General features: G+C 73.4%; 54 protein-coding genes, 1 pseudogene and 1 riboswitch (1 of these 56 running past the window's edge). Of the genes and pseudogenes, 27 read left to right on the top strand and 28 right to left on the bottom strand.

The features are described 5' to 3' along the window. On the top strand, nt 1-657 hold a 657-nt coding region (locus ACFVFS_RS23535), incomplete at its 5' end, for a HEAT repeat domain-containing protein (protein WP_380626583.1). A 104-nt stretch (nt 658-761) separates the two neighbouring features. Continuing rightward, complete coding sequence (locus ACFVFS_RS23540) at nt 762-1,079, top strand: hypothetical protein (protein ID WP_380626584.1); 318 nt, start codon at nt 762-764, stop codon at nt 1,077-1,079. Nucleotides 1,080-1,172: 93 nt separating this feature from the next. On the opposite strand, the gene ACFVFS_RS23545 is transcribed toward ACFVFS_RS23540, so the two are convergent. Then, entirely contained in the window at nt 1,173-1,889 is a 717-nt protein-coding gene (locus ACFVFS_RS23545; protein ID WP_380626585.1) for an NAD(P)-dependent oxidoreductase, read from the bottom strand. Between the two features lie 93 nt (nt 1,890-1,982). Here ACFVFS_RS23545 and ACFVFS_RS23550 point away from each other — a divergent pair, with 93 nt between their 5' ends. Further along, nucleotides 1,983-2,666, top strand: a complete 684-nt coding sequence (locus ACFVFS_RS23550) for a TetR/AcrR family transcriptional regulator (RefSeq protein ID WP_380626586.1) — start codon at nt 1,983-1,985, stop codon at nt 2,664-2,666. Between the two features lie 143 nt (nt 2,667-2,809). Here ACFVFS_RS23550 and ACFVFS_RS23555 read toward each other — a convergent pair whose 3' ends face one another. Next, complete coding sequence (locus ACFVFS_RS23555) at nt 2,810-3,787, bottom strand: hypothetical protein (protein ID WP_380626587.1); 978 nt, start codon at nt 3,785-3,787, stop codon at nt 2,810-2,812. 374 nt (nt 3,788-4,161) lie between these two features. Continuing rightward, entirely contained in the window at nt 4,162-7,425 is a 3,264-nt protein-coding gene (locus ACFVFS_RS23560) for a tetratricopeptide repeat protein (RefSeq protein WP_380626588.1), read from the bottom strand. 178 nt (nt 7,426-7,603) lie between these two features. Here ACFVFS_RS23560 and ACFVFS_RS23565 point away from each other — a divergent pair, with 178 nt between their 5' ends. The 5 genes from ACFVFS_RS23565 (at nt 7,604) to ACFVFS_RS23585 (ending at nt 11,118) form a co-directional block, all read left to right on the top strand. Next, nucleotides 7,604-7,810 (top strand): hypothetical protein, encoded by a 207-nt coding sequence (locus tag ACFVFS_RS23565; protein ID WP_380626589.1) that lies wholly within the window; start codon nt 7,604-7,606, stop codon nt 7,808-7,810. Between the two features lie 76 nt (nt 7,811-7,886). Further along, nucleotides 7,887-8,465: a DUF4240 domain-containing protein gene (locus ACFVFS_RS23570; RefSeq protein WP_380626590.1), complete on the top strand. Its 579-nt coding sequence runs from the start codon at nt 7,887-7,889 to the stop codon at nt 8,463-8,465. A gap of 246 nt (nt 8,466-8,711) precedes the next feature. Continuing rightward, nucleotides 8,712-9,047 carry a hypothetical protein gene (locus tag ACFVFS_RS23575; RefSeq protein ID WP_380626591.1) on the top strand — a complete coding sequence of 112 codons (336 nt, stop codon included), beginning with the start codon at nt 8,712-8,714 and terminating at the stop codon, nt 9,045-9,047. A gap of 270 nt (nt 9,048-9,317) precedes the next feature. After that, nucleotides 9,318-10,649 carry a hypothetical protein gene (locus tag ACFVFS_RS23580; RefSeq protein ID WP_380626592.1) on the top strand — a complete coding sequence of 444 codons (1,332 nt, stop codon included), beginning with the start codon at nt 9,318-9,320 and terminating at the stop codon, nt 10,647-10,649. Nucleotides 10,650-10,758: 109 nt separating this feature from the next. After that, a complete protein-coding gene (locus ACFVFS_RS23585) occupies nt 10,759-11,118 on the top strand; it encodes a VOC family protein (RefSeq protein WP_380626593.1) in 360 nt (119 codons plus the stop codon). Nucleotides 11,119-11,146: 28 nt separating this feature from the next. Here ACFVFS_RS23585 and ACFVFS_RS23590 read toward each other — a convergent pair whose 3' ends face one another. From ACFVFS_RS23590 to ACFVFS_RS23620, 7 genes are all read right to left on the bottom strand, one after another. Then, the gene (locus ACFVFS_RS23590) at nt 11,147-11,653 is read right to left on the bottom strand and encodes a DUF2004 domain-containing protein (RefSeq protein WP_380626594.1); all 507 of its coding nucleotides are present in this window, start codon (nt 11,651-11,653) and stop codon (nt 11,147-11,149) included. 303 nt (nt 11,654-11,956) lie between these two features. Further along, nucleotides 11,957-13,219: a hypothetical protein gene (locus ACFVFS_RS23595; protein WP_380626595.1), complete on the bottom strand. Its 1,263-nt coding sequence runs from the start codon at nt 13,217-13,219 to the stop codon at nt 11,957-11,959. Between the two features lie 25 nt (nt 13,220-13,244). Then, on the bottom strand, nt 13,245-13,985 hold the full coding sequence (gene uppS / locus ACFVFS_RS23600) for a polyprenyl diphosphate synthase (RefSeq protein ID WP_380626596.1): 741 nt from the start codon (nt 13,983-13,985) through the stop codon (nt 13,245-13,247). Nucleotides 13,986-14,419: 434 nt separating this feature from the next. Beyond that, a complete protein-coding gene (locus tag ACFVFS_RS23605; protein WP_380626597.1) occupies nt 14,420-14,923 on the bottom strand; it encodes a hypothetical protein in 504 nt (167 codons plus the stop codon). Between the two features lies 1 nt (nt 14,924). Then, nucleotides 14,925-16,208: a tyrosinase family protein gene (locus ACFVFS_RS23610; RefSeq protein ID WP_380626598.1), complete on the bottom strand. Its 1,284-nt coding sequence runs from the start codon at nt 16,206-16,208 to the stop codon at nt 14,925-14,927. Nucleotides 16,209-16,390: 182 nt separating this feature from the next. Beyond that, entirely contained in the window at nt 16,391-17,095 is a 705-nt protein-coding gene (locus ACFVFS_RS23615) for an alpha/beta fold hydrolase (RefSeq protein WP_380626599.1), read from the bottom strand. Nucleotides 17,096-17,331: 236 nt separating this feature from the next. After that, nucleotides 17,332-18,318, bottom strand: coding sequence for a ferric reductase-like transmembrane domain-containing protein (locus ACFVFS_RS23620; protein ID WP_380626600.1), 987 nt, complete (start codon nt 18,316-18,318; stop codon nt 17,332-17,334). A 281-nt stretch (nt 18,319-18,599) separates the two neighbouring features. Beyond that, nucleotides 18,600-18,757, top strand: a riboswitch (cobalamin riboswitch). A gap of 224 nt (nt 18,758-18,981) precedes the next feature. Here ACFVFS_RS23620 and ACFVFS_RS23625 point away from each other — a divergent pair. The 6 genes from ACFVFS_RS23625 (at nt 18,982) to ACFVFS_RS23650 (ending at nt 26,953) form a co-directional block, all read left to right on the top strand. Beyond that, nucleotides 18,982-19,881 carry a hypothetical protein gene (locus ACFVFS_RS23625; protein WP_380626602.1) on the top strand — a complete coding sequence of 300 codons (900 nt, stop codon included), beginning with the start codon at nt 18,982-18,984 and terminating at the stop codon, nt 19,879-19,881. After that, nucleotides 19,878-20,900 (top strand): cysteine synthase family protein, encoded by a 1,023-nt coding sequence (locus tag ACFVFS_RS23630; RefSeq protein WP_380626604.1) that lies wholly within the window; start codon nt 19,878-19,880, stop codon nt 20,898-20,900. The genes ACFVFS_RS23625 and ACFVFS_RS23630 overlap by 4 nt, the downstream gene beginning before the upstream one ends. Further along, entirely contained in the window at nt 20,897-22,192 is a 1,296-nt protein-coding gene (locus tag ACFVFS_RS23635) for an ATP-grasp domain-containing protein (protein ID WP_380626606.1), read from the top strand. Before ACFVFS_RS23630 ends, ACFVFS_RS23635 begins: the two co-directional genes overlap by 4 nt. After that, nucleotides 22,182-23,456 (top strand): MFS transporter, encoded by a 1,275-nt coding sequence (locus ACFVFS_RS23640; protein ID WP_380626608.1) that lies wholly within the window; start codon nt 22,182-22,184, stop codon nt 23,454-23,456. Before ACFVFS_RS23635 ends, ACFVFS_RS23640 begins: the two co-directional genes overlap by 11 nt. Next, complete coding sequence (locus ACFVFS_RS23645) at nt 23,425-24,174, top strand: class I SAM-dependent methyltransferase (protein ID WP_380626610.1); 750 nt, start codon at nt 23,425-23,427, stop codon at nt 24,172-24,174. Before ACFVFS_RS23640 ends, ACFVFS_RS23645 begins: the two co-directional genes overlap by 32 nt. Before the next feature lie 760 nt (nt 24,175-24,934). After that, entirely contained in the window at nt 24,935-26,953 is a 2,019-nt protein-coding gene (locus tag ACFVFS_RS23650; protein ID WP_380626612.1) for an FG-GAP-like repeat-containing protein, read from the top strand. A 116-nt stretch (nt 26,954-27,069) separates the two neighbouring features. Here ACFVFS_RS23650 and ACFVFS_RS23655 read toward each other — a convergent pair whose 3' ends face one another. Next, nucleotides 27,070-28,635: a TolB family protein gene (locus tag ACFVFS_RS23655; RefSeq protein ID WP_380626613.1), complete on the bottom strand. Its 1,566-nt coding sequence runs from the start codon at nt 28,633-28,635 to the stop codon at nt 27,070-27,072. A gap of 581 nt (nt 28,636-29,216) precedes the next feature. Between ACFVFS_RS23655 and ACFVFS_RS23660 the strand changes: the two genes are divergently transcribed. Then, on the top strand, nt 29,217-30,350 hold the full coding sequence (locus ACFVFS_RS23660) for a hypothetical protein (RefSeq protein ID WP_380626615.1): 1,134 nt from the start codon (nt 29,217-29,219) through the stop codon (nt 30,348-30,350). A 158-nt stretch (nt 30,351-30,508) separates the two neighbouring features. Here the strand turns inward: ACFVFS_RS23660 and ACFVFS_RS23665 are convergent, their stop codons facing one another. Together ACFVFS_RS23665 and ACFVFS_RS23670 are read right to left on the bottom strand one after the other, a co-directional pair. Further along, complete coding sequence (locus tag ACFVFS_RS23665; RefSeq protein WP_380626617.1) at nt 30,509-31,075, bottom strand: GNAT family N-acetyltransferase; 567 nt, start codon at nt 31,073-31,075, stop codon at nt 30,509-30,511. A 156-nt stretch (nt 31,076-31,231) separates the two neighbouring features. Next, on the bottom strand, nt 31,232-31,813 hold the full coding sequence (locus ACFVFS_RS23670) for a dihydrofolate reductase family protein (protein ID WP_380626618.1): 582 nt from the start codon (nt 31,811-31,813) through the stop codon (nt 31,232-31,234). A gap of 96 nt (nt 31,814-31,909) precedes the next feature. Here ACFVFS_RS23670 and ACFVFS_RS23675 point away from each other — a divergent pair, with 96 nt between their 5' ends. After that, nucleotides 31,910-32,452: a GNAT family N-acetyltransferase gene (locus tag ACFVFS_RS23675; protein WP_380626620.1), complete on the top strand. Its 543-nt coding sequence runs from the start codon at nt 31,910-31,912 to the stop codon at nt 32,450-32,452. A gap of 81 nt (nt 32,453-32,533) precedes the next feature. On the opposite strand, the gene ACFVFS_RS23680 is transcribed toward ACFVFS_RS23675, so the two are convergent. From ACFVFS_RS23680 to ACFVFS_RS23690, 3 genes are all read right to left on the bottom strand, one after another. Then, a complete protein-coding gene (locus ACFVFS_RS23680; protein ID WP_380626622.1) occupies nt 32,534-33,898 on the bottom strand; it encodes an erythromycin esterase family protein in 1,365 nt (454 codons plus the stop codon). Between the two features lie 338 nt (nt 33,899-34,236). After that, the gene (locus ACFVFS_RS23685; protein WP_380626623.1) at nt 34,237-34,551 is read right to left on the bottom strand and encodes a hypothetical protein; all 315 of its coding nucleotides are present in this window, start codon (nt 34,549-34,551) and stop codon (nt 34,237-34,239) included. 41 nt (nt 34,552-34,592) lie between these two features. After that, nucleotides 34,593-34,919, bottom strand: a complete 327-nt coding sequence (locus ACFVFS_RS23690) for a hypothetical protein (RefSeq protein ID WP_380626625.1) — start codon at nt 34,917-34,919, stop codon at nt 34,593-34,595. Nucleotides 34,920-35,385: 466 nt separating this feature from the next. On the opposite strand from ACFVFS_RS23690, the gene ACFVFS_RS23695 reads away from it, so the two are divergent. Continuing rightward, nucleotides 35,386-35,961 (top strand): hypothetical protein, encoded by a 576-nt coding sequence (locus tag ACFVFS_RS23695; protein ID WP_380626626.1) that lies wholly within the window; start codon nt 35,386-35,388, stop codon nt 35,959-35,961. A gap of 364 nt (nt 35,962-36,325) precedes the next feature. Here ACFVFS_RS23695 and ACFVFS_RS23700 read toward each other — a convergent pair whose 3' ends face one another. Beyond that, complete coding sequence (locus tag ACFVFS_RS23700) at nt 36,326-37,309, bottom strand: helix-turn-helix domain-containing protein (protein ID WP_380626628.1); 984 nt, start codon at nt 37,307-37,309, stop codon at nt 36,326-36,328. Between the two features lie 220 nt (nt 37,310-37,529). Here ACFVFS_RS23700 and ACFVFS_RS23705 point away from each other — a divergent pair, with 220 nt between their 5' ends. Then, complete coding sequence (locus tag ACFVFS_RS23705) at nt 37,530-38,123, top strand: hypothetical protein (protein WP_380626630.1); 594 nt, start codon at nt 37,530-37,532, stop codon at nt 38,121-38,123. A gap of 355 nt (nt 38,124-38,478) precedes the next feature. On the opposite strand, the gene ACFVFS_RS23710 is transcribed toward ACFVFS_RS23705, so the two are convergent. Together ACFVFS_RS23710 and ACFVFS_RS23715 are read right to left on the bottom strand one after the other, a co-directional pair. Then, the gene (locus ACFVFS_RS23710; RefSeq protein WP_380626632.1) at nt 38,479-38,910 is read right to left on the bottom strand and encodes a hypothetical protein; all 432 of its coding nucleotides are present in this window, start codon (nt 38,908-38,910) and stop codon (nt 38,479-38,481) included. Between the two features lie 110 nt (nt 38,911-39,020). Further along, nucleotides 39,021-39,515 (bottom strand): DUF4188 domain-containing protein, encoded by a 495-nt coding sequence (locus tag ACFVFS_RS23715; protein WP_380626634.1) that lies wholly within the window; start codon nt 39,513-39,515, stop codon nt 39,021-39,023. A 101-nt stretch (nt 39,516-39,616) separates the two neighbouring features. Here ACFVFS_RS23715 and ACFVFS_RS23720 point away from each other — a divergent pair, with 101 nt between their 5' ends. Then, entirely contained in the window at nt 39,617-40,279 is a 663-nt protein-coding gene (locus ACFVFS_RS23720; RefSeq protein ID WP_380626635.1) for a MerR family transcriptional regulator, read from the top strand. Between the two features lie 325 nt (nt 40,280-40,604). On the opposite strand, the gene ACFVFS_RS23725 is transcribed toward ACFVFS_RS23720, so the two are convergent. Continuing rightward, nucleotides 40,605-40,832, bottom strand: coding sequence for a hypothetical protein (locus ACFVFS_RS23725; RefSeq protein ID WP_380626637.1), 228 nt, complete (start codon nt 40,830-40,832; stop codon nt 40,605-40,607). A 463-nt stretch (nt 40,833-41,295) separates the two neighbouring features. On the opposite strand from ACFVFS_RS23725, the gene ACFVFS_RS23730 reads away from it, so the two are divergent. Together ACFVFS_RS23730 and ACFVFS_RS23735 are read left to right on the top strand one after the other, a co-directional pair. Beyond that, nucleotides 41,296-41,499 carry a cold-shock protein gene (locus ACFVFS_RS23730; RefSeq protein ID WP_045694210.1) on the top strand — a complete coding sequence of 68 codons (204 nt, stop codon included), beginning with the start codon at nt 41,296-41,298 and terminating at the stop codon, nt 41,497-41,499. 288 nt (nt 41,500-41,787) lie between these two features. Then, a complete protein-coding gene (locus tag ACFVFS_RS23735) occupies nt 41,788-43,320 on the top strand; it encodes a DEAD/DEAH box helicase (protein ID WP_380626639.1) in 1,533 nt (510 codons plus the stop codon). A gap of 138 nt (nt 43,321-43,458) precedes the next feature. Here the strand turns inward: ACFVFS_RS23735 and ACFVFS_RS23740 are convergent, their stop codons facing one another. Further along, the gene (locus tag ACFVFS_RS23740) at nt 43,459-43,941 is read right to left on the bottom strand and encodes a GNAT family N-acetyltransferase (RefSeq protein WP_380626640.1); all 483 of its coding nucleotides are present in this window, start codon (nt 43,939-43,941) and stop codon (nt 43,459-43,461) included. 261 nt (nt 43,942-44,202) lie between these two features. Between ACFVFS_RS23740 and ACFVFS_RS23745 the strand changes: the two genes are divergently transcribed. Both ACFVFS_RS23745 and ACFVFS_RS23750 read left to right on the top strand, forming a co-directional pair. Beyond that, entirely contained in the window at nt 44,203-45,135 is a 933-nt protein-coding gene (locus ACFVFS_RS23745) for a hypothetical protein (RefSeq protein ID WP_380626642.1), read from the top strand. Next, nucleotides 45,132-46,658: a hypothetical protein gene (locus ACFVFS_RS23750; protein ID WP_380626644.1), complete on the top strand. Its 1,527-nt coding sequence runs from the start codon at nt 45,132-45,134 to the stop codon at nt 46,656-46,658. The genes ACFVFS_RS23745 and ACFVFS_RS23750 overlap by 4 nt, the downstream gene beginning before the upstream one ends. On the opposite strand, the gene ACFVFS_RS23755 is transcribed toward ACFVFS_RS23750, so the two are convergent. Then, nucleotides 46,642-47,547, bottom strand: coding sequence for a hypothetical protein (locus tag ACFVFS_RS23755; protein WP_380626645.1), 906 nt, complete (start codon nt 47,545-47,547; stop codon nt 46,642-46,644). The genes ACFVFS_RS23750 and ACFVFS_RS23755 overlap by 17 nt on opposite strands. Nucleotides 47,548-47,793: 246 nt before the next feature. Between ACFVFS_RS23755 and ACFVFS_RS23760 the strand changes: the two genes are divergently transcribed. Next, a complete protein-coding gene (locus ACFVFS_RS23760; RefSeq protein ID WP_380626647.1) occupies nt 47,794-48,741 on the top strand; it encodes a hypothetical protein in 948 nt (315 codons plus the stop codon). Between the two features lie 71 nt (nt 48,742-48,812). On the opposite strand, the gene ACFVFS_RS23765 is transcribed toward ACFVFS_RS23760, so the two are convergent. Beyond that, nucleotides 48,813-49,307 carry a winged helix-turn-helix transcriptional regulator gene (locus ACFVFS_RS23765; RefSeq protein ID WP_380626648.1) on the bottom strand — a complete coding sequence of 165 codons (495 nt, stop codon included), beginning with the start codon at nt 49,305-49,307 and terminating at the stop codon, nt 48,813-48,815. Between the two features lie 100 nt (nt 49,308-49,407). On the opposite strand from ACFVFS_RS23765, the gene ACFVFS_RS23770 reads away from it, so the two are divergent. The 3 genes from ACFVFS_RS23770 (at nt 49,408) to ACFVFS_RS23780 (ending at nt 50,897) form a co-directional block, all read left to right on the top strand. Continuing rightward, entirely contained in the window at nt 49,408-49,917 is a 510-nt protein-coding gene (locus ACFVFS_RS23770) for a hypothetical protein (RefSeq protein WP_380626650.1), read from the top strand. A 312-nt stretch (nt 49,918-50,229) separates the two neighbouring features. Further along, entirely contained in the window at nt 50,230-50,397 is a 168-nt protein-coding gene (locus tag ACFVFS_RS23775) for a hypothetical protein (protein WP_380626652.1), read from the top strand. Further along, the gene (locus ACFVFS_RS23780; protein WP_380626669.1) at nt 50,382-50,897 is read left to right on the top strand and encodes a hypothetical protein; all 516 of its coding nucleotides are present in this window, start codon (nt 50,382-50,384) and stop codon (nt 50,895-50,897) included. The genes ACFVFS_RS23775 and ACFVFS_RS23780 overlap by 16 nt, the downstream gene beginning before the upstream one ends. A gap of 132 nt (nt 50,898-51,029) precedes the next feature. Here ACFVFS_RS23780 and ACFVFS_RS23785 read toward each other — a convergent pair. From ACFVFS_RS23785 to ACFVFS_RS23805, 5 genes and pseudogenes are all read right to left on the bottom strand, one after another. Then, nucleotides 51,030-51,377 (bottom strand): annotated as a pseudogene (locus ACFVFS_RS23785) (prepilin peptidase); the annotation flags it as partial. A gap of 343 nt (nt 51,378-51,720) precedes the next feature. After that, nucleotides 51,721-52,680, bottom strand: coding sequence for a hypothetical protein (locus ACFVFS_RS23790; protein WP_380626653.1), 960 nt, complete (start codon nt 52,678-52,680; stop codon nt 51,721-51,723). After that, nucleotides 52,677-53,018 carry a PadR family transcriptional regulator gene (locus ACFVFS_RS23795; protein WP_380626655.1) on the bottom strand — a complete coding sequence of 114 codons (342 nt, stop codon included), beginning with the start codon at nt 53,016-53,018 and terminating at the stop codon, nt 52,677-52,679. Before ACFVFS_RS23795 ends, ACFVFS_RS23790 begins: the two co-directional genes overlap by 4 nt. A 674-nt stretch (nt 53,019-53,692) precedes the next feature. After that, nucleotides 53,693-54,334, bottom strand: coding sequence for an RICIN domain-containing protein (locus ACFVFS_RS23800; protein ID WP_380626657.1), 642 nt, complete (start codon nt 54,332-54,334; stop codon nt 53,693-53,695). A 31-nt stretch (nt 54,335-54,365) separates the two neighbouring features. After that, nucleotides 54,366-54,556 carry the 3' portion of a hypothetical protein gene (locus ACFVFS_RS23805; protein ID WP_380626658.1) on the bottom strand. It continues 457 nt past the right edge of the window, so 191 of the gene's 648 nt are visible here — the last part of the coding sequence; the start codon falls outside the window, past its right edge; its stop codon occupies nt 54,366-54,368.

The following is a 54,556-nucleotide window of genomic DNA, read 5'->3' on the forward strand; positions in this document are numbered from 1 at the left end:
CTGCGTAACACCTGCGCTCGGGCGTTGGCGGTGGGAGCCGGGGACGCCGGCTCCCTCGACCACCGGCGCTTCGCTCTCGACGTGATCAACTGCCTGGGCTTCGGCCTCAACTCCGACAACGACGACGGCGACCCGCCGTTCGCGCGGGAGGCCGCGGACTTCCTCCGGCCCAGGCTGGACACCGAGCAGGACCCGTACGCGCTGCGCGCCGTCGTCGCGGCCTTCACCGGCTACTGCTCCCGCGAGGAGCTACCGGCCGTCCTGGCTCTGGCCGATCACCCCGACCCGGGTGTGCGCCACGGCGTCTCCCTGGCCGTCCCCACCCTCCTGGCCGACGGTGTCGACGCCCTCGGCATCCTCCTGAGCGTGGCCGACGACCCCGACCCCATCGTCCGGACCAACGCGCTCCACACGCTCACCCGCGTTCCCGCCGACACCCCCGCCCTGCGCGACGTCCTGCTCGCCAACCTCTCCGACACCCACTTCGAGGCCCGTCTCGAAGCCGCCATCGCGCTGGCCCTGCGGGGCGACGAACGCGGCACGCCGGTCCTCGACGAGATCCGCCGCGGCATCAGGAACCTCGGCAGCCGTGGCGCGGGCCGTCTCGACGACCTCCGCCACCAGCTCGGCGTCCGCGGTCGGACCGGACTGCCGTAGCCCGTGGGTGCTGACAGCCCGTGATCCATGCGGTATCCCTGTTCGTGCGGCATGGCTGCGTCGAGAGACCTGGGGGAGCGGTGCGGGGGCTGCGATTCACTGTCATGGGGCTGATCCTGTTCGTCGGCGGGGTCCTCTGGGGGTTCACACCGATCGGGTCCAGCGTGGGGGAGTGCGGGTCCGCGTTCGTCGCGGCCGGCGCGCAGACCGAACACCCCAGCCCGGACACCTACACGTACACCCCGGAGCCCGCGGAGTGCGCCACGGTTCGCGACGACCACCGGACGCCGGTCTTCCTGGTGATCATCGCGGGGCTGACCGTGCTCGGCGGCGGGCTGGTCGAGTTGCGGGCGGAACGGGATGCTCGGCGGACGGCGGAGGGGATCCCGGGGCCGGTGCCGATCACGAACCCGCTGCGCTGACCGGCACCCGCGCAACGCCTGCGCCTGCGCCTGTGTCGGCACCTGCGCCGACGCCGGCGCGGGACGGCGCTCGCGGCGGCCTGCGGGCGGCCCTCACTCCCGGCCGCGGGTGCCGTCGGCGTGGGCGAGCGCGCTGGGGGTCAGACGGCCGACGATCGCCGGGGCCTCCCGGACGAGGGCGTCCGTGGTCAGTGCCTCCACCATGAACAGCGCGAAGTCCACCCGACGCGTCAGATTGCTCGCCAGCACCGGGTCGCCCACGTGCCGGCTCCACACCGGCAGGCCCTGGCTCGCGCCCTCCTCCAGGTCGCTTCCGCGCACCACGGTCCACCGGGTGTCGCTGGCGAACACCCGCCGGCACGCCTCCACCTGGTCGTCGATCTCGACCGCGCGGACGAGCCTGCCCAGTGCGGTGGCGATCCGCAGGCCCAGGGTGAACATCCGCGAGTACCGGTCCTTGCCGTCGCGCGTGATGTGCCAGCCGCAGGAGAACACCAGGCGCGCGCCCGGCCGGGCGTGGTCGAGGACCGCCTGCGCCGTACCGGACGCGTACTGCCGCACGCCCCAGGGCACCAGCACCGTCAGCACCCCGTCGCACCCGGCGACCGCCCGCCGGATCACCTCCGGGTCGTTCGTCGCGCCGGGGACGACGGTGATCCGCCCCTCGAACGCGGCCAGCTTCGGCACGCTGCGCTCCCGGCAGACGCCGACCACCTCGTAGCCGCGTTCCAGCGCGTGCCCGACCATGTACTGCCCCAGCTTCCCCGAGGCCCCGATGACGCAGACCTTCTCCACCTGATCCCTGCTCATGGCGCAGCCCCTTCGCGGACATGGCGACCTTACGTCGTAAGGCACGTTAGCCTTACCTTGTAAGGCGGTCAATGGACGTGGAGGAGGGGCCGGATGCCCGAGGGAGGCAGGGGCCGGCGCGCGAAGCCGGACCGCGCGCCGCTGAGTCGTGAGCGCGTGATCCGGGCGGCGGTGGAGGTGGCGGACGAGAAGGGGGCCGCCGCGCTCACCATGCGGGCCGTCGCCCAGCCGCTGGGGGTCGAGGCGATGTCGCTCTACCACCATGTGGCGGGCCGCGAGGAGATCCTCGACGGCATGGTGGACGCGGTGTTCGGCGAGATCGAGCTCCCACGGCACGGCACCGACTGGAAGGACGCCATGCGCCGGCGCGCGGTCTCCGCGCGCGCCGCCCTCCTGCGCCACCCGTGGGCGATCGGCCTCATGGACTCCCGCGCCCAGCCCGGCCCGGCGACCCTGCGCCACCACGACGCCGTCCTCGGCGCGCTGCGCGCCGGCGGCTTCTCGGTGCGGATGACCGCGCACGCGGTCTCGCTGATCGACAGCTACCTGTACGGCTTCGTGCTCCAGGAGGTCGGCCTGCCGTTCAAGGGCGGGGCGGAGCAGGCCGACGTCGCGGGCGCCATCCTGAGCGGGATGCCCGCCGACGCCTACCCGCACCTCGCCGAGCTGGCCACCGAACACGTCCTCAAGGCGGGCTACGACTATGCCGACGAGTTCGCCTTCGGACTCGCCCTCGTCCTTGACGCCCTGCACCCGGACGAGGCCCACGGCGGGTAGCCGCCCCGCGGCTCCCGCCGGAGGGCGGCCCGCCCGGTGCGGCGCTGTGAACGCGCCGCACCGGGCGGGCCGTGGCGCGGTCGAGGCGGCGGCGGACGTCCGCGGTCCGGTCCCCGGGGCGCCGGGCTGCCGACGTCGCGGTGTCAGCCCTCGGCGCCCATGTCCACCCAGTTGGTGAAGTTGGCGATCGTGCCTTCCTTGACCGGGGCGTGGTGGTCGTCGGTCAGGACGCCGATGCGGTTGCCGTTGAGGACCAGGGAGGCGGCGTTGCCGTTCCCGGCCACGTCCACCCAGTTGGTGAAGTTGGCGATGGCGCCCTCCTTGACCGGGGCGTGGTGGTCGCTGGTGACGAGGCCGATGCGCTGGCCGTTCAGGACCAGCGAGCGGGCGTTGCCGTTCCCGGCGATGTCGACCCAGGAGGAGAGGTCGGTGACGGCGCCCTCCTTGACCCAGGCGTGCCCGTCGGTCGTGATGACGCCGATGCGGCTGCCGTTCAGGACCAGGGCGGTGGCGTTGCCGTCCGAGCCCATGTCGACCCACTGGGAGACGTCGGTGACGGCGCCCTCCTTGACCCAGGCGTGGTGCTCGCTGGTGAGGACGCCGATCCGGGTGCCGGACAGGGCCAGGGAGGTGGCGTTGCCGTTCACGGCCACGTCGAAGAATCCGGCGGAGAGGCCGCCCTCCTTGACCCAGGCGTGGTGGTCGGTGGTGATGACGCCGATGCGGTTGCCGTCCAGGACGATCGAGAGCGCGTTGCCGCCCTCGTCGTACCACCCGGCGTAGAGGCCGCCTTCCTTGACGTAGGCGTGGCCGTTCTTGGCGATGACGCCGATGCGGTTGCCGGACAGGGCGAGCGAGGTGGCGCCGTCGTACTGCTGGACCCAGCCGCGCGAGCCGACGGTGCCGTCCTTGACGAAGACGCGGCCGTCGGTGGTCAGAACGCCGATGCGGCTGCCGTCGACGGCGAGGTCGGCGATCGTTCCGGGCACCGGGGCCGCGGCGGTGGTGCGGGTGCTCCCCGCGGCCGCCGCCTGGCCGACGGCCGGTGCCGCGGTCGCCGCTGACGCCGTGATGGCCAGGACGGCCAGGACGCGGCGCCCGGTCTTGGTGGCACTACGCATGATCTTTCCCCTGTTCTGGAGGGAGGTGCTGGCGTGGGACGGCGTGGGACGTCTCCCGGGGGACCGGCCGGTGCGTCGAGGGCGCGGTGCGGCCCAGGGCGCAGGCGGGGGTCGGGGCGGCGGAACAGGGATCTGCCGCGCAGCGGAGCGACGGAACGATGAACACCGTGCGAGCATGCTCATGACACAAACGGGGGTGGATCGATCCCGCGGGATGCGCTCGGCGGGATGCAAAGTAACTATGCAAAGCATTCGCCGGATCTGCAAGACCGCTATTGCCCTCCGGCCAGTCCCCGCGCGCGTCCATGGCCTCGTCGAGAGCGGCCCGCCGCTACATCCCCACCGCGAGCTGACACGTGGAGCCGGACGGGGATTCAGCCCTCCTCGGCCGCACGTCGAACCGGCGGGCCCTCGGCCGACGGGTCGACCGCGATGATCCCCTCCCACACCTCCACGATCCCCTCCAACGCCCCCGGAGCCATGGCGGCGGCGAACAGTTCGTAGGCCGGCCGGTCGAACAACATCGTCGAGGTCCGGTCGCCCACGGCCGCGCGCAGCGCCTCCGCTCCCTCCCGGCCCCGCCCCTGGCCGGCCAGCGCCACCGCCCGGCACTCCGCCGTATAGAAGGCGCCGTCCGCCTCATCGGCGGATTCCCCGCCCTGTGTGACTGTCAGCACCGTCCGGTACAGGTAGTCCCTGACCTCGTCGTCCTGGCACGTGGCGGCCGTCAGCAGCAGCTCCCAGGCCCCGATCTGCTCCTCCTCGGCGACGATCGCCCACGCCTGCCGGGCCTCCTCGACCTGCCCCCGAACCATCAGCACCCGCCCCAGCAGCAGGTGCGCGTGCAGGCTCCGGGGGGCGCACCGCACCGCTTCCCGGAGCTGCGCCACCGTCGCCGCGCCGTAGCCCTGCGTCTGCACCAGCATGAGCCCCAGCCCGAGATGGGCATGGGCGCTGTCGGGATTGTGCACGAGGGCCCGGCGGAAAGCGGCGGCCGCCTCCTCCCGGCGGCCCAGCCCGACCAAGGCTTCGCCGAGGCTGGTGTGGATCGTGGCATTGCCGGGGTCGTCCTGGAGGAGCCGGTGGCAGAGGGCCTCGGTCTCCTCCAGCCTCCACCGTTTCGCCAGGGCGGGGCCGATGCTGTTGTGAGGGTCGGGGCCACCGTCGGGGGCGTAGTGGAGGGCCTGCCGGTAGGCGGCTTCGGCCTCCTCGGGCCGGCCCGTCGTGGACAGGACGTCGCCGAGAGCGGTGAGGACGCCGGCGATGCCGCCGTGGCCGAGCCTGTCCTTGTGCTGGAGCGCTCGCCGGTAGGCGGCCTCGGCTTCCTCCAGCCGCCCCGCGTCCTCCAGGATTCCGCCGAGGCAGAGGTGGGCGTGCGCGTCGGCAGGGTCGTGGTGGACGGCTCGCCGGAAGGCGGTTTCCGCCTCCGCGTCCCGCTCCAGCGCCAGCAGGACGAAGCCGAGGCCGGTGTGGGCCTCCGCGTCGTCGGGGTCGTGGTCGAGAGCTTGCAGGAACACGGCCTCGGCTTCTGCGAAGCGTTCCAGGTGTCCCAGGACGCGGCCGAGGGTGATGAAGCCGCCGCCGTCGGGCTGGTAGCGGCAGTCGAGGCGGAGGGCAGCGACGAGGACCTCGATGTCGGCCTCCGACAGGTCGTCGGAGTCGTCGGTGTCGAGATCCGCGACGGTGTCGGCCAGATCCTCGGCGGTGGCGCCGATGGCGGCGGCGGTGAGGCCGCCGTCGGGCGGGGCGAGCGCGGCGGCCCGTTGCAGGGCGGTGACGGCCTGGAGAAGGGTGGTTCCGAGGAACTCGTGGGCGCCGGCGCGCAGGAGGTGGTGGTAGGTGTGGGCGGGGGGCCGGTCGGCCAGGACGGCGGGCGTGGACGCGGTGGGGCGGGTGAGGTGCTCCACGGCGCGGCGGGCGGCTTCCTGCCCGGGGTTCGCCGGGAAGTAGGGCCACAGGTGGAGCAGCTCGCGCAGGGCGCTCAGCAAGGCCCGTTCGGCCGGGGTGGCGGTGGGGTCGAAGAAGGCGGCGATGTCCTGCAGTTGTCGGTTGAAGGTGCCGTGGAGGACGGCGGCCGGGAGCAGGTGCAGGAGCAGGGCCTGGCCGGACGCCTGGTCGGTCCAGTAGGTGTGCCAGAGCAGGCTGAGGACGTCCTGGCGCCAGGCGTGGTCCTCCAGCTGGGCATCGACGGTGGTGTGACCGCGGGCGGCGGCCCGGGCCCGGAGGTGGTCGGCGGCGCGCCGGTTGGCGTCGCGCACACGGGCGCGTTCATCGGGGGAGAGCAGCAGGGTGCGCAGGGTGTCGCGGACGTCCTGGTGGAGGACGCGGGGGAGGCTGAGCAGGAAGTCGTGGCGGGCGGCCAGCTCGTCGATGCGGCTGGTGACATCGCGTTCGGGGATCTCGCACAGCGCCGCCAGGACGCCGGGATCGTCCCGGTCCCGCCCCGTCAGGGTGCCCGCGAAGACCTCCTCGTTCACGACGGGGCGCATGAGGGCGAGGGCGCACAGGTGCTGCCGGTCCGGCCGCAGGCCGGGGACGGTCCGGGTGTGGACCAGGTAGCGGCGGGCCAGTTCCCTGATGATCCCGGAGACGCTCCCGTCGCCCGTGAACGGAACCAGCACCTGGTCGAGTTCCATGCCCTGGCCGAGGGCGTCGGCGGTCAGGGAGACCGCGAGCGGGACACCCCGGGTGAACTCCGCGATCCGCTTCACCTGGCCCTCGTCGAGATCCGGTACGCGCGGGCGCTGACGCAGGTACGCGGCGACACTGCGGTCGTCGAACCGCGCGAGCGCCTCGTGGCGCAGGCGGCTGTGGTCGAGGTACCGCGCGAACGCGGTCGCGTGGCTGTCCCCGGCGGCCTGGGTGTCCTCCTCCAGCCGGATCCCCACGACCCAGAGCACCTGTCGACCGCAGGCCCTCATCACCTCGCGCAAGCCGTGCAGGGCGTCCCCCAGCAGCTCGCAGGTGTCCAGGAGGACCACCACGGGATGGCGCCTGCTGCTCACCTGCCGCATCCCCCGGGCGAACGCGTCCTGCATCGCCTGGACCTCGTCGACCAGCTCCTCGAACAGCCGGGAGTCCGCCGGGCCGTGCGCTGCCCGGCGTCCCGTGCCCCGGGCCGCGGCCGACCCGTTCACCCCCCGGGCGGGCGCGTCGACCGGCGGCTGGATCCCCAGCGCCGACAGCGTCCCCGCGGCGCCGGTCGCCCCGTCGCCGCCGACCAGCCCCAGCTCCCGGGCCCGCGCCGCCAGCGGGGGCATCCGCGCCACGCAGGCCCGAAACCGCTCGAACGCCCGCTCACCCCTGCGCCCGGTGGCCTGCTGCACCCGGACCTGGACGGCCCCGAGGACCCGCCACAGCGGCATCCCCTCCGCCGAGGGCGCACCCCCCGACCGCAACTGGCCCTGCTCCCAGTCCAGCGAGGCCACCCGCAGCCGCCTGCCGTTGGCCGCGTCCTCCGCGTCCTGCCCGCGGGCGATCTGCTCGTACCGCCGCAGCAGCGTGCTCTTGCCGATCCCGCCCAGGCCCCGCACCAGCAGGACGTGACCCTCGTCCGGCCCCTCATCGGGCCGCCCCAACCCGCGCAGGAGCAGCCGGAACCGCTCCTGCTCCTGCGCGCGGCCCACGAACACGTCCATCGAACCCCCCTTGTCGGAACGTCACCCCGGACGCCCCGGCCGTCCCGTACCCCCGAGTCCCCGTGCCGCAGCATCCACGATCCGCGGGCCCGCTGTCACGGCCTACCCGCTCGCTCGTGCCGTTCCCTACGGGCAGCGGCGAGGTTCGGGCACGGATGAGGTGGGCAGAGCTTCTGGCATGACGACACCCCAGACCAGGCGCCGCCGTCGCCGCCCGTCGGCGCCCACCGTTCCCGCCCGCGCTGCGGCCTCGCCGGCCCCGGTGAGGCCGCGCTCGACCGCCGGATGCTGCCGGACCTGGTCCAGCGAGCACCGGATCTCCGGCGGCGCGATCGTGCGCACCACCTGGCACGAGCCGGCCTGCCGGGCCTGGCCCGTGCGGTGAACACCCGCCTCGCGGGCGCAGGTCCGGCACGGACGGCGCATCGGGCATGTCAGTGGTGGCTGCGATCCTGTGCCGCATGGACGACAAGACCTTCTGGGCGCTCATGGACGAGTTGAGCCGCCGCGCCGGTGGCCGGCCCGAACGGCTGGAGTGGCTGCGCGGGAGGCTGCGGCGCGGGCCGGCCGCGGAGGCGGTGGAGTTCCAGGCGCGGCTGGAGGTCGCGTGCGCGCCGGTTGCCACGGGAGCGCTGTGGCGGGCGGTGCGCCGGATCGAGGGCGGCTTGTGCTCCGACGACGGGTTCGACTACTTCGCGCTCTGGCTGGTGGCCCAGGGGCAGGGTACGTACCAGGCGGTGCTCGCCGATCCGGACGCCCTCGCCGACGTCGCCGAGGTACGGGCCCTGGTGGGGCGGGACCTGCGGGAGTGGCGTGACGACGAGTGGCCGGAATGGGAGGAGCTCGACTACGCGGCCCAGGAGGTGTTCGGCGAGCTGACGGGACAGGAGGACGGCTGCGAGGAGGCGTTCTACGAGGCCCTGGACGCCGTTCAGGAGGCGTGGGCGAAGCCGGACGAGGAGATCGTCACCGAGGAGGCGGCGGTGACGACCGGGACACCCCGGCTCGACGCTCTCTTCCCGGTGGCCGCCGGCTCCTGATCGGTGGGCGGTGGGCGCGCGGCGCGGGATTCGGCTCCGCCGTCCGGGCCCGCCGGGAGGCAGGCCGGCAGCTGGCGGAGGTGCGGGTGCTTCAGACGGTCGCGTGAACCGGGCCGGCAGGGGTGCCCCGGCCCTGGACGCCCCGCGAACAGCCCAAGCCACCCGACGAACCGGACGGAACGGGGTCAAGCTGCTCTCAGAGCACCGTTCCGCTCGCACTCCGCAGCATTCGCACCGGGAGGCATCATGGCCCGATCGTCACGCTTCATTCTGCGCAACATGCAGGGCAGGACCCGTCACAACCACAACTTCGACGCCATCTCACAGGAGTCCGCCGTTCTCGTCACGGCCGCGATGTGGCAGTTCTCCGGGGGAATCTTCGGGACCGACGGGCGGCCCGTCCTCGGACCGGAGGGTCAGGAACCCAACGTGTACGTGACCAACATCGGCCCCCACGGGAAGCCCGGGGGCGAGGCCGGGGGCGTCGAGTTCCTCCTGCACACCGAGTCGAGCGCACCGGTCGACGTCATGGTCACCGTCACGGCCTTCGAGCCCGTCGAGGACTTCCAGGTCATCGGCTGACCGGACCACCCGCCGCCGCACGCGCCTGCCCGGCGCTGGAGGTCACGGGGCGCGAGCGGCGCCGATCGGTCCGCAGCCGTTGCTCGGCGCCGCCGCACTGTCACAGGACGGTCCCCGCTCGGTGAACGGAACCCGTTCGCCGTTCCCAACTACGCCTCGCAGCGCCATTCTTGGGCTGGCGACCGGACGTCACGACCCGTCCGGACGAAGACGGAACGCCGGCCCCGGACCCGGGGACGGGACCGTCCGGGCGTGAGCGTAGGGGGACGGATGAGATCGGTCACGGTCATCGGCGCCGCCACGGTGCCGAACGAATCCCCGCCCGAGTGGATGTGGAGGGTGATCCGGGGCGGGCAGCACGTCGCCGACGCGCTCGGCATACCCATCCATCTGACCACCGGGGACCCGTACACCGCCTTCGGTGTGATCGCCATGCCGGTCCTGCTGGTGCTCATCCTCGTGGGCGTCCAGGCCGGGGACATCGCGCGCGCCGTCACCTCCCGGGACTTCTGGGACGACGCCGGCCGCCTGCTCGGCGTGGCGCAGCTGCTGCTCCTCGTGCTGGCCTACGCGTTCGGGGCGGGAGGGGAGTCCCGGTCGTTCGGCGCCGCCGTCGGGGACATCCTGTCCGGGCAACTGCCGGACCTGCTGCCGATGGCCGTCGCGACCCAGTGGTTGCTGCTCTCCGTGCTCTGGCTGGCGGTGGGCGCGTCCGCCGGAGTCCGCCGCTCGGATCTGACCGCCCCGTTCGACGCCGTCCGCGGCATGGCCCTGATCGCGGTCTTCGTCGTGGCGTTCACCGCCGCCTGGATGGCGCCGCCCAGCGGCGAGGGACCCGCCGGTCGGCTGCCCGCGGTGGTCGCGGTCGGCGCCGTCCTCCTCGTGTTCGGCTACCTCAGCGCCGTCAGCCGCGGACACGAGCTGCGGCCGCACATCGTGCGTCGGCGCCGCGAGATCCTGGAGCACAGTTTCCGCAGGCGCGGCGAGGCGCCGGGGCACGGCCCGGAGAACCGGCCCGAGGAGGCGTTGATCGCCGCGCTGCTCGCCCGGGGGCAGAACCGGCCCGTGCCGTCGGCGGGCAGCATCTGGCGACCCGCTCCGGCCCAGGTCCTGCGGTTGTGCCTGCTCTGGGCCGTGCTGCTCGGGGTGCCCGCCGCGGCCGTCACCTGGATCTTCAGCACCGGGCACTTCCCCCCGCCCGACCTCCGGGGCGTCCTGCGCGTCGAGCTGGCCGTGCTGTCCGTCATGGTGCTGATGATGGTGTTCTCGTTCCGGCGCAACCTCGACGGTCGGATCCGGGTGTCCCCGGCGGTGCCCCGGCTGATCGACCTCAGCCTGCTGCTCTCGGTCGGCTGGCTGGGCCTGTCCCGTGCCCGGAGCTCCCCGGTGACCCTCGGCCCGCTGCCGGCATGGGCGGTGGCGCTCGGGCCGCCGCTGCTGATCGCCTCGCTCGTGCTCCTCCTCGGCGTCCTCCCGCACCGCCGGGAGACCCCGCGGCTGGCCCTCGCCCTGACCGTGGCCGTGGTCGCCGGACCGTTCGTCCTGCCCCTGCGGTCGGTCCTCGACCACCTGCTGGGCGGGGTCGTGCACGTGCTCGGATAGACCCGCCCGACGCCGCACGCCCGGCACACGGCCCCCACGGGGAGCGCAAGGCCGCGACAGGCTGCCGCTGACGATGGACCGGTCAGCGACAGCCTGTCGGAGGTGGCCCTTGTCCACCGGTGTGCGCACCGTGATGACGTTCGCCGTGGGTCCCGAGGCGTCGGCCCGGTGGTGGGGGCGGTTCCTGGACGTCCCGGTGAAGCTCGATGCCGGCGACGCCGGGGCGGGCTACGCGGGGGTGGAGGCCGGCGGTGTCGAGGTCGGCTTCCACCCGGTGGACGATGGGCGCAATCCCCTGGGCGGCAGCCCGGTCGTGTACTGGGGCGTCGACGACGTGGGCCGGGTCCGGGACCGGCTGCTGGCCGCCGGATGCGAGCACCACCGCGGCCCGCCGGCCGTCGGGCCGGGCCGGCGGATCGCCCAGCTGCGCGACCCGTTCGGCACGGTCTTCGGCACCGAGGGTCCGTAGTCCGCCCCGCGCGAGAGGCGGATGGGCGTCAGCTCTCCCAGTCGACGGATGTCACCGCCCCGTGCCGGGTCGCTCCGACCGCGAGGATCTGGTCGCTGAGATCGGGTTCGACCACGTAGTCCAGGACGATCGGAGGCCGGTCGGACGGGTCGCTCAGCCACAGTCCGACCCCGTTCAGGCGCATGGCCGCGACGAACGCGTCCGCCCCGACCTCGTCACCTGCCGCCTCCCGGACGAGACGGCCGACCGTCTCGCCGCCCGCGAGCTCCTCGACGTGGAAGTCGATGAAGTAGCGGTCCTCGCGCAGGTACGCCCGCAAGGCCGCACGCGCCGCCGCGTCGAGGGCCGGCAGATCGGTGAGGCGTGCGGCGAGTTCGTCCAGCTCTCCGGCGTCCGGCTCGCTGGACGGTCCGGCCCACAGTAGGGCTTCGACCTCGCCGTCCCCCAGCTGCAGGGTGCTCCGCCAGACGACATCCGTGTCGCGGACCGTGCCGGTCTCCAGCCGCCCGAAGCGGGCATGCTCAATGGCCTTCATGCGGGACACTCGCCTTCCTGTCGTGCCGGACCGCCGTCGGAGCCGGGAACGCCCGCGCCGACGGCTCCATCAGGTGACGGTCGGCGAGCAGGACGGCGCTCGGACACTCGTCCCGGTCCACCGCGGCCGGAGTGATCCGGAGGGGGCATCGTAGCCGCCGGCCGGCTTCCTCCGCCGAGCGGACCTCCCGGGCGGCGCCCGGCGTTCCGGGATCCGGTGAACCGTCGTGGCTGTCCGAAGGCGGGGCGGGCCCACCGGAGCCCGCCCCGCCGCGTGGCCCCCGCCCTCGGTGCCCGCCCGCGGTCAGTGCGGCGGTGTCCAGCCGGGGCGGCAGCGCGCCAGGAAGCCGCCTTCGACCCGGTGGTCGAGTTCGGCGAACAGCGTCGAGAACCCCTCGCCGGACAGGAGGGCGTAATGGCCGACGTCGTAGGGGCGGTTGCCCACGTGGCCCATCCGGCTGCACGTCGCGCCGACCCAGGGCCACGCCTGCCACAGGGCGCGGAGGCTGTCGGCGAAGGCGTCGGAGAGCCAGCCCTCGGCCCGCAGGCACGCGCGCAGCACGTGGCGGGCGCGGTCCGGCGGCAGGTCGTGGTCGGCGAAGGTCTCGCCCGCGGCCTCGGAGAGCAGGCAGTACCACACGCGCTCTCCCGAGTGCTCCTCGTGGCCGCTCTCCCGCAGCTCGCGGTTGTTGAGGTCGCTGCGGTGGTTGGCGAGCCTGGAGCCGTAGTCGGCCAGCCGGCTCGCGTCCCGCAGGGCCCGCAGCGCGGGTTCGGTCACCTCGTGCGGCGGGCCGTGCAGCGCGACGGTCTGCAGGTACGCCCCGGCGCCGGAGGTGCGGCCCTCCTCGGCCGTCCGCAGCAGGAGCAGCAACTGGTCCCGGTCGTCCGGGTCGGGGGAGGCCATCAGCGCGGCCAGGTGCGCGAGCAGGACGTCGGGAACGGCGTCCGGGTGGCGCTCCGTCACGCGGGCGAGGGCGCCCTGGACGTCGACGGCTCCTGCGGACAGGTCGCGCAGGAGGTCGAACGGGAAGTCGGGGTGGGGGACGGTCCGGTACCGGGCCATGCCGTGCAGGAGCTGCGCCATCGAGGCCTGCCACTCCTCCAGGACCACCGGGTGGGCCCGGGTCCGGTAGGTGCGCACCAGATCCGCGTACTCCTCGCCGAGGGCCCGTACCAGCTCCCGGCCCGCGATGTCGGGCAGCGGAACGGGGTCGTCCGGACGGTACAGGCGGTCGGCCAGGTACCGGGCGGCCTCGGTGACCCTCCGGTGCTCCGCCCGCTCGTCCTGTTCGAGGACCGCGTCGAACACGCCGTAGTCCCCGACGCCCACCGCGTTGGTGTACCGGCCCAGCAGCGTGGCGCACTCCCGCCAGCGGGGCACCGGTGGATCGGCGTCGGCGTACCGGGGATCGACGACCGAGTGCGAGAGCAGCAGGTAGTTCTCCACCCCGCGCAGGCCCCCCGTCGTCGGCGCGAGGATCCCCGCCCCGGCGGCCCGGTCGAGCATCGCCGCGGCGAAGCGTTTCGCGTCCGACTCGCGTTCGCTGCGCGGAAGTTCGAGGTCCATCGGCATCCTCTCGTCCGGTCCGGTGTCAGCGGCCGTGGGTACGGGCCCGCGTCCGGTAGTGGGCCACCGCCTGTTCGAAGGCGCGACGGGTGAAGTCCGGCCACGGGAGCGGGCAGAACCAGAACTCGGCGTAGGCGGTCTGCCAGGGCATGAATCCGGACAGCCGCTGCTCGCCGCCCGTCCGGATCACCAGGTCCGGGTCCGGCTGGCCCGCGGTGTCCAGGTAGTCGGAGATGGCGGCGCCGCCGGACGGCCGGTCGACGACCATCCTGGCGACCGCGCGCGCGAGCTCGTCCCGGCCGCCGTAGGCGATGGCGAGGTTGACCGTCCGGGCGCGTGCCGCGGTGCGGCACCGCTCCTCCGCACGCCGCAGCCGGTGGTACAGGTGGGGCGGCAGCCGTTCCGGACGCCCGATGATCCGGATCCTCCACTGCCCCTCGGCCTCGATCCGCTCGGCGGTGTCGGTGATGACCCGCAGCAGCGGCTCCAGCTCGCGGGGATCACGGGTCAGGTTCTCGGTCGACAGCGGCCACAACGTGACGACCTCCAGACCCGGAAGCGCCTGCGCCCACGCCAGCAGGTCCAGTGCCCGGTCACCGCCGCGCTCGTAGCCCCGGACCGCCTCCACGCGCCGCGCGCGGGCCCACCGGCGATTGCCGTCCAGGATCACCGCCAGGTGCCGCAAGGGGGAACCCGGGCCCACGGACGGGTGGCCACCGTGCGCGCCGGGTGCCGGGGACACCGCGGCCTCTTGCGACTGATGCATGCCGTCACTCCCGTGGTCGGCCTGCGCCCGGCAGGCCACCGCACGGCGGTCCCAGCCCCGGGGACCACACCGTGTGGTTCTCCGGCCGACCGCCCCCAACAGCCTGCGGTGATCACTCCACCGGGATCAGAGCGCGCGCCTCGGCGCACGCGGCATCCGACCCGCGCACGGCTTCCCTGTTTGCTGTACACCGACAAGTGGGCGTGCTCCCGGCGCGATGGTTCACCGGTGAGGATCGGGGGCAGCGGGTCGCGCGGCCGCGGCCTTCCGCCGGTCGCCGGCCCGACGGGAGGTGAACGGCGTCACGGGGCGGGCTGCGCCGGGGCGTCCGGTGGCAGCGCCGCGGGCGGGTCCGCGTGGGACGGCAGGCGTGGCAGCGTCATCGGCAGGGCCCGCCGGAACCGGTGCGGTTCGGGCGGGCCCGGCGGGCGCGGTCACTGCAGTTCCCGCACCCCGGCGCTGTCGTGGACGAAGACGGTGCGGGTGTCGGCCGCCCGGTACTTCTCCTTCAGGGTGAAGGGGTCCGGCGTTCCCCCGGCCGGGCTGTCCGGCGCCTCGTAGTAGAGGACGTAGGTCTTCGCCGTCTCCGTCTCGCTCTCCAACTGCAGCCAGCCCGTGATGCCGGGCGCGGGGAACGTGCCGGTCGCGGTGACGGTCACGGCCGTGGCCGTCCGGGTGAGGGTGAAGTTCGCCGTGCCGATGTCCAGGCGCTTGAATCCGGTCGCCTTCCAGCGGCGGAGCAGCGCGACCCACTCCTCGGGCCAGGGTCCGCTGTGGTCGTCGGGAGGCATGCCGCCGCCGTCGACGCGCCCGATGACGTCGTCGATGTTGGCGACCACGGAGTCGTAGTCCCAGAGGTTGAGCGAGAACGCCATGTGTTCCCGGTCCGTGGCCCGGAACAGGGGCCTGATGTGGAGTTCGAACACTGGGGTGCGCATATCAGTCGTAGACCTCCATCGTGACGTCCTTCAGGGCGACCTCGCGGACCAGGCCGGCCGCTTCGTCGCCGGGGGGAGAGGGCTGGTACTGGAGCGTCAGGACGTACGTGTCCGTCGCCTCCGGTGACTGCGCCAGGACCGGTGTCACGTCGAAGCGGACGGTGTAGTGGGGCGGGTGGTGGGGGTGGGGCTCGGCGCCTTCGTGGCCGGCGTGCCGCTCGCCCCGGGCGGGGCCCGCGTGCGCCCGCCAGATGGAGGCGTAGCCGACGCCGTAGCGCCGCGCGAACTCCGCGTCGTCGGCGCGGAACGGCACGTCGGCCGGGTGGAGGTAGGCGTACAGCATGTAGCTGCCGGTCAGCGGGACCTTCAGCTCGTCGAGCCGGACGACCACCTTCCGGCCCTCCGGCGGCGGGGCCGCGAGGCCGAACTGCGCCCGGGAGGTCTCCCGCATCTGGGTGGCGAAGTCCGGGGCCGAGACCAGGCCGAGCGGTGCGGTGGCGAGCAGGCGGCGCTCGACCGGTGCGGGCGTCGGGACGGCGAAGGCGTTCTTCAGCTGCTCCGTGTACTCGTACTCGTAGCCCAGCGCCACGGTGTCGGCGAAGTCCGCGACCTTGTGCTTGTCCTGGGAGAGGAAGCCCCGCAGGTCCTCGCCGGGCGAGGTGAGCGGGGGTGAGCCGTTGCGCCGCCGCCATTCGGACCACAGCAGGTCGATGAAGGCGTGGAAGCTGTAGTAGATCGGGTCCTCGGCGGCCTTCGTCGGGTCTCCCATGGCACCGCCGATGAATCTGCTGTGCATGCGGTTGTGGGGGCCGACCTCCAGGCGCCCGACGTCGGCGTCCGGATGGGACGTCGGGAAGCCGCCGAACGCGCCCTGGTCGGTCTCCTGCGTCACGATCTCCAGGGTGTCGGGCGGGAGGTCCACGGGCTGCTCGTTGCGGCCGGCGGCGAGGCCGGGCTGGGCGAAGGCGGGCGGGAACTTCCCGACCGCCTGCGGGTGCAGCCAGTCCCAGTAGGGCAGCGTGACGTCGGCCGTCCGGGGCGGGTCGGACTCCTGGAGCAGCTTCTCGAAGTGGTACAGGTGCGAGCGGTGCCACGGCAGGAAGAGGTCGCTGCCGTGCTCGCAGGGGCCGACGAGCATGTCGTTGTGCAGGGCGGCCTGGAAGTCGTATCCGGTCGGGTCGTCCGGGTTCGCGGCCGAGCGCGCCCGCAGGATTCCGAGCGCGTGCACGTAGTCGTCCAGCTGGGCCGGGGTGAGCGAGTTGATGTCCCGGCGGCTCTTGGTCATGGTGACACCTCCACCTCGGAGAGTCGCATGCGAACCGCTTGATCACCACCGGTGTCACCCCGGTTGCTCCTGGTGGCCGTGGCGGGCCTCCGGTGCGGCCCGCGCGCCCGCACCGCGTCGTCGACCGGCCCCGCACCGACCCCGTCGTCGACCGGCCCCGTCGTCGACCGGCGCCGGCCGGGCTAGCCGGCGGCGGCCGTCCGGGCCAGGAGGGCGGCGAGTCGCCGGGGCATCGAGAGGAACGGCGAGTGGCTGCTCGGCAGCCGGTGCACGGAGTGCGCCCGGGTGGCGAGTTCGTGCTGCCGGGAGGGTGCGAGCGCGCGGTCGTGGTCGCAGACGATGTAGCTGGAGGGCACGGTGCGCCAGCCGGCCGTGGTCACCGGCTCCGTGAAGGAGCGGACGGTCTGCGGGCGCAGCCGGGCCACGGCGTGCTCGGCGTCGGCCCGGGGCACGTCGGCGAAGAGTACCTGCCGGGCGTCCGGGTCGGGTGGGGTCAGTCCTGTGCCGTCGTTCGGCACCGGTGTGCCGAGGAAGCTGAACACGCTCTCGCCGACGTCGAGTTGGAAGGCGGCGAGGTACACGGCTCCGGTGACGTTGGCGGCGTCCGCGATCACCTCGGTGGTGGGGACGCCGCCGTAGGAGTGGGCGACCACGACCACCGGGCCGTCGATGCGCCGCAGGCTGTCCCGGATGGTCCGCGCGTCGTCCCGCATGCCCGCCCGGTCGCTGCCGCCGTGCGGGTCGGCCTGCGGGCCGGCGCTGGGCAGGTCGACGGTGTGGGAACGCCATCCGTCGGCGTCCAGTGCGGTGCGCACCGCGTCCCAGCACCAGGCGCCGTGCCATGCCCCGTGGACCAGGAGGAAGCTCGGCCGTTCGGTGTCGGTCATGTCCGGGTGCCTCCGTGGTCTCGGCTGCGGGGCCGTTCGGCGGTTCTGACGATAGCTGCGCTCCTCCGCGACCCGGCCGGTTGCGGTCCGACCGGCAGCGGCCGGCGCTCCCTCTCCGCCGTCACCGTCTGCCGCGCCGTCGCCGGGGGCCGTGCCACCGGTACCGGCGCGGGGCCCGCCGACCCCGCCCCGGACCGGCCTCCCGTCCGGACGGCGGCACCCGCCCGGGCGGCGGCTCACCCGGTGCCGGCGGTCTGCCCGTTCGAGGCCGGCGGTGCCGGCGGACGCGCCCGCCCGCCGTCGTGACCGGACGCCGCCACCGCGATCAGGCCGACCACCACGGCCGCCACCGCCACCCGTCCGAGCGCCCGCACCGCCCAGCCCGGCAGCGACCGGGCCCCGTCCCGGCCCGGCGCACCCAGCCGCTCGGCCCGCCGGGCCGGTCGCAGCAGCCGGGCCAACAGCAGGACGGCGAGCGGGACTTGCAGCAGCCACAGGACCGTGCGCGGCCACTCGCCGAACCACACGTTGGTCCCGTAGAGCAGGGTGTGCCAGACGCTCAGCACGTAGACCACGACCACGAAGCGGTGCAGCCGGCGCCAGGTGTTCGGCCCGATCCGGTGCCGCACGTAGAACAGCAGGCCGAGCGGCACGGCCAGGTAGAGCGCGCCCTGCCCGAGCGGGATGGCGGTCCGGCCGGTGCCGGAGTCGTACCAGCCGGGCACGAAGCTGTCGGCGAACCCCGACCAGAGCCGGTCGCCCCACGCCGACTCGGCCTCGTAGCGCACGAGTTCGGCGGCGAACAGCAGCGCGTGCGCGAACATCAGGGCCGTCGTGGTCAGGCTCGTCGTGCGGTGCCAGCGCTCCAGGGTCTGCCGGGCGACCGGCAGCCGGCCGGGCCGCGGACCGGACAGCAGCAGCCCGAGCACCACCGTCCCCCAGGCCCACAGCAGCCCCGACCAGCCGAACGCCTGGCTCAGCAGGTACATCCAGTACGTGCGCGCGTCGTCCATGAACGGCATGATCGCCACCGTCGCCGAGGTGCCCGCGTCCATCCGGACGTACAGCAGCACGAACACCGCCGCGGTGACGCCGACCGCCGCGCTCGCGTCGGGCAGCGCGGCCCGCAGGTCGGCGCGGAGGGCGACGCGTTCGGCGGGCCGCCTCCCGGCGGCGGGCGGGGCGTCCGGACCGTCGTCCCCCGGCGTCGTCTCAGGCAGCATCGTGGACCTTCCGGAACGGCGGCACACCGGTGGCGGTGCGCGGCGGGCGGTGGGACGCACCAGTGTGGCCGAGGGGCGCAGCCTTGCCGAGCCCGTATCCGGCCAGAGTGGCTCGTGGACCGAGGCCCTTCCGGTGCCGCGCCCCGACGGCCCGGCCCGCGGACCGATCGCATTCGGACAACCGTCGGCACGCGCCCTGCCACCGGAGCGCGAGCCCCCGTATGCTCATGTCCGCAGCCGGTTCGCGCCTCCCGACCGACCGGACTTCGGCGGCGCGACGCAAGAGGGAACCCGGTGGGAAACCGGGACTGTCCCGCAGCGGTGAGTGGGAACGAAAGCCGTCAACAGCACTGGGCCCGGCTCCGCGCCGGCCCGGGAAGCGACGGCCGGTAGGTGTGCGCCGATCCCTCGGCGCACCGGCCCGCGAGTCCGAAGACCTGCCGCTGCGCCCGCACCCCCACGTGCGGGCTGTACACGGTGACCTCGTGGACTGGGTCGGCGGTACGGACGGCTGCGCGGCGTGCGACGACACGCCGTGTCCTCCTCCTCCGGGTCATGACGCGGGGCTCGGAACGAGGAGGAGGACGTGTCCGTGACCGCGCGATTCCCGCCCGCCCGCACCGGGCGCCCACCGGCCCGCCCCCAGCGGGCCCGGGCGGCGCGATGGTGACCCCCACCGGAGGGGCCCGGCCCGCCCCGCCGCCGGGCGGCACGCTCTCCGGTGTCTGCCACGGCACCCTGGGCGAGCTCTACCAGGGACCGCTGCGCGCCGGTTCCCGCCCCGACATCGCGGTGGTGTCGTTCCCCGTCGACCGCCACTCCTGGGTGCACTTCACCCCGGGGACGGAGCCGCCGGACCCGCTGCCGCTCGGGGCGAAGGCCGCGACGGCGGCCCGGCTGTTCCTGGAGCGCTTCGGGCTGACCCTGCCGCCGGGCCGCTGGTGTGTGCACTCCGAGCTCACCGTCGGTGTGGGCATGGCGAGTTCGACCGCCGACATCGTGGCGACGCTGCGCTGCCTGTTCCGGATCTTCGCGCTGCCGTACGACACCGGGGTGGTGCTGGCCGTGCTGCGCGAGATCGAACGGGCCGACAGCGTCTTCCTCGACGAGTTCGCCCTGCACCTGAGCGGCCGGCACCGGGTGGTGCGGCGGCTGGGCACCGGCATCGGCTTCCACACCGCGTACATCACCGAGCCCGGGACGGTGGACACCGCCGCCGTCACCGACCTGCTGCTCGGGCACTACCGGCGGCACGGCGAGGAGTACCGGCGCTGCCTGGCCGACCTGTTGAAGGGCTTCGCCGCGGGCGACCCGGCCGCCGTCGCGCGGACGGCCACGGCCAGCGCCGCGCTCTCCCAACAGGTGCTCCCCAAAGCGACGTTCGACGCGCTGCTCGCCCACCGCGAGGAGTTCGGCGCCGACGGGATCTTCGTCGCCCACACCGGCTGCCTGATCGGCTACCTGCTTCCCGGACGCCCCGACGCCGCGCTCAAGTCGGACCTGTCCGCGTTCTTCCACTCGCTCGGCCACCAGTGTTCCTTCGCCCAAGGAGGCTACAGGTGATCCACCCCCACATCGCCGACGCCCTGAAGGTCCCCGATCTCGTCCGGCTCACCGACGGCCTCGTGCTGGTCCGGTTCGAGTCGATGAAGATCTACTCGGCGCTCGCCGCCGTCCGCCACCTGCTGGAGCGCGGCACCGTCCGCCCGGGGCAGACCCTGGTGGACAGCTCCAGCGGCATCTACGCCTACGCGCTGGCGCTCGCCTGCCACCGGCACCGCATGCGCTGCCACATCGTCGCGTCCACCACCGTCGACGCCACCACCCGCGCCCAGCTGGAGATCCTCGGCGCCACCGTGGAGCAGGTCGTGCCGTCCCGCGACCTCAAGCTGGACCAGGAGCTGCGGGTGCGGCGGGTGCGCGAGCTGCTCGCCGAACACCCGGACTGGCACTGGATGCGGCAGTACCACGACGACGTCCACTACCTCGGCTACCACGAGGTCGCCGACCGGATCACCGCCGCCTTCCCCGGCGCCGCGCTGACCGTGGTCGGCGGCGTCGGCTCCGGCGCCTCGACCGGAGGGGTGGCGACCCGGCTGCGCGCCTCCGACCCCTCGGTGCGGCTGGTCGGAGTGCAGCCCTTCGGCAGCGTCACCTTCGGCAGCCAGGGGCACCACGACCCGGAGGCGATCATCGCCGGGATCGGCTCCTCCATCGTCTTCGACAACGTCCGCCACCACCTCTACGACGGCATCCACTGGCTGGACTTCACCCACGCCATGGCGGGCACCGTCGCCCTGCTGCGCGACCACGCCGTCTTCGCCGGGCTGTCCACCGGCGCCGGCTACCTGGCCGCGGCCTACGAGGCGCGCCGCCACCCCGACCGGCTGCACCTGGTGATCGGCGCCGACACCGGTCACCGCTACGTCGAGCGCGTCTTCGCCCGGCACACCGAGGCCCCCGACCCGGCCGGGCTGAAGCCGGTCGAGGTCTCCGCCCCCGAGGAGATGTCCATGCCCTGGTCCACGATGGCCTGGCGGCGCACCGCGTGCCCGCCGCAGCGCGAGGAGCGGGCGGCATGAGCATCGTCTGCCTGGAATCGCTCACCTTCGGCCTCGGCCACCTGGTGCGGGCCGCCGACGCGCTCGGCGAGCGGCTGACCCTGCTCACCCGCGACCCCTCCTACTACACCTACGAGTTGGAGCGGCTGCCGGCCGGCGCGCTGGACGTCGTGCAGACCGACACCTTCGACGTGGACGGGCTCACCGCGCTGCTGGAGCGCTCCCCCCGGCCGCGCGGCCTGATCAGCTCCACCGACACCTGGACGCTGGTCGCCGCCGAACTCGCCGAACGGCTCGGCCTGCCCGGTCTCGACCCGGCCGTGCTGCGGCTGACCCGCGACAAGTCGGCGGTGCGCCGCCGGCTGTACGAGGCCGGGCTGACCCGCGGCCGGGCGGTACCGGTCACCGGGTCCGGCGCGGAGGCGGCGGAGGCCCTCCTCAAGGAGCCCGGCCTGCCCGCCGTCCTCAAGGACACCGCGGGCACCGGCAGCCAGAACGTCTGGCTGGTGCGCGACCCGGCGGAGCTGGACGCCGTCCTCGCCGAGGCCGCCGGGCGGGAGTTCCGCGGCCGGCTGTTCGCCGAACCGTACTTCGCCGGTCCGGTGTACAGCGCCGAGACGCTCGGCTGGGACGGCCGGACCAGGCTGCTGGGCGTCTCCAGCCGGCTGATGTCCCCCGAGCCGTACTTCCGGGAGGAGATCACGGCGTTCCCGGTGGCGTTCCCGGAGCCGCGCCGGGCCGCGCTGGAGCGGTGGCTGGGCGACGTCCTCGCCGCCGTCGGCTACACCGACCGCTTCGCGCACGTGGAGTTCGTGCTGACCGCCGACGGCCCGGAGCTCGTCGAGATCAACCCGCGGATCGGCGGCGCGCTGGTCGGCGAGGGCCTGTGCCGGGCGCTCGGCGTCAACGTGTACGAGGCGCTGGTCGAGGCCGCGCTCGGCCGCCGCCCCGCCCTGATGGACGCCGAACCACCCGGCGGCCCCGCCGTCGCCTTCGTCCTCGGCTACCCGGCCGCGCCCGGGGTGTTCACCGGCGTCGCCGGCCTGGAACGGCTGGCCGACCTGCCGGGATCGCCCGCCTGGTACCCGGTCAGGTCGACGGGCGATGTGGTCGAGCACCTGGCCGACAGCCGCGGCTACGCGGGCATCGTCTACGCGGAGGGCGAGACCGCCGAGCTGGCCACCCACCACGCGGTCGCCGCCGCCAACGCCCTGCGGGTGCTCACCGAGCCGGTCGCACCGCCCGCGGCCGGGGGAGAGGACGGGGGAGTGGGCGAGGGAGAGGCCGGGGACGGCGGGGCCGATGGTCGCTGACCGGACCGCCGGCCCGACGGGGCTGCGGGCCGCGCTCGGCACGCTCGACGGGCCGCTGCGGTTCCTGCTGCTCAGCTCGTTCCTGATCCCGTTCGGCAGCTTCATGGTGCTGCCGTTCATGTCGGTCTTCCTGCACGAGCGGCTCGGCATGGGCCTCGGCACGGTCGGCGTCGTCCTGGCGGCCGCCTCCCTGGTGCAGTTCTCCGGCGGGATCGCGGGCGGTGCGCTGGCCGAGCGGATCGGGCTGCGGCGCACCATGCTGTGGGCGCTCACCGTCCGCACGGCCGGCTTCGTCGGCCTGCTGCTCGCGCTGCGCTGGCCGCCGCTGGCGGTCGGCGCGCTCGTACTGACCTGCTGCGGCGCCGCGCTGTACCTGCCCGCCAACAAGGCGTACCTGGTGCGGGGCGTCGACGACGCGCGCCGGCCGGCCTTCCTGTCGGCGGGCAACGCCGCCCTCAACGCGGGCATGGCGCTGGGGCCGCTGATCGCCGGGCCGTTCGTGCTCTCCTCGCCCGGCTACCTCTTCCTCGCCGTCACGGCGCTGTTCACGCTGGTCACCGCCGGCCACGCGGCGCTGCCCGCCGGGGCCGCGCCGAAGCGGGCGGAGCGGCCGGGCGCCGGGCGGGGCCTGCTGGCCGGGATCGCGGTGCTGCCGTTCGCGGCCAACGCGCTCGCCTTCTACCTGTACTTCCACTTCCAGCACTTCCTGGCGATGTACGCGGTCGAGCGGGCCTCGGGCGCCTTCTACAGCCTGGTGCTGCTGCTCTGTTTCACGCTGGTCGTCGTGGTGCAGCCACTCGCCTCCGATACGATCCGGCGGATGCCCTACCCCGTCGCCCTGGCGGCCGGCTTCACCGGGCTCGCCGCCGGGCTGGCCGTGCTCGCCGCCGGCACCCGGCCCGCGCTGCTGGCGGGCGGGGCGCTGATCACCCTGGGCGACATCGTGCTCTTCCTCAAGAACGACCTGGAGGCGCTGGCCCGCAGCCCGCGCTCGGACGCCGTGGTCTTCGGGCAGCAGCGGCTCGGCGCCGGACTCGGCGCCTGCGCGAGCGGCGTCCTCGGCGGACAGCTCTACGGACTCTCCGAACGCGGCGGCCACACCGGGCTGTTCTGGCTGCTGGCCGCCGCCCAGTGCCTGATGCTGCCCCCACTGCTGCTCGCGCTGCGCTCCCGGGCCGCCGCACCCCACCCCCACCCCCAACCGCACGACGACGAAGGAGCACTGAGGCCGCATGACACGGACGGGCGGATTCCAGGACGATGACTTCTGGACCGAGTTCCACGACTTCCTGTTCTCCGAGCAACGCCACGCCCAGGCCGAGGAACTGCTCGGCTCCTCCCCGCTGCTGGACTTCCCGGCCGGCTCCCGGGTGCTCGACCTGTGCTGCGGACCCGGCGTGTTCAGCGTCCCGCTGGCGCGGCGCGGCCACGCCGTGACCGGCGTCGACCTCAGCCCGCCGATGCTGGAGCGGGCCCGGAAGCTGGCCGACGGGGCCGGCGCCAAGGTGACGTTCGTCCGGGCCGACGCGCGCGCGTACGAGGCGCCGGGCGAGTTCGACGTGGTGCTCAACATGTTCACCTCCTTCGGCTACTTCGAGGACCCCGCCGACAACGCCCGGGTGCTGCGCACCATGTACGACAGCCTGACGCCCGGCGGCACCCTCGTCCTCGATCTGGCCGGCAAGGAGCTGCTGGCCCGCCGGGTCACCCCGCCGAAGGTGGTGCGGCGCGGCGAGGACCTCGTCGTCCAGACCGACACGGTGCTGGACGACTGGGCGCGGCTGCGCAGCGACTGGGTGATGGTGCGGGGCGACCGCGTCACCCGCGCCACCCTGGTGTGGTTCGTCTACAGCGCGGTGGAGCTTCGCCGGATGGCCGAGGAGGCGGGGTTCGAGCGGATCGAGGTGTTCGGCGGGTTCGACGCCCGCCCGTACGACGAGAACGCCGAGCGCCTGGTGCTGCGGGCGGCCCGTCCGGCGTGACGGCGGGGCCGGGGGGAGTGCGACGCGCCCCCCGGCCCCGGCCCCGCGCACACCCGCTCCGCGTCAGCCCGGGGAGGTCAACCCGTGGGCGAGTTCGAGGTGCCGGAGCGTCATCCAGCGGGCCGATGCCGCCCATCCGCCCCGCGTGACAGTGTTCCGCGCATGGACACCATGCCGATGGACACCGTGCCGATCGCCCGCCGTACCGGACCGACCCGCCGCCGCATGCTGGGAGCCGCCCTCGCCCTGGGCGCCGTCGGACCACACCTCGACGTCCAGGCCACCGGGCGCGGCGCGTCGTCGGGCGGGACCGTCGTGGCGTGGGCCCTGGCGCCCATGCGATTCCCCCCACCGAGGTCTCGTGACCGTCGCCCAGTACGCGGAACCGTCCCCACACGCCGTGCTTGTCCGAACAGGGCCCGATGAGCCGGTCCGTGGTTCGGTTCATAAGATCAGGGGTCTGTCGGTGTGTTCGTTCACCGCTCGGCTGTCGGCCGTGTCCGGCCCATTCCGCTCCTTTCCCCTCCAGGGCCGATGAAATCGGGCGAAGCCCCCCTCCTGAGGAAGTCGATCAAAACGCCTCGCCCGGGCCCCGCCCCCGCTAGCCTGTCTGTCATGCACGTGTTCGAATCATGCGCCTGGCCCGTGGTTGCACCCCGTCGGGCGGGCGCCGCGGAAGTCGGGTTCGGTCGGCGAGCAATTCCGGCCGGACCCCGGCGCATGCTCCAGCGCGACTGACATCTCTATTCCAGGGGGGAAAATGAGGCACGTTCGAATACGCCGCCGGATCGGCATGCTGGCGGTCGCGGTGCTGACCGTCGCGGGGTCCGCCATGGTGGTGCCGCCGAGGCAGGCGGTGGCCGCGTCCGGGCCCACCGATCACGTCGTCTTCTGGAACAAGGTCCTGCTCGATGCGTACCGGCAGACCCGCAACACCGGTCCCGGGCCGTTGGCGCACGCGGGAGCCGTGATGCACACGGCGATCTGGGACGCGGTGGACTCCGTCACGCCCGCCGCCGACCGCCGGTTCCGTCCGTATCTGACCGTGGTGCCGGCTCCCGGTACCGCCTCGGTCGAGGCGGCGATCGACCAGGCGGCGCACGACACCCTGGCCGCGCTCTTCCCCGGCTTCAACCCCGGCCACGACTTCGCCGCCGACTTCGGCCGGGCGCTCACCGCGGCCCGGGCCACCATCCCGGCCTCCGTCACCGACACGGCCCGCAACCAGGGGGCCGCGGTCGGAAGCGAGGTGGCCCGGGTCGCGGTCGAGGGCCGGCCCAGCACCACGCCCGCCTGGGACCCGTCCTACACCCCGGACAACGTGCCCGGCGCCTGGCGGCCCACGGATCCGGGGCAGTCGGCCCCGGTCAACCCCAACTGGGGCCGGCTCGCTCCGTTCGCCATGACCTCCGGCGCGCAGTTCCGTCCCCAGCCTCCCGCGCAGGCGGCCTCCTACGCGGCGCTGCTGGCCGACCCCGCCTACGCCGCGCAGGTCAACGAGGTGAAGTCCCTGGGCTCGGCCACGTCCACCACCCGCACCGCCGATCAGACCAAGCAGGCGTTCTTCTGGGCCAACGACGTCGACGGCACCTACAAGCCGCCCGGCCAGCTGTTCGACATCACCCGGACGGTCGCCCAGCAGAAGGGGCTGACCCAGGCGGAGAACGCCAGGCTGTTCGCCCTGGTCGCGGTGGCCCTGGCCGACGCCTCGATCGTCGCCTGGGACGCCAAGTACGCGGGCGGCATCGACCTGTGGCGCCCGCAGAGCGCGATCCGGCTCGCGGACCCGAGCACCAGCCCGGCCATCACCCCGGACCCGGCCTGGCAGCCCCTGTCCGTCAACCGGGCGGGTGAGCGCTTCAGCCCGCCCTTCCCCGCCTACATCTCCGGACACGCCACCTTCGGCGCGGCCTGGGCCGGGGTGATGCGCGGCATCTTCGGCGACCAGGTCACCTTCACCGCCACCACCGACGACCCTCAGGCGGTAGGGGCCACCCGCACCTTCACCACCTTCACCGCCGCGGCCCGGGAGAACGCCCTGAGCCGCATCTACCTCGGTGTGCACTACCGCTGGGACGCCGACGCCGGAGTGGCGGCCGGCAACTCCCTGGGCGCCTACGTCCGCGGCAATGTCCTCACCCAGGCGCCGGCCTATGTTCCCGGCACCGGCTGGACCTTCGCGGGAGTCGCCGACTACGACGGCGACGGATACTCCGACACCATCGCCCGGGACGATGCGAGCGGCCGGCTCTACCTCTTCCCCGGGGCCGGGGACGGATACAGCAGCCGGGCGCGCGTCGAGATCGGTATCGGCTGGAACAACGCCACGTTCGCCGGTGTCGCGGACTACACCGGCGACGGCAAGCCCGATGTCATCGCCCGCAACAACGGCAACGGCAACCTGTACGTCTACCCCGGGACCGGCGGGACGGGGTACCTGGCCGGAGGCGTCGAGATCGGTATCGGCTGGCAGGATTTCACGTTTGTGGGTGTCGCGGACTATACGGGTGATGGGAAGCCCGATGTGGTCACCCGTAACAACGGCAATGGCAATTTGTACGTCTACGTGGGTGCGGGTGGCACCGACTACCTCACCACTGCCGCGGAGATCGGTGCCGGCTGGCAGGATTTCACGTTTGTGGGTGTCGCGGACTACACGGGTGATGGGAAGCCCGATGTGGTCACCCGGAACAACGGAAACGGCAATCTGTACGTCTACCCCGGGACCGGTGGCACCGGCCAGGTCGGCGCCGCTCGCGAGATAGGCAACGGCTGGTGACCCGCTGAGTCGGCCGCCGGGCACGGTACCGGCCCCGGCCGCCACGATGGCGGCCGGGGCCGTGTCGTCGGGGACGCACCCCGTCGAGGGCGGTCGGCCCGGCGGCGGTCGGGGCGTCAGAAGGGCAGGACGCGGCGGAGGAAGGCGTCATTCCAGAAGTTGGCGTCGCCCTCGACCAGGGTGCCGTCGTCGGCGGTGAACAGGACGGCGGTGCCGAGGCCGCCGACGACCGGGTCGTAGGAGCTGCCGGTGGACTGGGAGCCGTCGGCGGCCACGCTGACCCGCTCGGTGCGGCCGGTCCACAGGTCGTGCCGGAAGACGTCGGCGGCGAGGTTGGTGTCGCCCGGGACGAGATTGCCGGCGTCGGAGTTGAAGTACACCCAGCGGTTGCCGGGGGCGACGACCGGCTCGGAGGAACTGCGGGTGGTGACGGTGCCGGGCAGGGCGATCGGCAGCCGGCGGACCGCGCCCGTCCCCAGGTCGCGGACGAAGAGCTCCTGGTGGCGGAAGTTGCTGCCGGGTTCGTTGGGGACGAGGTAGGAGTAGACGGCGAGGCGGCCGTCGGGGCTGATCGTGCCGGTGGCGGCGGGGTGCGGCGTGCCGGACTCGTCGGCGCTGGCGACCGTGGTGCGGCCGGAGGCCAGGTCGTGGACGTAGTACGGGTACTGGCGGGGCGGCCGGGTGACCGTGTCGTCGCCGTGGAGGTAGCGGCGGCGGGGCCGGGGCTGCGCGGCCTCGTCGGCGGCGGCCTGCGCGTCGGCCGGCTCCTCGGCGGACGTGCCGCCCTCGGTGCGCGGCACCAGGTTGGTGGCGCGGGAGATGAAGCCGACGCGCCCGCCGTCCGCGCTGATCACCGGCCAGAAGGAGTGGCGGTTGGCCGGTGAGCCGTCCGCGCCGATCGTGAGCAGGCGGGTGGTGTGCCGCCACCGGTCGGTGACGTAGATGTTGACCGTGCCGTAGGGGCTGGCGCCGGGTGCCAGGTCGTCGCGGGTCGAGGAGAAGGCCACGTAGCGGCCGTCGGCGCTGATCGACGGCTCGTTGGCGTACCGGTCGGGTTCCAGCTGGGCCGGGCCGCCGGCCGTGATCCACTCGATGCCGCCGGTCCACAGGTCACGGACGTAGACGTCGGTCGTGCCGTTGGTGTCCTCCGGGACGAGGCCGGCCAGGGAGGTGAACACCACGGAGCGGCCGAGGGCGTCGATCTCGCCCTCGTAGGAGTAGCCGTCGGCCTGGGCGCCCGTGGAGGTGAGGCTGATCCGCTCGACGCGGCCGGTCCACAGGTCGCGGACGAAGACGTCGGTCGTGCCGTTGGTGTCGCCCGGCACGATGTTGGTGGCGTCGGAGTCGAAGACGGCCCAGCGGCCGTCGGCGCTCAGCCCGGTGGCCCGGCTCCCGTGGTCCGGTTCGGCCCCGCCGATGCCGGTGCTGAGCCGGGCGGTGCGCGCCCAGAGCCCTCCGGCGGGCGCCGCGTTCGCCTGCGTCGCGTCCGTCTGCGCCGCGCCGACCGAAGCCGGGGCGACCGAAGCCGGGGCGGCCGGGGCGGCCGGGGCGGGGGCGGCCTCGGCGGGGACGACCGCCGTCGCCCCGGCGAGGACGGCGGCGGCCAGCACCGCGGCGGCCCGCACCGCGCGTGGGCCCCGGATGGCGCGTGCGGTGCGTGCGACCGGTGGTGTGGTGGTCATGGCGGGTTCCCTCCCTGCTCGCGCCTCACCGCGCGCCCGGCCGGGAACCGCCGCGCGGCCCGCCCCCCTCGGCGGTCGGCTGGGTACGAGCCAACCGCCGGGCAGGACCCGGGTCAATGCCCCGGACACCGCCTTGATGAGATCCCGCCAACCCGTCGCCCCCGGGGCGAGCGCTTCCGCCCGGCGGACCCGGAACGCCCGTTTCCGGCCACGGCGCGGACGGGGCGTGAGGGAGCCGTGGGGCCGATGGTGCCGGTGCGGCGGCGGGCGGGACGGGCGGGGCGCAACGCGTCCGGAGGGGCGCCCTCCGGATGTCCCGGGAAGGGCCGGCAACGGCCCAACCCGCGTCCGTCGCAGGCCTGTGCGGCCCGCCCGGCGTGCCCCTACGATGTGAGCGCCGTCGGGCCTGACCCCCGACCCCGCCCCTGCCGGCCGACACCGGGCGGCACCGGTCCCCTCCCTGACGGACCGGTCGCCCCGTCGGGCGCCGCGTGCCCGGCTCACCCCGGGCGCGAGCGGAGCAGCGGGCGGGCAGCACCGCGCAGGCCGCCCGTGACCACCCACACCCGAGGGGTACGCCCATGCACGCCGGCACCGCCGTTCCACCGGTCAGACCCGTCCCCGCGCACCGCGCGTTCCGCGCCGTCCGCGCCCTGCTGCCCGTCCTCGCCGTGCTGGCCGCCCTGCTGGGCGTCAGCCTCCCGGCGGCCGGCCCGGCGCACGCCGCCGTGCCCGACCGCTGGGGCTTCGCCTACCTCGACAACCCGGCCCCGCCGCCGGGGTACGTCCCCGACACCACCCGCCAGTGGGGCAGCTGGCCCTCGCCGGCGGCCAACCCGGTGAGGGTCGACAAGGTCGGCACCGGCTCCTACGTCGTGCACTTCCCGCTGATCGCGGGTCCCGGCGGCATCGCGCACGTCACCGCCGTCGCCCGCACCGGCTCCTGGTGCCAGGTCCGGGGCTGGGCCACCGCGGGCTCCGGCCAGGACGTCGCCGTCGGCTGCTACCGCACCGGCGGGGCGCCCGAGGACAACCGCTTCACCGTCCTCTACACCACCAGCAGCGGCGTGCCGTCCACGGCGGTCGGCGGCTACGGCTACGTCTTCGCCAACCCGACCGGGTCGGTGGTCACCCAGTACAACTCGACCGGCGGCACCAACGTCGTCGGCCCCGGCGGCACCGGCGTCTGGAAGGTCTGGCTGCCTGGCCTCGGCCAGTCCACCCCGGCGGGCAACCTGGAGGTCACCGCCGTCGACGCGGCCAACGGCGCGCGCTGCAAGGTCGCCGACTGGGCACCGTCCTCGACCGGCCAGACCGTCATCGTCAACTGCTACAACGCCGGCAACGTCCTGTACAACACCCGCTGGACGCTGAGCTACTCGGAGAAGCGCGCCGTGCACGGCCCGGCCCTGCCTCCCAACTCCTACGGCTACCTGTGGTTCAACGGCGGTCTGCCCGCCGCGACCAACTTCAACTCCTCCGGCGCGGTCAACACGCTCGCCGGCTCCGTCCCCTACACCGTCAACCTGCCGAACATCGCCGTGCCCTCGGACACCGCGCAGGTGACGGCCTTCGGCCCCGGTCCGGACCACTGCACGCTGGCCGCCCCGTGGAACCGCAGCGCCGGCACGGTGAACCTGTACCCGATCTGCTTCAACGCCTCCGGCTCGCCGCTCCCGTCCCGCTTCTTCACCGCGTACACCTCGGCGTTCTGATCCGCCGGCGGGCGGGCCCTGGGCACACCACCGCCCCGGGCCCGCCCGCGCCCCCGCTCCGACGGACGCCGCCGTGCCCGGATCCACCGTCCCCGGATCCGTCGCCCCGGCCGCTCGGACCGGCGCCCGGAGCCCGTGGACGCGGCGGTCCCGGCTTCTCAGCTCGGGTCCCTGCGCATGCACCAGGTGCGGGGGCCGCCGTCGGAGGAGGGGACATCGGCCGTGACCCGGAAGCCGAGCCGCTCGTAGAACCGCACATTGGCCTCGCTGGACGTCTCCAGGAACGCGGGGTACCCGGTGCGTTCGGCCTCCTCGATACCGGGGAGCAGCACCGCACGGCCGAGGCCGCGCCCCTGCACCTCCGGAGCGACGCCGACCGTGCTGAGGAACCACACCGGCTCCCGCGGCCGGTGCGGCTCCACGTCCCGCTCGGCGGCCTCGAAGGCGCTCTGCCGGTCGCCGGCGAGCTCGCCGAGCAGCGGACCGATCTCGGCGAAGGCGGGCGAGGGGTCCTGACCGGGAACGGACCAGGCGGCCACGGCCAGACCGCCCTCGGCGACCCACACGCGGCCGTAGGGCACGGCGATGCGGGTGAGGCAGAGCTCCTGGAAGCGCCTGACCCGTGCTTCGTGGCCGTCGGCGGCGATCACGTGCCGGGTGAAGGGGTAGTCGGCGAAGGCCCGGCCGAGGGTGTCGACCGCGACGGGGACGTCGGCGTCCGTCATGGGACGAACGGTGGGGGCGTTTTGGGTCGGTTCGTCATTCACCGTACGGATCCTGTCACCCGGCCGACCCGCCCGACAAGGCGTTCTGCCCCGGGCAGGGCCCGTCGAGCCCCGACCCGGCACCCCGCCGCCCGCTCCGGAACGGGTTCCCGTCGGTCAACGGCGGACCCGGTAGCGCAGGTGCAGCACCCGATCGCCCTGGACCACCGCGTCAGGGTCCTCCAACAGGTGCTGCGCGTGGACCGACCCGAAGTAGCGCTTGCCGGACCCGAACACGACGGGTACGACGTCCATGCGCACCTCGTCGACCAGGCCCGCGGCGAGCACCTGGCCACCGACGTCCCCGGCGGCGACCTCGACCGTGCGGTCACCCGCGAGCTCCTGTGCCCTGGCCATGGCCGCCTCGACGCCGTCGACGAAGTGGAACGGCGCCTCGGGGTCCCAGCCCTCGGGCGCCGGCCGGTGCGTCACGACGACCACGTGGTCGATCCCGCTCGGGGGCTTCCCGCCCCAGCCGTCCGTCAGGTCGAAGACGCGGCGGCCGACGATCGTGACGCCGATCCGGTCCCAGTACGGCCGGGTGTAGTCGTAGGACGTCTGCGACACCTTCAGCTCGCCGCTCTCGTCCAACGGGACGTCGCCGCCGGACAACCAGTCGAACAGCGGCCCGGGCTGGTCGTTCTCGTCCGCGACGAAGCCGTCCACCGACACCGAGCCGTACATGACCACCTTGCCCACGGGATTCTCTCCTCTGCTCCGGGGTGCCCCAACGTAGCGGGTTGTGAGCGGGGCCGGGTCCGCGGTACCGGCGGGGCGGCTGCGACAATCCGGATCATGACGGTCGAATGGAACAGGGACGGCGTGGCCTTCCGGCGCGCCGCAGGTGAGCACACGCACGAGGTACTGGGCGTACTGGACGAGGCCGCGGCCTGGCTCGGTGCGAAGGGCGTCCGGCAGTGGCCGGCGCGCTTCGGCGCGGACTGGGTCGAGGGCTCGATCGCCCGCGGTGAGACCTGGCTGGTGGACGTCGACGGCGAGCCCGCGGGCACGTTCACCCTGGACTGGGCCGACCCGAGGTGGGCGGAGCTCGGCGGCACCGCCGGGTACGTCCACCGGCTCGCGGTGCGGCGCCGGGTGCCGGGGCTCGGCGCGGTGATCCTGGACCGGGCCCGCGAGGCGGCCCGGGAGCGCGGCGTCGACGCGCTGCGCCTGGACTGCGTCCGGCACAACGAGCGGCTGCGGGCGTACTACGAGGGCCGGGGGTTCGTGCACCGGGGGGACGTGCCGGTGGACGGCCCGCCCGGGGAGCGGCCGGAGGACGGCCGCCCGGCGGTCTGGCTCAGCCGCTACGAGCTGGCCCTTCCGCCCGGAGCGTGAGTCCGGCGGCGAGTCGGTTCCGGGGGTGCGGCGGCACGGGACGTCGGACCGGCCGACCTCCCGCGCCGCGCGGTCCCGGTGCTACTTGAGCATGCGGGCCGCCTCCACCTGCTGGAGGTGGATCACGACGTCGTGCGACTCCGCGAGCCGGATCTGCGGGGCGTCCACGATCCCGGGGTAGGTGGCGCCGATGTTCCTGAGGGTGCGCGGTGCGGCGAGCCAGGCGCGGGCCGCCGCCGGGGCGTTGCGCAGGTCCACCACGAAGTCGCGGTACCGCACCCGGTCGAGGGTGTGCTCGACGGTGCCGGACGCGGCCGGGCCGACGGTGAAGCGGTGGGCGCCGCCGTCCCGGCCGAAGGCGTTGAACGAGCCCCGGTCGAAGGTGAGGCCGACACTCAGGTAGCCGCCGCCCAGCTGCTCGCGCAGGAAGTCGCCCTGGACCTTCGGGTACGTCTCGGGGGCGTAGGTCCTGAGGGCGGCGTGGCCGTTGTGGGCGGCGAGCGCGATCTTCTCGCCGGTCCGCCGCTGCCACCAGGCGACGTTCTCCGCCATGATCCGGTCGCGGTGGAGCATGGCGTCGGTGATGCCCTGCGGGTCGTCCAGGTCGAAGGCGAACAGCGTGGTCATCTGGTGGATCGCGGTGGCGTGCTGGACGGCCCAGGCGTGCGCGTCGGAGCCGGCGCCCGTGCCGGGCCGCTGCTTGAGCAGGTCCACCGCCCGGCCGGTCCGCTGGGCGAGCTCCTTCCGTTCGGCGATCGGCTTCGACAGGTAGTCGTTGACGTACGTCTCGGCGTCGGTGGCGGGCCGCAGGCCCCGGTACAGCTCGGTGAGCTGCGGGGTGAGTTCGGGGCGGGCCGCGGCCGCGTAGGCGCTCACCTCGTCGTACAGCCCGGCACCGGCGAACCCGCCGTCGTCGCCGACGAAGCGGACCGGGTCCTTAGGGTGCTTGACGTTGTACGCGCGCATCCACTGCAGCAGGTCGCGGTACTCGGCGTTGTTCCACCACCGGTAGGTGCCCTGGAACTCCTCGTCCATGATCTGCTTCAGGTCGCCCTCGCCGCGCAGGAGATAGGCGTCGAGCCGCAGTCCGGTGCTCCACGGGGCTTCGAGGGCGAAGGCCCGGAAGCCCTTCTCCTCGACCAGGTACCGGAAGACCCGGTGCTTGACGGTGAAGAACTCGTGCGAGCTGTGGGTGGCCTCGCCCAGACCGACCACCCGGGCGTCGCCGACCATCCGGCCGAACGGGCGGAGGTCGGCCAGGCCACCGAGGGGCTCGGTGGTGCGCAGCGGGTGGGCCACCCGACCGAGGGCCTCCTCGGGGGAGGCCGATGCGGTGGCCGGGGCGGGCGGGGCGGGCGAGGCGGCGGCGGAGGCGGCCGGGGCGACGGCCAGGGTGGCACCGAGCGGGACGAGCAGGGCGGTGATCAGGGCCTTGTGCGTGTTCATGGGCCCAACCCTCGCCGTGCGGGGGTGCCCCGGACCATCCGCTGAGCCCCCCGATCGGCCCGGGGGTTGGCCTCACCCGCCGATGGGCGGGGGACCGGGACCGCGCTCCCAGTCGTGAACGGGCGTCAAGGAGGTTTCCCCACCAGCGTCCAGGGCCTATCGGCGACCGGTGATCCGCCCCCGCCGGGACCTGTGTCCGGCGACCCGTTCCGCCACTCATGCAGGGCCCGCCGAATCGGCGAGCCCTGCATGACTATCGGCCCGACACGCCCGCGCGGGCCAGGTGTCGGCGCCGTTCCGGCTACAGGGGCCGGACGGCCTCAGGGACGGCGCACGGGTCAGCGGGTGCAGCTGATCGCGGCGTTGGCGGCGTAGTAGCCGGGCGCGAGCCGGTAGGAGTCGGCGTAGAGCAGCACACACTGCTCGTTGAGGAAGCCGCTGAGCAGCGCCTGTCGGCGGGCGTCCTTCTCGGCATCGCGCTTCGCCTCCTTGGGGCTGTTCTCGTAGCCGGAGCCGACGAACCGCTGCGTCTCCTGGACGGTGGCGGCGGTGGTGCCGGTGGCGCTGCCGGTGGCATGCGCGGCGGTCGGCGCGAGCACGGCGAAGCCGGCGAGGAGGAGGGCGGCGCCGCCCCGGACGAACATCGACGTCATGGTGTTCTCCTTCTGTCGTTCCTGGTGGGATTCGGTGTGGTTCAGCGCTGGCAGAACACCTGGGCGACCGCGTTGAACCAGCCGGTGCCGGTCGACCTGACCTCGGAGCCGAGGAGGTAGCACTGGCTGCGCTGCCAGCCGGCCGCCCGGGCGTACGAATACGCCACGTTGGCCGCGCTCTCGATGGCCGAGCCCATCGAAGCGCCGGTTCCGCCGCCCGTGAACTTCGCGGACTCGGTCGCGGTGACCGATTCGGCTCGGACCGGGGCGGCCTGGGCGGACGAGGCGATACCGCCGACGAGGACGCAGGCGGAGGCGGTGACGGCCACGGCGGTGACACGCAGGCGGAGGCTGAACGAAGGGCTCACGGGTACTCCTCGGTGGTGTTCTGCCGGTCTCTGGTGCGGTCGGCCGCACCGGCCGACCGGCTCAGTCTGACCGTGCGCGTTCCGGCCCCGCGAAGCCCTTCGACCTCCATCGAATTCGGGCCCGCCGGGAGCTGAAGCCCCTGGCCGGGGCCGCCCCGGCGGAAGCTCGGTCCCGGTGGGCGGCAGCTGTCCCGGCCCACCGGTGGCGCTGGCGCGGCCTCGGCCGAGGCGCTCTTCCCACCACCGGCCGGTCCGGGGGAGTGGGCGGTGCGGTCCGGCCGGCTCCCGCTGTCAACCCCCTTCGGTGGTAGCGGCGTTCGCCCCCCGGGGGCTGGCCGTCGGAGGTGCCGGGCGGACACCCTGGTGGCGGCCGCGCCGTTCCCCCGGGCCGGCCCGGGGGTCGGCGGTGCCGGGGTGCCGCCGACCCCCCTCGTGCTCGCCCCCGGATCCAGGAAGGCCGCCCCCGATGGACGAGACGCTCGACCGGTTCCTGCCCGCCTACGGCCACCGCACCGTCCACGGCATCACCCTCGCGGCACCGCCGCACGAGGTCTGGGCGGCGCTGAACGCGGTGACGCTGGCGGACCTCCCGCTCCCGAGGATGCTGCTGGCGCTGCGGACCCTGCCCTCCCGGCTGCGCGGCAAGGGGCCCGACCTCCTCGACCGGTCGATGCCGCTGGCCGACCTGTTCCGCAGGGGCGACCGCTGGGTGACGCTCGCCGAAGAACCCGGCCGCGCCCTGGTGCTGGGCCGCGTCGCACGGTTCTGGAGCCCGGTCCCGGGGGAGCCGGCGCCGCTGGGCGACGGCTCGGGCTTCCTGGCCTTCGGCGAGCCCGGTTACGCGAAGGCCGTGATCTCCCACGAGGTGTTCCCGCACGGCACCGGTTCGCGGCTGGTGACCGAGACACGGATCCAGGGGACCGACGCCCGCGCCAGGCGGCGGTTCGCCGCCTACTGGCTCCTGATCCGTCCGGGCGTCGGGTTCATTCGGCGAAGCGCCCTCGCCGCGGCGGGCCGTCGCTGCGACGGCCCGCGTTCCTGAAGCCTGCGGCGGAAGGCCGAGTGCGGACAGGCCGCTCTGCGTCCCGGGCTCGCATCGTCCGGGCGAGGTCGCGCAGATGGGCGGCGGCAGCCGCGGAGGATCCGCCGGTGCTTCATGCGCGCGAAGGACTCCCGACGGGCGAATCGTTCGGAGCCCGTACTCGCCCGGCCCACGCCGCTCCTGTCGCGGGGAAGCGGCACTGCCGCCGGCACCTGCCGACCAACGGCAAGGGCTGTGAGCGGATTGACGTTCCACCGAGGCTCGGACGGCCGGGACAGGAAATCTTGCGGTCAATGGGCGGGAAAGTGGTTCTTGCCACCCCAGAGCGTGCCGAAGAATTTCCTGTCCCGGTGCGGGGCCCGGGCTACGGTGAAGGCAGCCGTCCGGGCCGCCCGGAACCGGTGTGGGCGGCGCGGTAGTGGCCCGGGGGCATGCCGACCGCCTTGCGGAAGGCGCGGCTGAAGTCCTGGGCGTGGGGGAACCCCCACCGGACTCCGATCGCGTGGACGGGGACGGACAGCTTGGCCGGGTCGGCGAGATCGGTGCAGCAGCGGCTGATCCGGCGGTGCCGGATGAAGCCGCTCACGGTGGTGCCCTGCTCCTGGAAGATGCGCTGGAGGTATCGCAGGGAGATCCGGTGCGCGGAAGCGATGGCGGCCGGGGTCAGGGGGCGGCCGAGATTCTCCTCGATGAAGGCACTGATCTGGAGGAAGAGCAGGTCAGGCCGGGTGGCGGAGGTCGTCGGCGTCGGGCCGTCGAGATGGTGGGACAGGACGGCCGCGGCGAGATCGATGCCGATGCCGCCGAGCTGGACCTGGCCGAACGGGGCGTAGGCCGCGTGTGACTCGGCCATACCGGTCAGCAGCTGCGCGAGCAGTCGGCCCATGCCGCTGTCGGCGGGGAGGGGGACGGCCAGGAGTCGGCTCACGCGGTGGGGCGGCAGCGGCAGCAGCTTCTTGGGGAACTGGAGCACCAGGCTGTCGGCCATCCCGGTCCCGGCGTCCACGAATCCGACGAACGGGCGGGAACTGTCGTAGAACACCAGGCTGCCGGGATCCAGCAGCACGTGGTTCCGCGCCTGCTCGACGCCTTGCCGTCCGGAGGTCACCAGGGCCAGCTGGTAGAGCTCGGGATCGGACCGGCGGATGAACCGCGGCGTGCGCTCGGAGAACACGGAGCCGTAGGAGATGGCCGACAGGTGTGCGGCACCGAACGCCATGGAGTGGATACGGGCCCCGAAGGTCCCGGGCCCGACGAAGCGGAAGCGCATGGGCATGAGCGCCGTCCCGGTGACGTCGTTCCAGGCCTCGACGCGGTCGGCTTCCGCTAGATGGGAGCTGTCGAACACCCTCAGCATCGTGGTCCTTCCGATCCGGTGTGCTGACCGGCCTCCCCTCACTGTGGTCCGAGTCGGGCGGTGTCAGAAGTGCGCTCTCGGCCAACAGCAGTGCGTGTTCGCCCCATGTCGGCCGGACCGGGCCCGGGCAGGGTTGTGCCTGCAACCGACAGGGCGCGCCGATGCGAAGGGTCCCGGCCGGGGACCCCGGCCGCCCGGGGGAGGAGCAGTCATGTCCGTACGCCACGGGGGCGTCCGAAGGTCGGCGGGGTCGTCGCGGGGGAGGTTCTCGGCGGTCGCGGCCGCGGGAGTCTTCCTGCTCGCCGTCGGCGGGGGAGCGCCCCAGGCGTTCGCCGCCCAGGCGGGCGGCGGCCAGCTGACCCAGGCCCAGAGCGCCGCGCTGAAGGCCGAGTCCGCCCGCTACCTCAACCTGCCGGGCGCCAAGCAGGTGGCGCCCAACAAGATCGAATTCGACGGTGGTGAGGTGCTCGTCGCCATCCCGGGCGAAGCGAACCCGCGCAGCCTGGGCGGCACCAAGGCGGCCGCCGTCGACCACTGCCTCGACCCCGGCCAGCCGATGTACAACGGCTGGTTCTGCGCCTACGAGAAGGACGACTTCCAGGGCACCGAGGTGCAGTGGTACAAGTGCGGCACGTACCCGGTCGACTTCGCCACCCACCACGGGTCCTGGTCCAACAACCAGCACAAGGGGCGTCAGGCACGCATGTACGACAAGAACGGCAAGCTGATCTACACGACCCCGCCCGCCTACAGCTCCGACAACCGGGGGAACTGGTGGCCGGTCTGGACGGTCAAGCCCTGCTGATGGCCGCGGCCTCCGGCCGCAGCGATGGCCCGCCGGTCCGCCCCACTCGCTGAACCGGTGCCCTGCCCGGCGCGCGGGTGGTCTTCTCGCCGGGACGTCTCAGGCTCCGAGGGGCACTGTGGAGCGGTGGGCCGGCGTCGGGCGGGTGCCGGTCGGGTTCCGCCGGGACCCGACCGGCAGTGCGAGTGCGCCGCGCGCGAGCAGGGCGCCGGCTTCGGGCCGGCTGCGCGGCGCACACCGCGGTCCTCACCGGCACCGGCCTCCTCGACATCCGACGACCGGAGGGCGCGCGCCCCGGTCGGCCCGACGGACCGCTCTTCGAGTCGGCGGATCAGCGGGGACGGTTCCGTACGGGTCAGCCGGAGTGTTTGACCACACCGCCGACAGCGGGGTTGGCCTCCCGGTACTCCGGATCACCGGAAGCGAACGGGCTCACCGCCCCGTAGGGCAGGTCGAACTCGGCCCAGTAGAGCCGCATCGCGACGACGTAGCTCTCGACCGAGTCCGGTTCCAGGAAGAAGACCTCTCCGCCCGTCCCGATCGCGCCGATCCGGCGTTCGAGGTCGGCGCGTTCGCTGTCGTCGGCGCGGCGGACCTGGACCGGGCCCATGTCCTTCCAGCACGAGATGCGCTCGACGCCCGCGAAGAACAGGTCGAGGACCCGGTGCGAAGGACCCTCGTCGTCGTCCATGGGCGGGAAGCCGCGGATCACGGCATGCGTGTGGCCGTGCCGGTAGTCGACCAGGCTGAACTGACGCCGGTCGGTCACGTACGGTTCGGCAGGCACAGCACTCACTTCTCCTTCACCACAGCCCGGCTCTTCAGCTGCTCGGTCCAACGGTAGTAGTCGACGTCGCCCATGCCCGCCCGGCTGTCGACGGCCACGGACCCGCATCCTCACGGCGTCGCCGGATGCCCCATGCGCTCACGGGCCGTCGTGCCGCGCCGTTCCACCGGGACCGTACCCGTCGCCTCGGCCAGGCCGTAGGTCGGCATGTCGACGTATATCGACTCGTGGGAGCCGGCCGGCACCACGAAGGTCTCGTGCCAGATGCCGACGTTCCCCCCGCCTTCGCGGGCCAGGCGGTTGAAGGCCGCCCAGGCCGGCCGGTGCTCGCGGTCCTGGTCGGCGGCGTAGGCGAGCAGCTTCTCCGGAGACTCCCAGTACTGGACCAACTCGATCACCCGGGGCAGGCCCAGTCGCATCCGGTAGCCGAGCAGTCCGCTGTGCGGATCCTCGGCGAGTTCCCTGAGCATCCGCGGCATCGCGGCCGAGGCCGGCCACCAGCTGCGCAGCGCACGGAACCGGTTGATTCGCATCCCGATGTGGAACACCACCACTGGGCCCTCGTGATCGGCGGTGGTCCGGCCCCGGTTCAGTGTTGCTGCCATGACGAAGTGCCTCCTCGGCGAGCCGTGTTCGGGCGCGCTTGATGGGTAGCTGGACTATCCTTGTAGGATATTGGCACTATCTTTATGAAGGGCGCAAGTGGATGCGACTCGCGGAACTGAGTGAACGCAGCGGACTCCCGACCGCGACGATCAAGTACTACCTGAGGGAGCAACTCCTGCCGCCCGGCGTGCTGGTGAGCGCCAAGCAGGCCGACTACGGCGAGGAGCACCTGCGCCGACTGCGGCTGGTGCGGGCGCTGATCCAGATCGGCCGGATGCCGATCGCGACGGCCCGCGAGGTCCTGACCGCCATCGACGACGAGAACCTCGACCAGAACGACCGCCTCGGTGTGGCCGTCGGCGCACTGCCCCCCGGCCTGACCCGGCCCGACCAGGACGACCGGGCCACCGCCGCCGCCCGCCGCGAGGCCGACCTCCTGCTCGACTCGCTGGGCTGGGAGGACTGCGCAGAGGCCTCATCGGGGCCCTACCGCGCGCTCGTCGCCGCGCTGGCCGCACTGGCCGCCCTCGGCTACCCGCACGACCTCGACCATCTGCTGCCGTACGCTCAACAGGCCACCCGGTTGGCGGCGCACGACCTGGACATGATCCAGGAGTGCGAGGGCCCGTCGGAGCAGATCGAGGCGGCCGTGGCCCTCACCGTGCTCTACGAGCCCGTCCTGCTGAGCCTGCGCCGCCTCGCCCATGCGCGGGAGAGCGCCCTGCGCCACGGAACCCGCGCCACCGGCCGGTCGACCGCGTAAGCGGCGCCGGCCGTCCCACGGCGGGGGTCCGACACCGTCGTGGTCGCAGGTGGGAATGGCGACGGTGTTGCCGAGTCTGCTGTCCTCCGCCGGTTCGGCGAGGAGCCGTGTCCGACGAAGGCGCGCGATTCCGTGTCCGGACCGGCGTGCCGTCGCGAGGTGCGTCCGTCGACGACGGCCTGTGGAGCTGGTCCTGCCGCCTGTTCGTGGCGGCGGAACAGCGCCGGCACCTGGCAGCGGATCCTGGCCCGTCCCGGTGAACCGGCCGACCGGGTACCCCTGCCGCTCGGTTGTGCGCGAGCCTGGTGGGCACCCGGGTCGGGGGTCAGAGCTTGTACATGGCGTGGTACGGCTGGACGATGCGTTCCTCGTGTGATCCGAAGTCGACGTGTACGGCGGCGTCGCCGGTCTCCTCGACGCTGACGACCCGGCCGAGGCCGTACCTGTCGTGGGTGACGCGGTCGCCGGGGGCGAAGTGCTTGCGCGGCGCTTCGGGCCGCGCTTGGAAGGGGCTGGTGGGCATGTGGCGGCGGGCTGCTGCATATTTCGTCATTTCCGGCCAGTATGCGCCGGAAGGCGCGGCAGCGGAACCATCCGGAGAGTTGAAGTCGGCGGCGTCGAAATCCGTGTGTCCTGCGGCACGTTCCGGACCTGCGCCCCGTGGCGTGCTGTGCCGCTCCTGGCCGGGACCGCCGGGAGGGCCCGGCGGCGGACGGCTCGGGATGGGAACCTCGACTGAGCTGGGGCGCAGGAGGGGCGGGAGGGTCCGGCAGCGGGACGTTGCGGCCTCGTGGACGGCTCCTCCGAAGCCCGGAGCGAAATTTCCACCCGTTGGCGGCCAGGGCCTGCTACAGTCGTTATTAGTTGCAGTAGTGGTTCCCATGAACTTTGTGTGCGCCTGCTGATGTTTTGCAGGCGCATTTTTGTTTCCCGGCTCTTTGCCCGGGTGGGTGCTCATCGCGGCGACTCGAGGCCCGCGCTCCGCGGGTTTCGGACAGCCCATGAAGGAGATTTTGATGGCTAATGGCACTGTGAAGTGGTTCAACTCGGAGAAGGGCTTCGGCTTCATCGAGCAGGAGGGTGGCGGCCCGGACGTCTTCGCCCACTACTCGAACATCAACGCCAACGGCTTCCGTGAGCTGCTCGAGGGCCAGAAGGTCGAGTTCGACGTCACGCAGGGCCAGAAGGGCCCGCAGGCGGAGAACATTCGCCCGCTGTAGTTTTTTCTGCTCCGGCACCCGCCCGGCAGCGAGGGCCCGCACCGAGACATGTTGCCCGGTGCGGGCCCTTCGGCGTCTTCGGGCGCCGTCGAAGCACCCCGGCCAGGCCGACGACCCCGACCGCCGGTGGCCGTCACCGACCAGGCGCCGCCCACGGACGAGGCGTCCCACGGGTCCGCCGTCCATGTTCCGCCCGCCGCATCTCCGGCCCGTTCCCTTGCGGTCTCCTCCGGCCCCGCGCCGCAGAGCCTTCCCCGTGACGCGCCGCCCGAAGGAAGGTCTCCCCGCATGAACCCCTCCAGTCGATCCTCGTACCGGAGAACCGAACCCTGTTCCGGGGACGGTTCCTCCTCCCGCGCGTCGGGTCAGGCCGACGGCCGGCGCTCCGGCGGTCGGAGCCAGGGCCGGGGTCCTTCGCGTGGCCCCTCCGTCCCGGACGAGTTCGCGATGCCGGTGAGCACGACCCCCGTGGTGCCACCCGTCGAGGCCTTCGACGAACTGGACCTGCCGAAGGCGCTGCTGTCGCTGCTGGCCCGCAAGGGCGTCACCGCTCCGTTCCCGATCCAGGCCGCGACCCTGCCCAGCTCGCTGGCCGGCCGTGACGTGCTGGGCCGGGGCCGGACCGGCTCCGGCAAGACCCTCGCGTTCGGCCTCGCAGTGCTGGCCCGCACCGCCGGCCGGCGGGCCGATCCGGGGCGCCCGCTGGCCCTGGTGCTGGTGCCCACCCGCGAGCTCGCACAGCAGGTCACCGAAGCCCTCACCCCCTACGCCCATGCGGTGCGCCTGCGGACGGCCACCGTGGTGGGCGGGACGCCGATCGGCCGCCAGGCGTGGATGCTGAACCGCGGGGCCGAGGTCGTGGTGGCCACCCCGGGCCGGCTCAAGGATCTGATCCGGCGCGGTGGCTGCCGGCTGGACCGGGTCGGCATCACCGTCCTGGACGAGGCCGACCAGATGGCCGACATGGGCTTCCTGCCGCAGGTCACCGAGATGCTCGACCAGGTCGCCGACGGCGGGCAGACGATGCTGTTCTCCGCCACCCTGGACCGCAACGTCGACCGCCTGGTCCGGCGCTTCCTGAAGGACCCGGTCACGCACTCGGTGGACCCGTCCGCGGCGGCGGTCAGCACCATGGAGCACCACGTGCTGCAGGTGCACAACTACGACAAGAACGCCACGGTCGCCCACATCGCCGCCCGCGACGGCCGGGTGATCATGTTCATCGACACCAAGAGCGGAGCGGACCGCCTGGTCGACGACCTCCTCGCGAAGGGCGTCAAGGCCGCGGCCCTGCACGGAGGCAAGTCCCAGCCGGAGCGCACCGGCACCCTGGAGCAGTTCCGCACCGGCGAGGTGACCGCGCTGATCGCCACCAACGTCGCCGCCCGCGGCATCCACGTCGACGGCCTCGACCTGGTCGTCAACCTCGATCCGCCCACCGACCACAAGGACTACCTGCACCGCGGCGGGCGCACCGCCCGGGCCGGCGCGTCGGGAACCGTCGTCACGCTGGTGCTGCCCAGCCAGCGCCGCGCGGCGGCCCGCTTGATGACCTCGGCCGGGATCACCCCCGTCACCACCAAGGTCCTCGCCGGCGGCGAGGAACTCGCCCGCATCACGGGTGCTCGGGTGCCCACCGGGGTGCCCGTCGTGATCGCCGCCCCCGCCGTCGAGCGCCCGCGCCGCAACGCCTCGGCCGACCGCGGCCGGCGCGGCCGTCCCGCTCACCCGGGCGGTGACACCAGGACGGCCTCCGGCCGGGACGAGCGCGGATCCTCCACCCGCCGCCGGGCACCGGGGCGCACCGCCCCCGCCGCGTAGCGCCTGGCGGGGTCGGCACATGGCCGGCCCGGCGAGGTCCGCGTGGGAAACGACGCACCTCGCCACCCGCCCCGTGCACCGCCTCGGATTCTCCCCGCAGCATGGGCGAGCGCGACTGCGGCGTCCCGGTTGACGGGGCTACAGCTCGCGAAAGTACACGGCCACGGGCAGCTTGATGCACCCGAGACTCTCGTACAGCGCTCGTGCCGGGGTATGGAACTCGTCGCCGCCGGTTCCGATTTCGGCGTACACGGCTCCGTGGGCACGCATGTGGCCGAAGGCGTGCTCACACAGATCGGTTGCCAGGTGGTTACGCCGGTGGTGGGCGCCAACGGCGAGGATGCTGATGGTCCCCCGCTCGCGGGCACGGTCGATCTCCCAGCCCACGTAGCCCGCGATCTCTCCGTCGAGGTCCGCGACCGCGACGTGCTTGTTGTGCTCCGGGGTGTGCAGTGCGGCGAGGAGCGCGCGGTAGTCCTCGCGCCACTGGCCGTGCTGCCGGGTGAAGACGAGCTCGCCGACCAGGGGGCGGAAGGAGTCCTCGTAGAACGGCCCGAAGGTCTCGATGGTGAGCTGGGTCAGCTGCGGAAGGTCACGCGGCTCGAAGCTGCGAATGATCATGAAGTGCGCCTCTCGCTGAGGAGGTCGACAACCGGAGAACAGGCATCGACGGGCTCGCTCGCGGCGAAGGCGGGCGGCGAGTGAGCCCTCAGCGGCGCATGCGCCGGGAGGCGAAGCATTGCATGCACAGCAGGCTACCGAGCGCCACCGTCGGGCGCAGACCTTTTTGAGTCCCCCGTCCGGGGACGGTCCGAACGCTGCCCGCCGGGGCACTACGATTTTCGGACCGGGCACCGCAGACCAGGTGTCAGAGGGGGGACCATGGCCATCGCGATCGTCGAGGCCGCCAGGCTCGCGAAGACGAACGGGCGCCGGTATGCGCGCCTGTGCGACTGGAAGGAGGAGCTCGACCAGCGGGCCGCCGCGGAGAACACCGGCCAGCAGGAGGCGCGCCGGCGGCTCTACGACGACGCCCTCGTCCCCTTCTGCGATGCCTTCCGACGTCTCAAGCGGGTGGAGCTGGCCGAGTTGGCCGCGATCCCGGCGTGGACGGCGGGTGGCGGGGTGGATGTCGAGCTGCGGCTGCTGCGCGAGGGCGCGGTGAAGGCCCTCGTCGGCGCGCTGGCCGGCGGTGCGGCCACCGGCTACGGCGTCGGGATGGGCACCTTTCTCGCCGTGGGCGCCTTCGCCACCGCCTCCACCGGTACGGCGATCTCGGGTCTGTCCGGAGCGGCGGCCACCAGTGCCACGCTCGCCTGGCTGGGGGGCGGCTCGCTGGCCGCGGGCGGCGGCGGGGTGGCGGCCGGGACGACGGTGCTGACCCTGGTCGTCGCGGCCCCGGTGGTCCTCTCGCTGGCCGCCGTCGGGGAGTGGCAGAGCCGCCGGCTCAGGCGCGGCCAGCAGGAGGCGGCGCGGGAGCTGGACCGGGCCGAGGCGGAGCTGGCCGAGGCCGAGGAGGCGGCCTCCGCGGTGCACGAGCGCAGCATGGAGATGCGGCGCGTCCTGCGGGACCTGCGGTTCGCGCTGCTGCGCCGGCTGCCGTCCTTCACCGCGCTGGTCGAGGGGTGCGACGACTACGCCCGGTACGACGCCCGCCGGCGGGCCGAGGTCGCGGCGATGGTGGACCTGGCGGCCCTCGCGGCCATGGTGATGAGTTGCCCGATCACCGACGCGGACGGGCGGCTGACCGAGCAGTCGGGGCGGGTCGTCGCGGACGCCGCGGCCCGGCTGCGGGCGATGGACACCGTCGCGTGAGTCCCGAGGGCTCCGAGCGCTCGGAGCCCGGCCGGGTGTGGCGCCGGGCGATCCCGAACGGCGCCGACCTGGCCGCCTGGGCCCTGGCCGACGCGGCCACTCGGCGGTGGGCGGCGGCGACCGCCGAGACGCTGCGGACACAGGAGACGGTGCGCCGGCTGGCCGAGCGCTACGCGAACATCGGCAACGCCCAGCGCGCGGGCCACCTCTTCGAGGTGATGCACGAACTGTCCTTCAACCAGCGGGCCGTCATGGCCGGCTCCGCGGTCCGGGCCCGGGTCACCGAGTGGGCGGTCGGCGGTTCTCCGACAGCGGCGGCCGATCTGCAGTTCGTCGTCGGCGGGGCCGTCGTCGGCGAGGCGCAGGCCAAGCTGATGGACGGTGTCGCCGGCACCGCCGCCCAGCTGTCCCGGCCGCACTACGCGGGGATGACGCGTCTGGTGGCCGCCGACCGGGCGGTGGCGGTCGAGGACCTGCTGGACCGCCGGCTGGCCATGGACCCCGGCGGCGTGCGGTACGCGGACTTCGCGGACGCCCGCGCCCACCTGACGGACCACCTCGACCACGGCGGTGTACGCAGCACCCCGGTCGACCTCGCGGACGCCCACCGCGCCGCCCGCGACCCCGTGCGCTGGGCCCGGAACCGGACCGCCCGGGCGGCGGGCGGCGAGGCCGCCGCCGCCGGAGTCGCGGCGGCCGCGGTCGGCGGCCTGATCGGCGCCGTCACGAGCGCCGCGACGCAGGCCGCCCGCGTCCGCGCCGGCGAGACCTCCGCGGCCTGTGCGGCGCTCACCGCATCGGCCGCCGCCGCCCGGGCAGCGGTTCGCTCGGGAAGCGCGGCCTCCCTGAGCTCGCTGGTGCGCACCGCCGCCAAGGCCGGCCGCCTCCCGGCGGTTCTCGGCGGCGGCGAACTCGCCTCCGCCACCGTCGGCGCGGCCTACGCCGTCGCGGAGGCGGGGCTGGACCTCGCCCGCGGGCGGATCGATGCGGCGCGGTTCGCCGAACGCAGCTGCGAGGCGACCCTGACCACCGCGCTCGGCTGGGGCTGCGGCGCGGCGGTGCAGGCGGTCGTGCCCGTGCCCGTCGTCGGGGCGCTGGTCGGCGGGCTCGTCGGTCAGGCCGTCGCCGTGCTGATCGTCCAGGGGCTCCAGGCCGCCTTGGTCGCGGCCCGCGCGGATGGCGGGGACGACGAGGGCCGCGGCGCTTCTGACGATGACGCCCTGGCCGTCGGCGTCGACCTCCTGGAGCGAGAACTCCTCACCGCGGCCGCGACCGCGGGACTCCTCAGGACCGCCCTCGACGCGCTGGACGGCGCCCGGGCGACGCCCGCAGGCGCCGTCGTCATGCCCCAACTCGCCTCCGTCGAGCGGGAACTGGCGACGGGAGATCCGGTCGGAGCACTCACCTCCCTTGCCGGCCTGACCGGCGAGGTCGGCGGCAGGCCCGTCTTCACGACCCAGGCCGACTTCGACCGCTGGATGGCGGACGACGAGGCCGTGCTGCGCCTCAACCCGAACTGGTGAGCGGCCCGCCCGTTCCGCGGCGTCCCGCAGTGACGAGCTGGAACACCTGCGTGCCGTCCATCGGGGCGCCATCGGCGTTCAGCCCGAATGCGGCCGCAAGGACAGCGGGGAGATCGGCCTCGGGGACAGCGACGCGCAGCTCCGCGAGGACGTCGGGAAAGTCGGCGTCATCGATCGCGCCCGAATACTCCTGGCGCAAGTGGTGGATGACCTCCACCAGTTCGGGCCTCAGCCGCATCCAGGCGCGGGACGTCCGGATCTCGTCCGCGACCTGGTCCATGAACCAGCGCATGACCTCGTACGGGATGTCCAGGTGCCGTCCGCGGGGATCGAAGCACACCGTCGGCTCGCGTGCCGGATCCTCGTCGGGGATGACCGCGGTCACCACGGCCCGTTGTTCCCGGACGAGCTCCAGTTCGAGGTACCAGGCGTCGTCGGGCACGGAGTACATCGCGGTGACCGCATAGTCGCGACCGGGGTGCGTGACCATCGTTCTCAGGCCTTCAGGTCGATCGGTGGTGTGGTGCGGTGTGGTGTGGACGTCGGCGTCCGGGGTCAGCCGCAGGCCGGCCGCGGCGAGGAAGTCGGTGAGTTCGATCCGGCCGCCGTCGGTTCCGTCGTCCCAGCTGCTCCAGAGCCTCGACGCCTCGCCGTCGATCACGGAGACGCTTCCGTGCTCCTCCATCGAGTACGGTACGTGCGGCGGGTCGGGACGCAGAGACACACCGGTCGAGGGTGCGTGGAACAGCACCGGGCCCAGACCCTCCAGGTGAAGCCACAGGTGCAGCAGCGACGGATCGTCGGCCGCGTAGTGATGCCAGGCCGTGGTCACCTTCAGCAGCCGCTTCCCGATCAGGTCGGCGGCAGACAGCTCGTCATCGTCGATCACCCGCCGATGCTTGCACGGCCTCACCCGGAGGTCACGCGAATTGTCGTCGCTCAGTACCACCTGCGGCCTATGGGCGCCATGACGCCTTCTCCTGGCGAGATCGCATGCCCGAGGGCTGGAGGAAGGAGCTCACCGACCGCTGGCAGCCCGAGCAGAACTCCGCAGGCTGACCACGGACAGCCGCCCCCTGCGGGCCGGTGCCAATTGTCCGTGCCGCGCGAGGGGTTGACCCTCTACGGTGATGGGGTGACGATTCCGTGGACCCCACTGCCCTACCGCGACGGCGCCGCCGCTCCCCTGCGCGAGGACGTCCCCGCAGCCCTGGAGACGCCGCTACGGGAGTGGATCCACTCCGCCGTGCTGCGCCATGGCGGGGAGGTGTGGCGCAGGGTCGCGATCCGCTGCGACCTGGTCCTGGACTCTGAGGACGGCTCCGACGAGCCCGACATCGACTACCCGCACCGCCTCGCCTACTGGGCGCCGGCGGGGCGGTTGCTGGAGGTGGTCGACGCCCTGCTGGATCTGTTGCCGGTCCCGGTGCCGGCCGTCGTGGCCGCCCTGCCGGCCGCCCCGGCCGGGGACGCGCCGAAGCCGGGTGTGCTGATGTCGCTGATGGCCGGGGTGGGCAGGGTGGCCGCCCAGCAGGGGGCGGTGAGCCGCAGGCCGCTGCAGCAGCTGCTGGACGACGCGCGCTCGCGCTACACGGTCCGCTCCGACGGCCGGGCCCTCGTCGCGCGGATCGACCCGGCGGTCGCGCGCACGTTGCTGGCCGCAGCCGAGAGTGCGGACCGGCCGGAGCGGGGGTCGGCCTCGGAGCACCTGACCGAGGCGATCACCCAGGCGTACGCCCTCGTCCCGGACCCGGTGAAGGCGTACAGCGAGGCGATCAAGGCGGTGGAGTCCGCCGCGCACGCCACCCTGGACCCCAAGCGCGACCGGGCGACGCTCGGCACGATGCTCGGCGAGATGCCGAAGATCGCGCACAAGCTGGTCTTCGACATCGAGGGCGCCGATCCGCAGGAGGGCGTCGAGATGGTGCGCCGGATGATGAAGCAGCTGTGGGACGGCCAGACCAGCCGCCACGGCAAGCAGCGGCCCACCCGCAAGGAGACGCAGGCCGAGGCGAAGGCCGCGGTCCATCTCGCCGCCGTCCTGGTGCAGTACTTCTCCTCCGGGGCGATCCGCCGGGCTTGAAGCCTCGGTCCGGTCCGGTTCGCCGGATCGCCGGTTCGAGGTCGGCAGCGCCTTGACCCGAGGACGGAGGCTCAGGCCGGCTCCACGAAGCGAGCTCCTGGCCCCGGCGTACGCACGATCTCCGACGACGGGAGGTGTGCGTGGCCGGCAGCGCACTCCAGAATGACGCGCACCGGTTCGTCGCAGCGCTCGCCGTCCTCGGCCGCACGATGGCGCACCACCACCGACGGCCCCTCGGGGTCGGCGAGGTACTTGTCGCCCCACTCCAGCAACGCCACCAGTGTCGGCCGCAGGTCGAGGCCACGCGGGGTGAGCCGGTACTCGTAGCGCTGTCGCGCGCCCGGTTCCTGATAGGGGAGGCGTTCGAGCACACCGGCCTCGACCAGGCCGTCGAGCCGGGCGGCGAGCAGGTTGCTGGCGATGCCGAGGCGGCTGCGGAAGTCGCTGAACCGGGTCGCGCCGTCGATGGCCTCCCGGATGATCAGCAGCGACCAGCGCTCCCCGACCACCGACAGCGCGCGCGCCACCGAGCAGTTGACAGGGTCTATCCGTCGTGTCTCCCGCATGTGGTCCACCCTACCCAGCTGGATTGACAATCTCAATTCAGCGGGACTACGATCCGGCACCACCTGGGTTTAAAAGATAAACTAAGGAGGCCTTGGCGCCATGCCGATGCTGGACGTGTACATCCCCGAGGGCACCTTCCCCGTCGACCGGGAGGCGGCCTTGATGAATCAGATCACCGAGATCCTCATCCGCCACGAGGGCTTCGACCCCACCGACCCGACCACACGCTCGGCCTCCTGGGTGTTCCTGCACCGCCCGGCCGCCGTCTACGTCGGTGGCGCGCCCGCGGAAGCGCCTCACTACAAGGTGGTCCCCTCCGTCCCGGAGGGCCAACTGGACTCCGGGAAGCGCGCCGGCATCGTCCGCGAGGTCGCCGAAGCGATCCTGGACGCCGAGGCCGGTGCGTGGCCGCGCGACCCCGGGCGAATCTGGGTGTTCCCCACCGAGATCCCCGAAGGTCACTGGGGATCGTTCGGTGAGATCAGGCCGCTGCGACGCATCATCAGCCGGCTGACCGGCGACAGCGCCGAAAAGGCGGCGAAGCTCGCCGCCGAACGCATCGCCGCCAGCCGCGTCGAGCACACCCGGATCCCGGAGACCTCACGCTGACCACGGTCGCCGGGATCGACACGAGCGAGAAGCCGCACCGTCTGGCAGTCCTGGCAGGCGGGTGCGGTGTCGGCGGTGACACTCGGCCTGGCAGGTCCGCCCAGACCTCCAGCCGCGCCGCAGTCGTCAACCCCAGCTGCCCGACGGTGTGAGGGCCATTCCTCGAACCAGAAGTCCAAGCCGAGGTTCACGGCGGGCAGAACGTCCGACGTCCTGCCCGCCGTGAACCTCGGCAAGGGTCTGCGGCGTGACCTGCCGTGCAGCGCCCTTCGAATGGGTAGTCGAGCAGTTGGGTGGTGATAGTCCGGAGGTGTGACCGCCGTCGTCCCCTTCTCCCGCCCAGCGCGCCCCGAGCCCGCGCCGGGCGATGCCGAGCGGGCGCCGAGGGAGCTGATGGCGCTGCCCGGCGCGAGCCGGGACGTGCGCTGGTGGCGGCTGGTGGAGATCCGCCACGTGCCCACGGTTTGGACCGGCTCCTGACCGGCCGGGCCACGGCCTACGACGGCAGCCCCGCCGCCGCCCTCGCGGTCGAAGCCAGCGATCACCACATGGCCCTGATGAAGCGCCACGCCGACCTGAAGAACGAGTTCTACGGGCGCTTCTCGGCCGCCGAGACCGCCCGGATCCCGGACACCGTCGCCGACAAGAACGCCGAGATCCTCGAACTCCGTCACCAGATCACCCGGCTCGCCCTGGCCGGCGCCGTACTCACCGAGCGCCTGAACGACGCCGGGGGCCGGCCTGGTGCTGCTGGCAACGTCGTGCGGCTCCTGGCACCTGACCGCCGGTCGGTCGGCGCGGGCCGGGCACAACCAGGCCGCAGCGCCGCCCGCGGGCGCCGGTCACGCTGCGCGCCGCCCGCCGCGGTCCGCTACGGCGATCCAGACCAGGGCCGAGCACAGGAGTGCCGCAGTGGCGAAGGCCAGCGGGCGTGTGGCGGAGTCCTCCCGCGCACCGGCGGCGAGCGCGCCGGCCGCTGACAGGGCGAGGGCCGTGGCCGGCAGTGCACGAGGGCGTCGCTCGGGGCCCACCGCGGCGGTGGGCGGCAGCAGTCGGGCCGCGAGGCTGTAGCAGGCGCAGGCCAGGAGCGTGGCTCCCAGCGCGTCGCTGGGCCGGTGCCAGTAGAGGGCTTGGACGGCGGCAGCGGTGAAGGCGAGCCACAGCATTCCGGCAGCCGCGACGTAGGGGCGCATACGCGGAGAGGCGACGAGCGCGGCGCCGAGGGTCAGGCCGGCAGCGATGGCCACGTGACCACTGGGGAAGCTCGCCCCGGTGAGTCCGTCCGTAGCTCCTGCCAGGTCTGGACGGGGCAGGACGGCCCGGAACGCCTCCGTGCCTCCGACCGTGGCCACCACAACGCTGATCGCCGCGCAGCCGTGCCACCGGCACCGCCGCACCAGGGCGACGGCCGCGATCAGGACCGTGCCCGCGGCTAGGGTCGGCATGGCCGAGTCGTGCATCAGCAGTGGCGGGCCCCATCCGTCAGATGGACCGGTCCACTGGAAGACCCACGCGCTATCGGCATATCCCTTGATCAGCGAGTTCTCCGCCAGTTGCCCGAACCTGGTGGCGACAGCGATCACGTAGACCGCAGTGAAACCGAGGAGGAACAGCAGTGCTGGAGCCCGGACGGACGGCCGTATCGTCCGGGAAGGGCCAGGGGCCCGTCCGGGGACGTCTGGCCGGATTGTCGACAGGCTCGGGCGATCTTGCTGAGTCAATGCTTTCTCTTTCCGTGGGGCAACGGTCCGGCCGCGTCTCCTCTCCCCGGACTGGCCGGGGCCGTCCGGTTGCGGAGTCGTGCTACCCGTGGGGCGTGCCGTTGTGCCGGCGCTGTGCGGCGATTGCCAGGGCTGGGAGGGGCATGATCAGGCCGAGGAGGACGGCCAGGCTCGGCAGGGACTCCATGAGCCAGTCCGGCTGGAGGACGACCGCCTGCGTGCGGACGATGGCGAACGCGGCGACGGGGATCAGCCACCGGTAGTCACCCGTGGCGGCTGTGGCTACCCATGCGACGGCCAGCGCAGCGACTTCGAGAGCGAGCTGGCCGCGCTGGAACCACGGATCGCCTGAAGTGATGTGCAGGCCTCCGGCGACGGCCATGGCGAGCGCCACCGGTACGAGCCAGCCGTACGAGCGGCGGCGCAGCCGGCCGGGACGGCAGACCGTCAGGACTGCGCAGGTCAGGAGCAGGGCGCCAGGGAGCACCAGGTCGTGGGCCCGGATCGGGGCGGCCAGCCCGTAGTAGCCCGGGCCTACCCGGCCCTCGTCACCGAAGATCGTTGAGCTGCCGACCGTGGCACCGGCGTAGATCATGGTGGCCGAAGCCGGCAGCGCGATCCACGGGTTGCCGCGCAGTAGGGCGACCAGGCAGGCCAGCGGGAGCAGGCCGTAGGGCAGGATCCGTGTCTGCGTGCCGGGGCCTTGTGCCCACGGGTACCAGCCGGCGAACCGGAAGCCGATGGCGTGCCCGCTGGGATCGATGCGCAGTGCCCAGTCCCACACGTCTTGCAGGTACGGCACAAGTGCCAGGGCGGCGAGTACGAGGGCGGCCAGATGGGCGCCGTCCAGCCACCACGGACGGGCCGGGTCGTCGGCGGCGGCACGGGCACGGGTCTGCACCCCTCCGCGCACCAGCGCGACCGCCTCCCGCAGCGGGGGCCAGGAACGGCCGGGGTACGCCTCGGCCAGAGTGGCCAGCAGTTCCTCCCCCTGCCGGGAGCGGTATGCCCTGGGGTAGGCGGCAAGCAGCAGACGGTTCATGCCCTGGTGACCCCTGCTATCCGCGAGCGCCCGATGACGACGGCCGCTGCCTGCTCCATGCGCAGCGCCTCCCGGTGGAGCGTGTCGGCACCGTCCTCGGTGAGCCGGTAGTACCGCCGTGCCCGGCCGTCCACGATCTCCTCGCGGTCGGTGGCCACCAGCCCGGACCGCTCCATCCGCTCCAGCGCACCGTAGAGGGTGCCGACAGCGAGCCTGAGTCGGCCGTTTGAGGCCTGCTCGGCGGCCTTGATGATGCCGTAGCCGTACAGGGGCCCGTCCACGAGCGCGGCAAGGATGAAGTACTGCGGTTCCGTCAAGAGCGGCTTTTGTCTCGTCACACCCGCGAGCATATATCGAGCATCGATATATCGCGTTCGACAGCCGCCCCGGAGCGCGCGCCAGGAGCAGGGCCTCCACCGCGTCTGGGGGGTGGGATCGGGGACAAGCACGGCCGATCCTGCCGCTACGCGTCAGCTCTTGTTTGCGCCGTGAGGCGCCGTTGGTCCAGTGCTGGCTTCGGCTGCGACGGTCATGGCGGCGTGGGTTCGGCCCCTTACATCGCGGGACCCCCGGGGCAGGTAACGATGCTGGCGCACAACTCCGGCACCGAGGAGGTGGACGTGCACGCGGTGGCGCTGTGTGCGGCTACCCGACCGGTGGGGCCGCAGGCGCCCCCGTGCCCCGATCCCCACGGCCGAGGGCGCCTGGGTCCGGGGGGCGAGGACCTCACCTACCCCGCCGCCGCGTGGCGGGGTAGGTGGGTGGTGTGTCGTGGTCGTCCGTCATCCGGGCCCGCGCTCAAGGCCGAACCCGACGCGCCGAACCCGGAGGTGGCCGCCGCGGCGCGTCGCTTCCTGGAGCACGACCGAGCGGTGCCGGCAGGCCGGGGCTCGCCACGACGGGGACGGCTTGGACGCTCCGTCCTGGCGCCACCCCCGAGACCGCTGCGGCGGGGGTGGTACCAGGGGCGCGGGTCGGAGCCGCTGGTACCGATGCGGGCAGGTGCTGCCGGTCAGACGTAGCGGTAGGAGAAAGCGGTTGCGCGGTTCTGGTACTGGGCGACGTGCGAGTCCTGTCCCGCGAACGGACCCTGGATCGCCATCCACAATCCGCTGTGCAGCACCTGGAACATCACCTTGCCGGATCCGGGGTCCCGGGAGATCCAGAACTTCTGGTTCTGTCCGAGGTAGCTGTCGCAGCCGGCGACGGAGAACCAGTAGCCCTCCGCCTGGTAGCTCCCCCAGAGGGTGACGCAATCGCCGCCTATCTTGGACTTCAGGATGTAGTCGGCGGTCTCCGGCGCGCCGGGCCACTGGCAGACCTCCCATTTCTGGGTGTCGGCGCCCGTCCACTTCCGTTGAAGCACTGCCTTGTTGGTGCTGTTGACGTCGTACTCCAGGACCATGTCCGCGGTGGGTGTGTCGATCCGGTAGTACCCGTCGCAGGTCCAGCCCTTCCAGTCATGGCCGGCAAGGCGCTGGGCCCCTCCGGCCGGGCCGGCTCCGGTCCCGGTGTCGGCCACTGCCGGCGTCGCGAGCAGAACCACCGCAGCGGCGGTGGCGACGGCCGCCCGAGCGGCCCGGGCCGTTGCGCGTCCGGTCGACGGGAAGCGTCCGGCGGATCGGCGGGCGGGGTGTGCGGTGCCGCTGGTCATGTTCTCCTCCTCGGTGGGTTCCACGACCTGGTCAGCAGCCCAGTCGTATCTGGGCGGCCCGACGCAACGTGCCGGCGGGCTCCTGGGTCGTGCACGAGACGGTGCCGATCTGCGGGGGCTCGAAAGTGGTGAACGTGCCGAAACCGCCGCTGAGCGCGTTGATCCACACGCCGGTGGTGGGGCTGGTCTCGGCGCAGAGGTACTTGACCCACTCGCCCTCCA

Source organism: Kitasatospora sp. NPDC057692 (genome assembly GCF_042799475.1).
Taxonomy (GTDB): Bacteria; Actinomycetota; Actinomycetes; order Streptomycetales; family Streptomycetaceae; genus Kitasatospora.

What these genes read in the sequence shown, in the direction of transcription:
- ACFVFS_RS23705 (WP_380626630.1), top strand. Translation starts at nt 37,530, where the DNA reads ATGTCCGTACGCCACGGGGGCGTCCGAAGGTCGGCGGGGTCGTCGCGG.
- ACFVFS_RS23715 (WP_380626634.1), bottom strand. Translation starts at nt 39,515, where the DNA reads ATGGCAGCAACACTGAACCGGGGCCGGACCACCGCCGATCACGAGGGC.
- ACFVFS_RS23635 (WP_380626606.1), top strand. Translation starts at nt 20,897, where the DNA reads ATGAGCATCGTCTGCCTGGAATCGCTCACCTTCGGCCTCGGCCACCTG.
- ACFVFS_RS23770 (WP_380626650.1), top strand. Translation starts at nt 49,408, where the DNA reads ATGCCGATGCTGGACGTGTACATCCCCGAGGGCACCTTCCCCGTCGAC.
- ACFVFS_RS23560 (WP_380626588.1), bottom strand. Translation starts at nt 7,425, where the DNA reads ATGGACGTGTTCGTGGGCCGCGCGCAGGAGCAGGAGCGGTTCCGGCTG.
- ACFVFS_RS23650 (WP_380626612.1), top strand. Translation starts at nt 24,935, where the DNA reads ATGAGGCACGTTCGAATACGCCGCCGGATCGGCATGCTGGCGGTCGCG.
- ACFVFS_RS23590 (WP_380626594.1), bottom strand. Translation starts at nt 11,653, where the DNA reads ATGAAGGCCATTGAGCATGCCCGCTTCGGGCGGCTGGAGACCGGCACG.
- ACFVFS_RS23540 (WP_380626584.1), top strand. Translation starts at nt 762, where the DNA reads ATGGGGCTGATCCTGTTCGTCGGCGGGGTCCTCTGGGGGTTCACACCG.
- ACFVFS_RS23740 (WP_380626640.1), bottom strand. Translation starts at nt 43,941, where the DNA reads ATGATCATTCGCAGCTTCGAGCCGCGTGACCTTCCGCAGCTGACCCAG.
- ACFVFS_RS23660 (WP_380626615.1), top strand. Translation starts at nt 29,217, where the DNA reads ATGCACGCCGGCACCGCCGTTCCACCGGTCAGACCCGTCCCCGCGCAC.
- ACFVFS_RS23765 (WP_380626648.1), bottom strand. Translation starts at nt 49,307, where the DNA reads ATGCGGGAGACACGACGGATAGACCCTGTCAACTGCTCGGTGGCGCGC.
- ACFVFS_RS23620 (WP_380626600.1), bottom strand. Translation starts at nt 18,318, where the DNA reads ATGCTGCCTGAGACGACGCCGGGGGACGACGGTCCGGACGCCCCGCCC.
- ACFVFS_RS23615 (WP_380626599.1), bottom strand. Translation starts at nt 17,095, where the DNA reads ATGACCGACACCGAACGGCCGAGCTTCCTCCTGGTCCACGGGGCATGG.
- ACFVFS_RS23680 (WP_380626622.1), bottom strand. Translation starts at nt 33,898, where the DNA reads ATGAACACGCACAAGGCCCTGATCACCGCCCTGCTCGTCCCGCTCGGT.
- ACFVFS_RS23645 (WP_380626610.1), top strand. Translation starts at nt 23,425, where the DNA reads ATGACACGGACGGGCGGATTCCAGGACGATGACTTCTGGACCGAGTTC.
- ACFVFS_RS23550 (WP_380626586.1), top strand. Translation starts at nt 1,983, where the DNA reads ATGCCCGAGGGAGGCAGGGGCCGGCGCGCGAAGCCGGACCGCGCGCCG.
- ACFVFS_RS23665 (WP_380626617.1), bottom strand. Translation starts at nt 31,075, where the DNA reads ATGACGGACGCCGACGTCCCCGTCGCGGTCGACACCCTCGGCCGGGCC.
- ACFVFS_RS23725 (WP_380626637.1), bottom strand. Translation starts at nt 40,832, where the DNA reads ATGACGAAATATGCAGCAGCCCGCCGCCACATGCCCACCAGCCCCTTC.
- ACFVFS_RS23610 (WP_380626598.1), bottom strand. Translation starts at nt 16,208, where the DNA reads ATGACCAAGAGCCGCCGGGACATCAACTCGCTCACCCCGGCCCAGCTG.
- ACFVFS_RS23790 (WP_380626653.1), bottom strand. Translation starts at nt 52,680, where the DNA reads ATGAACCGTCTGCTGCTTGCCGCCTACCCCAGGGCATACCGCTCCCGG.
- ACFVFS_RS23800 (WP_380626657.1), bottom strand. Translation starts at nt 54,334, where the DNA reads ATGACCAGCGGCACCGCACACCCCGCCCGCCGATCCGCCGGACGCTTC.
- ACFVFS_RS23640 (WP_380626608.1), top strand. Translation starts at nt 22,182, where the DNA reads ATGGTCGCTGACCGGACCGCCGGCCCGACGGGGCTGCGGGCCGCGCTC.
- ACFVFS_RS23720 (WP_380626635.1), top strand. Translation starts at nt 39,617, where the DNA reads ATGCGACTCGCGGAACTGAGTGAACGCAGCGGACTCCCGACCGCGACG.
- ACFVFS_RS23735 (WP_380626639.1), top strand. Translation starts at nt 41,788, where the DNA reads ATGAACCCCTCCAGTCGATCCTCGTACCGGAGAACCGAACCCTGTTCC.
- ACFVFS_RS23595 (WP_380626595.1), bottom strand. Translation starts at nt 13,219, where the DNA reads ATGGACCTCGAACTTCCGCGCAGCGAACGCGAGTCGGACGCGAAACGC.
- ACFVFS_RS23575 (WP_380626591.1), top strand. Translation starts at nt 8,712, where the DNA reads ATGGCCCGATCGTCACGCTTCATTCTGCGCAACATGCAGGGCAGGACC.
- ACFVFS_RS23565 (WP_380626589.1), top strand. Translation starts at nt 7,604, where the DNA reads ATGACGACACCCCAGACCAGGCGCCGCCGTCGCCGCCCGTCGGCGCCC.
- ACFVFS_RS23580 (WP_380626592.1), top strand. Translation starts at nt 9,318, where the DNA reads ATGAGATCGGTCACGGTCATCGGCGCCGCCACGGTGCCGAACGAATCC.
- ACFVFS_RS23745 (WP_380626642.1), top strand. Translation starts at nt 44,203, where the DNA reads ATGGCCATCGCGATCGTCGAGGCCGCCAGGCTCGCGAAGACGAACGGG.
- ACFVFS_RS23695 (WP_380626626.1), top strand. Translation starts at nt 35,386, where the DNA reads ATGGACGAGACGCTCGACCGGTTCCTGCCCGCCTACGGCCACCGCACC.
- ACFVFS_RS23730 (WP_045694210.1), top strand. Translation starts at nt 41,296, where the DNA reads ATGGCTAATGGCACTGTGAAGTGGTTCAACTCGGAGAAGGGCTTCGGC.
- ACFVFS_RS23655 (WP_380626613.1), bottom strand. Translation starts at nt 28,635, where the DNA reads ATGACCACCACACCACCGGTCGCACGCACCGCACGCGCCATCCGGGGC.
- ACFVFS_RS23555 (WP_380626587.1), bottom strand. Translation starts at nt 3,787, where the DNA reads ATGCGTAGTGCCACCAAGACCGGGCGCCGCGTCCTGGCCGTCCTGGCC.
- ACFVFS_RS23625 (WP_380626602.1), top strand. Translation starts at nt 18,982, where the DNA reads ATGGTGACCCCCACCGGAGGGGCCCGGCCCGCCCCGCCGCCGGGCGGC.
- ACFVFS_RS23675 (WP_380626620.1), top strand. Translation starts at nt 31,910, where the DNA reads ATGACGGTCGAATGGAACAGGGACGGCGTGGCCTTCCGGCGCGCCGCA.
- uppS (WP_380626596.1), bottom strand. Translation starts at nt 13,985, where the DNA reads ATGCATCAGTCGCAAGAGGCCGCGGTGTCCCCGGCACCCGGCGCGCAC.
- ACFVFS_RS23605 (WP_380626597.1), bottom strand. Translation starts at nt 14,923, where the DNA reads ATGCGCACCCCAGTGTTCGAACTCCACATCAGGCCCCTGTTCCGGGCC.
- ACFVFS_RS23545 (WP_380626585.1), bottom strand. Translation starts at nt 1,889, where the DNA reads ATGAGCAGGGATCAGGTGGAGAAGGTCTGCGTCATCGGGGCCTCGGGG.
- ACFVFS_RS23570 (WP_380626590.1), top strand. Translation starts at nt 7,887, where the DNA reads ATGGACGACAAGACCTTCTGGGCGCTCATGGACGAGTTGAGCCGCCGC.
- ACFVFS_RS23685 (WP_380626623.1), bottom strand. Translation starts at nt 34,551, where the DNA reads ATGACGTCGATGTTCGTCCGGGGCGGCGCCGCCCTCCTCCTCGCCGGC.